Source organism: Streptomyces sp. NPDC007875 (genome assembly GCF_042868035.1).
In the GTDB taxonomy this organism is placed as follows: domain Bacteria; phylum Actinomycetota; class Actinomycetes; order Streptomycetales; family Streptomycetaceae; genus Streptomyces; species Streptomyces antimycoticus.
This window is the reverse complement of record NZ_JBIADZ010000007.1, coordinates 197994-248327: the sequence shown is the minus strand read 5'-3', so window position 1 is coordinate 248327 and position 50334 is coordinate 197994. Positions and strand designations below refer to the sequence as shown.

The window sequence follows — 50334 nt, the reverse complement described above, 5'->3', positions numbered from 1 at the left end:
GGCTCAGAACCCCAGCTTCCGCAGCTGCTTCGGGTCACGCTGCCAGTCCTTGGCGACCTTCACATGAAGGTCGAGAAAGACCGGCGTACCCAGCAGCACCCCGAGCCCCCTCCATCTGCCGCCCTCGCACCGCTCGGCCCCAGAGGGCCTCCCGCGCTTCGCACGGCCGCACCGGCCTCCGACCGGCAGTGAGGGCCAGACTCAGAACCCCCAGCTTCCGCAGCAGCGTAGGCCCGGCTCAGAACCCCAGCTTCCGCAGCTGCTTCGGGTCACGCTGCCAGTCCTTGGCGACCTTCACATGAAGGTCGAGAAAGACCGGCGTACCCAGCAGCGCCTCGATGTGCTTGCGGGACTTGGTGCCGACCTCCTTGAGGCGGCGTCCCTTGGGGCCGATGATGATGCCCTTCTGGCTGGGCCGCTCGATGTAGAGGTTGGCGTGGATGTCGAGGAGCGGCCGGTCCGCGGGGCGGTCCTCGCGGGGCAGCATCTCCTCCACGACCACCGCGATGGAGTGCGGCAGTTCATCCCGTACGCCCTCCAGCGCGGCCTCCCGGATCAGCTCGGCGACCATGACCTGCTCGGGCTCATCGGTAAGGTCGCCCTCGGGGTAGAGCGCCGGGCCCTCGGGCAGCAGCGGGACCAGCAGATCCGCCAGCAGGCCCACCTGCTTGTCGCCCACAGCCGACACCGGGACGATCTCGGCCCATTCGATGCCCAGCTCCGTGCCGAGCCGGTCGATGGCGATCAATTGCTCGGCCAGCTGCTTGGACTCGACCAGATCGGTCTTGGTGACGATCGCGACCTTGGGGGTCTTCTTGATCCCCGCGAGTTCGGTGGCGATGTAGCGGTCGCCGGGGCCGAGCTTCTGGTCGGCGGGCAGACAGAAGCCGATGACGTCGACCTCGGCCCAAGTGGTGCGCACGACATCGTTGAGCCGCTCGCCGAGCAGGGTGCGCGGCTTGTGCAGACCGGGGGTGTCGACGAGCACCAGCTGGGCCTCGGGGCGGTGCACGATGCCGCGGACGGTGTGGCGGGTGGTCTGCGGGCGGTTCGAGGTGATCGCGACCTTCGTCCCCACCAGCGCATTGGTCAGGGTCGACTTGCCCGCGTTGGGGCGGCCGACGAAGCAGGCGAAGCCCGAGCGGTGCGGGGTCTCCCGCTGCTCGGTCGGGGACGGGGAGGTACCGGCAGTCATGGACCCCATTCTCCCCGATGCCCCGGCCCGCTCGGACCAGTCGCCCCGGGTCTCGTACGGCCGGTCGTCCCGGCGGCGTACGGCCGGTCGTCCCGGCCCCCGTACGACCAGTCGTCCCGGCCCCCGTACGACCAGTCGTTCCGGCCCCCGTAGACCAGTCGTTCCGGCCTCGTACGACCGCCGGTGGCCGGTGGGTCGGTCAGGCCGGGAGCGTGGCCCGCAGGGTGCCGTCGAGGCCCGCCAGCAGCACCGGCGTCCCGGCCCCGCCGAGGTCCCGTACGGCCGCGCGGTCCTCGTCCGACGCGCTCTCCGCCTCGGTCACCACGGCCGCGGCCTCCAGGGACGTGGCACCGCTCGCCACGGCCATGGCGACGGCGGTCCGCAGGGCGCTCAGCTTCAGCGAGTCGAGGGCCACGGTCCCGGCGACATAGGTACGCCCCGTCTCATCGCGGACGGCGGCGCCCTCCGCCACGGAGTTGCGGGCCCGCGCGGAGCGGGCCAGCGTGATGATCTTGCGGTCTTCGGGGTCCAGCTGCGCTGCTTCGCTCATGCGGATGAGCATATGCGGGGCGTTGACCGGCGGTGACGCCGGTGGGGTGGACGGGGAGCCGAGCCCGAGCCCGCTCCCGGGCACACGGCGGCCCGCGCCGGGCCGCTGCGGGGCGGCCCGGCGCGGGCGTGCCGTGTGCTCCAGGTGTCTCTCTCCTGTCTCCAGGTGTTCTCGGGGCCTTACGGGAGGATCGGCGTCGGCTGGAAGGTCAGCGAGGCCGAGCCCGACGACGGACTCAGGCCCGGGGCGCCGGCGAAGGAGGCGGTGTACGTCGAGGCGGTGAGCACGGTCGGCGACACGGTGACGTTGCTGAGCGTCGCCGTGCCGCTGGCGTTGGTGACCGCGCTGCCCAGCGGGATCGGGCCCAGTACGGAGTTGGCGACGAAGGTGAGGGTCTGGCCGGGGATCGGGTTGTTCGACGCGTCCCTCAGCGTTGCGCTCAGGGTCGGGATGATCAACGTGCCGTTGAACCGCAGCCGGATGGTGGCCGGGGTGGCGGTCACGGTGGTCCCGGTCGGCGCCGCGACCACGTTCTGTGTGATCGTCGGTGACGTCGAAGTGCCGAAGCAGCCGTCGCCGTTGTAGGTGGCGGTGACCGTGTGCGCTCCGGTGGTGAGGGCGTTGGTGCTGGCCGTCGCCACGCCGGAGGCGTTGAGCGTGCCGGTGAGGGTGGGCCCGCCGCTGATCACGAAGGTGACGGTCCCGGTCGGCGTGCCCGTCGCAGGCGGCACCGCGGCGACGGTGGCCGTGAAGGTCACGTTCTGGCCAGGGGTGGACGGGTTCGGCGAGGAGGTGAGCGTGGTTGTGGTGCTCGCCTGGTTGACGGTCACGGAGCCGGAGGCCGACGAGCCCGCGACGCCGGTGTTGCCCCCGTAGGTGGCCGTCACCGCATGCGCGCCGGTCGGGATGGCATTGGTCGTCACACATGCCTGGCCGCTGCCGTTGAGCGTTCCGGTCAAGGTCGGACCGCCCGTGATCACGAACGTCACGGTTCCGGTCGGAGTGCAGGTGCCGGGCGACGTCGTCGTCACCTGCGCGCACAGGGTCACCGGCTGGCCGCACACCGGAGAGGCGGGCGTGATGGTCAGCGTGGTCGTGGACGTGGCCTGGCCGACGGTGATGGAGCCGGAGGCCGACGAGCCCGCGACGCCGGCGTTCCCCGCGTAGGTGGCCGTCACCGCATGCGTGCCCACCGGAATGGCATTGGACGTCACACACGCCTGACCACTTGCGTCGAGTGTCCCGGTCAGCGTCGGACCGCCCGCGATCGTGAACGTCACCGTCCCGGTCGCAGTGCAGGTGCTGGGCGGCGTGACCGTCACCTGAGCACACAAGGTCACCGGCTGGCCGCACACCGGAGAGCTGGGCAAGAAGGACAGCGTCGTGGTCGAGACACCCTGGTTGACCATGACGGACCCGGTGGCGGACGAACTGGCGACGCCGGTGTCACCGGAGTAGGTGGCCGTCACCGCGTGGGTGCCGGGCGGGATGGCGCTGGTGGTCACGCATGCCTGGCCGGTCGCATCGACCACCCCGGTCAGCGTCGGACCACCCGCGATGGCGAAGGTGACCGTTCCGGTCGGCAGGCAGGTGCCGGGCGGCGTCGTGGTGACCTGGGCGCACAGAAGAACCGTCTCGCCGCATGACGCCGTGCTGGGCGTGATGGTCAGCACGGTCGTCGAGGACGCCTGGTTCACCGTGACGGAGCCGGTCCCCGTCGAGCCCGTGACACCCCCGTCGCCCTCGTAAGTCGCGGTCACGGTGTGCGTGCCGACCGGAATGGCATCGGTGGTCACGCAGGCCTGGCCGGCCGCGTCGAGTACGCCGGTCAGGGTCGGACCGCCGGTGATCACGAAGATCACATTCCCGGTGGGGAGGCATGTGCTCGGCGGCGCGACGGTCACGTCCGCGCAGATGGTCACCGTCTCACCGCAGACGGCCGGGCTGGGCGAGACGCTCACCGTGGTGGTCGACGTGCCCTGCCCCACGGTGACCGACCCCGAGCCGGTGGAGCTCGCGACGCCCGTGTCGCCTCCGTACGTGGCCGTCACGGTGTAAGACCCCGCGGTCAGCGCGTTGGTGGTCACACATGCCTGGCCGGCCGCGTCCAGCATGCCCGTCAGGGTCGGACCGCCGGTGATCACGAAGGTCACCGTGCCCGTGGGCGTACAGGTGCTCGGCGGCGACACCGTCACCTGGGCGCAGATGGTGACCGTCTCACCGCAGACCGGTGCGGCCGGGGACACCGTGACCGTTGTGGTCGAGGCTCCCTGGCCGACCGTGACCGATGCGGTGCCGGTCGAGCCCGCGACATCCCCGTTGCCGTTGTAGGTGGCCGTCACGGTGTGTGTCCCCACCGAGATGTCGCTGGTCGTCACACATGCCTGGCCACTGGGGTCGAGCACGGCGACGACGAACGGCACACCGTCGACGGCGAACGTCACCGTGCCCGTCGGGGTACAGGTGCCGGGCGGCGTCGTGGTGACCTGGGCGCACAGAGTCACCTCCTCGCCGCAGACCGGCGCGGCCGGGGACACGGTGAGGGTCGTGGTCGAGTCCGCCGGGTTGACGGTGAGCGGCGTCAAGGCCGAGTTGGAAGCGGCGAAGTTGGTGTCGCCGTTGTAGAACGCGGCGACCTGGTGCGTTCCCACGCTCAGGGCGGGGACGGTGACGGAAGCGTTCCCGGCCCCGTCGAGGGCCCCGGTCACCGTGGGCCCGTCCGCGCTGATGATGAAGGTGACCGTACCGGTGGGTGTGCCGCTGCCCGGGGGCACCGCCGCCACATTGGCGGTCAGCGTCACGGTCTCCCCGCAGACGGGCGCGGGCGGGACGAAGGTGACGGTGGTGACCGTCGCCGACTGGTTGACCTGCTGGATGGTCGTGCCGGACGAATTGTCGACCGGATCGCTGGAGTTGACGAAGTTCGCCGTGACCAGATGGGAGCCGACGGCGAGGGTGGAATCGGTCACGCTGGCCGTGCCGGAGTCGACTCCGGTTTGGGTGAGCGTTACGGGGCCGATGGTCGGGCCACCGGCGATGACGAAGGTCACGTCGCCCCACGGAGGGGTCCCGGTGGTGATGCCGGTGACATTGGCGGTGTAGGTGACGGATTCGCCGAAGACGGAGGGATTCGGCGTAGAGGTCACCGCGGTGGTGGACATGGAGGCGGCCGCCCTTTCCTGATCTCAGGGGGATGAGCCGCCCGGCTCCGCGCGGCGCATGCCACGCGGAGCCATGGCCTCTGCAGGGGGTGCCCATACGGCCGACCTGTCTACGTCAAGCAAGACAAGCCGACTGTCCCCCGACAGAGGTATGGGCGACCCACCAGTCGGTATCTGCAAGTAAGCGGGGGCCTACGCCAGATGGGCCAGGGAGCGGACGGCTATTCCACTCGTATGGCGCAGCGCGGGCCGCGCGTTGCCGATGCGCTGGCGCGGCGGCCCGCTGCCGCGCAGGCGGTGCCGCGCCCCGGCGCGTGCCGCGGGAGCGCGGAGCGGCGGGCTTCGCGGCATGACGGCGCGGCCCCGGTTTCGCGGCATGACGTCGCGGCCCCGCCCACGGGGTGTGGACGGGGCCGCGTCGCGGGTGCGTGGGGGCTGTTGGAGGGCTACTCCGGCTCGGCCGCCGCGGTTTCGCGGACCGGCTCGACCAGCACCGTGACAATGCGGTTGCGGCGGCCCGCCGGGGACTCGGCGGTCAGCCGCAGCGCCTTGAGCGCGGGGTCGATGCCGCCCTCGGGGACGTCGACCTCGGCCGTGGCACCCGCGATCGGCACCCGGCCCAGCGCCTTGGCGAGCAGCCCGCCCACCGTCTCGACGTCCTCGTCCTCCAAGTCCGTGCCGTACAGCTCGCCCAAGTCGCCCAGGGCCAGCCGGGCGGTCACCCGGTGGGTGCCGTCGCCGAGGTCCTCGATGGGCGGCAGCTCGCGGTCGTACTCATCGGTGATCTCGCCGACGATCTCCTCGAGGATGTCCTCGATGGTGACGATGCCGGCCGTGCCGCCGTACTCGTCGATCACGACGGCGACGTGGTTGCGCTCCTGCTGCATCTCGCGCAGCAGATCGCCCGCGTTCTTGGTATCCGGGACGAAGGTGGCGGGCCGCATCGCCGTGGAGACCAGCTCGGCCTCGGCCTCGCGGTTGATATGCGTCTTACGGACAAGATCCTTGAGGTAGACGACCCCGACGATGTCGTCCTCGTTTTCCCCGGTGACCGGGATCCGGGAGAAGCCGGAGCGCAGCGCGAGGGTGAGGGCCTGCCGGATGGTCTTGAAGCGCTCGATGACCACGAGGTCGGTGCGCGGCACCATCACCTCGCGCACCAGGGTGTCGCCGAGCTCGAAGACGGAGTGGACCATGCGCCGCTCCTCGTCCTCGATCAGCGACTCCTGCTCGGCGAGGTCCACCAGGGCGCGCAGCTCGGCCTCGGAGGCGAACGGGCCCTTACGGAAGCCCTTGCCGGGCGTGAGCGCGTTACCGAGGAGGATCAGCAGCGGCGGGATGGGGCCCATGACGCGGGCCAGCGGGATCAGCACATAGGCGGCGACGGTCGCGGTGTTGAGCGGATGCTGGGCGCCGATGGTGCGCGGGGAGACGCCGACGGCCACATACGACACCAGGACCATCACGCCGATCGCGACGGTCAGCGCCTTCCAGGTCTCGTCGAACTCGCGCAGACTCGCGAACGTGACGACCGCGCCCGCCGCGACCTCGCAGGCGACCCTGACCAGCAGCGCCACATTGAGATAGCGGGTGGGGTCCTCGGCGACGAGCATCAGCTTGGCGCTGCCCCGCCGCCCGGAGCGCACGGCCTCCTCGGCCCGGAACCGGGTGGTGCGGGCGAGACCGGCCTCCGCGCAGGCCGCCAGCCAGGCCACCACGACCAGCAGGACGGTCGCGGTGACGAGCTGGGCGCTCATCGGACGGTGGGGGCCGGGGAGGGGCCGGTCAGGCCCTGCTCCGCGCGCCAGCCGTCGAGGATGGCAGCCTGCAGGCCGAACATCTCGGCGCGCTCGTCCGCCTCCTCGTGGTCATAGCCGAGGAGGTGGAGGACGCCGTGGACGGTGAGCAGCTGCAGCTCCTCGTCCATGGAGTGCCCGGTCGACGCCTCCTCCCCCTGCTTCTTGGCCACTTCGGGGCAGAGCACGATGTCCCCGAGGAGGCCCTGCGGGGGCTCCTCGTCGTCCTTGGCCGGCGGGCGCAGCTCGTCCATCGGGAAGGACATGACATCGGTCGGCCCCGGCAGGTCCATCCACTGGATGTGCAGCTGCTCCATGGCGTCGGCGTCGACGACGATCACCGAGAGCTCGGAGAGCGGGTGGATACGCATCCGGGCCAGCGCGTAGCGGGCGACGTCGAGCACAGCCCGCTCGTCGATATCGGTACCGGACTCGTTGTTGACGTCGATCGCCATGGGGGTTCGTGGTTACTTTCCGTTGCGGCTGTCGTACTGGTCGTATGCGTCGACGATACGGCCGACCAGCTTGTGACGGACCACGTCGGTGCTGGTGAGCATGGAGAAGTGCACGTCCTCGACGCCATCCAGGATCTCCCGCACCTGGCGCAGACCGCTCTTGGTCCCGCCGGGGAGGTCGATCTGGGTGATGTCGCCCGTGATCACTATCTTGGAGTCGAAGCCGAGCCGGGTGAGGAACATCTTCATCTGCTCGGGGTTCGTGTTCTGGGCCTCGTCGAGGATGATGAACGCGTCATTGAGCGTCCGGCCACGCATATACGCCAGCGGCGCGACCTCGATCGTGCCCGCGGCCATCAGGCGCGGGATGGAGTCGGGGTCGAGCATGTCGTGCAGCGCGTCGTAGAGCGGCCGCAGATACGGGTCGATCTTCTCGTAGAGGGTGCCGGGCAGGAAGCCGAGCCGCTCCCCCGCCTCGACCGCCGGCCGGGTGAGGATGATCCGGGTGACCTGCTTGGACTGCAGCGCCTGGACCGCCTTGGCCATGGCCAGATAGGTCTTGCCGGTGCCCGCCGGCCCGATGCCGAAGACAACCGTGTGCTTGTCGATGGCGTCGACATAGCGCTTCTGGTTGAGCGTCTTGGGACGGATGGTGCGACCGCGGTTGGAGAGGATGTTCTGAGTGAGCACCTCGGCAGGCGTCTCCTGCCCTCCGCCCTCTCCATTTTCGGCCGCGCGCAACATGGAGATCGAGCGCTCCACCGCATCCTCCGTCATCGGTTGACCGGTGCGGAGCACCAGCATCATCTCATCGAACAGACGCTGGACCAGGGCGACTTCCTTCGGATCCCCAGTGGCGCTGACTTGGTTGCCCCGTACGTGGATATCGGTCGCCGGGAACGCGTTCTCGATCACACGCAGCAGCGCGTCACCGGATCCCAGGACCATGACCATGGGGTGCTTGTTCGGGACCGTGAACTGCGCATGCGCCTGCGGTGCTGTGGTTGGTTGCGTCATGGGCCGGCTCTCTGGCCTGCTTCTACCTCCTGGCACAAAGGTTCTCGCCGCTCGACAACCTTGGCTACAAGGGTACGACGGAGCACCGACAAGACCCGAGCACTTTTACTCCTCATCCACTCATCACCGCACTCACCTGGGGCTCCCCCGCCCCGGCCGCTCCAGGGCCCGGGACCTCGGCGCTACGCCTGGCGGAAACCGATCGTCGGAACGGCCCGGCGCAGCGGCCACGGGCGGGCGGCGGCCGGGAGCAGCCGGTCGAGGAAGGCGTAGCGGCGCAGCGCGCGGCCGGGCTGGTCGTCGTAGGAGCGGGCGTGCTGCCACCAGGCGGCGATCTCGACCCAGCCGGGCGCGGACAGCGAGCCGCCGAACTCCTGCACCGACAGCGCGGCGGTCAGCCCGGCGAAGGCCAGCCGGTCGGCGAGCGGCCAGTCGGCGAGCGTGCCGGTGACGAACCCGGCGACGAACACGTCCCCGGCGCCGGTCGGGTCCAGGGCCTCCACGGAGATCGCGGGCACCTCGGCGGTCTCGCCGGTGCGGCCGTCGACAGCGTACGCCCCCTCGGAGCCGAGCGTGACGACGGCGAGCGGGACCAGGTCGGCGAGGGCCCGGGCGGCGGCGCGCGGGCAGTCGGTGCGGGTGTAGCGCATCGCCTCCTCCGCATTGGGCAGGAACGCCTCGCAGTGCTCCAGTTCGGCGAGGTCGGCCGGATCCCAGCGGCCGGTGTCGTCCCAGCCGACGTCCGCGAAGACCCTGCTGCCGCGGCGGGCGGCCTCGGCGACCCACTCCTGGCCGCGGCCGGGCACCAGGGAGGCCACGGCGGCGCGGGCCGGGGGCGGGCAGCTCGGCGCCGGCTCCTCGGGCGGCGGGGCCTCATGGCCATGGGAGACCATGGTCCGCTCGCCCTCGTAGGCCATCGAGACGGTCACCGGGGAGTGCCAGCCGGGGATCGTGCGGGAAAGCGAGAGATCGATGCCCTCGCCGCGGTCCAGGGCGTCCTGGCAGTAGTCCCCGTAGTGGTCGTCGCCGAAGGCGGCGGCGAGCGAGGTGCGCAGGCCGAGCCGGGCCAGGGCGGTGGCCATATTGGCGACGCCGCCGGGGCTCGACCCCATGCCGCGGGCCCACGATTCGGTGCCGCGGACGGGAGCGGTGTCCAGACCGGTGAAGATGATGTCCAGGAAGACGGTGCCGGTGAGATAGACGTCGCACGCCGGGTCACCGGGCCGGCGAACGGCCTCGAGCGGGTCGAGCAGGGGGTAACCCGCTGTGAGCTTGTCGCCGTTGTGTGTCGTCACCGCGCTCTCCCAGGTCTGACCGGTCCGCCTCCATCGTCGGATGCGGGTGCGGACAGTGTGCACGATGGCACGGACAACGGGCCGGGGACCGGGCAGGCGTCACCCCCTCGGGGCGTCCGTCGCCCCCACGACCCGGGCGGCCCCGCCGCGGCACGGGCCTGCACCGCCCCCCCACGGCCCGGGCGGCCCCGCCGCGGCGCCCTCAGCGCCGTTTGGGCAGCGCCACCGTCATCAGGTCCTCGGCGACCGTGAGCTCCCCCTCGAACCCGGCGGCCCGCGCCTGGCACTCGAAGTCGGACGGATCGCCGTAGCGCTGCGAGAAGTGCGTCAGCACCAGATGCCGCACCCCCGCCCCGGCGGCGACCCTGGCCGCCTGCCCGGCGGTCAGATGCCCGTACTCGACGGCCAGCGCCTCCTCCTCGTCCAGGAAGGTCGACTCGATGACCAGCAGATCGCACCCCTGCGCCAGCGCGAAGACGCCCTCGCACAGCCGGGTGTCCATGATGAACGCGAAGCGCTGCCCCCGGCGCACCTCGCTGACCTCTTCGAGCGTGACCGTACGCCCCTCGATCTCCAGCATCCGATCCCGCTGCAGCCGGCCGATCTCCGGGCCTCGGATGCCGAACGCGGCGAGCCGCTCGGGCAGCATCCTGCGGCCGTCCGGTTCGATCAGGCGATAGCCGTAGGACTCGACGGGGTGCGAGAGCCGGGCCGCCTCCAGCGTGTACGCGCGGGTGCGGGCCAGCACCGCGCCGTCACCGGCGACCGGCTCCTCGGTCAGCGCCACCGTCTCGCGGTAGGCGGTCGCGTACCGCAGCCGCTCGAAGAACCGCTGTCCGCTCGCCGGGTAGTGGGCGGTCACCCGGTGCGGCACCCGGTCGAGGTTGATCCGCTGGATCACCCCGGCCAGGCCCAGGGAGTGATCCCCGTGGAAGTGCGTGACGCAGATCCGGTCGATGTCGTGGGCGGCCACCCCGGCCCGCAGCATCTGGCGCTGGGTGCCCTCGCCGGGGTCGAACAGCAGGCCCTCGCCGTCCCAGCGCAGCAGATAGCCGTTGTGGTTGCGGTGCCGGGTCGGCACCTGGCTGGCGGTGCCGAGGACGATCAGTTCCCGTGCGGACAAGGGTTATCCGGGGGGCCAGTTGAGCCCGCGGCCGCCCAGGACGTGGGCATGGGCGTGGAAGACGGTCTGGCCGGCGCCGGAGCCGGTGTTGAACACCACGCGGTAGCCCGTCTCGACGAGCTTCTCATCGGCGGCGACCGCGCCCGCCTCGCGCAACACATCCGCGGCGCCCTGTGGTTCGGCCGCCGCGAGGGAGGCCGCGTCCGGGTAGTGCACCTTGGGGATCACCAGGATGTGCGTGGGCGCCTGGGGGTTTATGTCGCGGAAGGCGACGGTGGTGTCCGTCTCGCGGACGACGGTGGCCGGCACCTCCCCCGAGACAATCTTGCAGAACAGGCAGTCGGCCTGCGGTTCTCCCGCCACCGGTGGCTCCTTACGGATCGTCGGCACATACGGTCCGGATGGTACCGGGAGCCCCTGCCGACGGGAGAAATCACGGCCTATTCGCCCTGACCGCCGCCCTCGGTACCGCCCTTACCGGCGCTGTCCGCGGTACCGGCCTGACCGGCGCCGCCCTCGGTGGTCGGGTGGTCCCAGGGGGAGCTGCGGGTCGGCTGCGGGTCATCGGTGCTCGGGCGGTCCCACGGGTGGCTCCGGGTCGGCCCGGGGGCCTCGGTGGTCCGGTGGTCCCACGGGTGACTACGGGTCGGCTGCGGGCTCTCGGTGCTCGGGCGGTCCCACGGGTGACTGAGGGTCGGCCGGGGGCTGTCGGTGTCCGGGCCGCCGCCCTGGCACTCCCCGATCACCTGCGCCTCGAAGACCTTCCGGCCGTCCACCTCGCCGGTCACATCGCCCCGGACGCAGTGGTCCGCCCGTACATAGGTCACCCGGCCCTTGATCCTGATGTCCTTGTCGCTGTCGGTCCTGCCGTGGCAGTCCACCCGCGCGTCGGTCTCCCCGGAGCGCTCGCTCCGCGAGGGCGAAGCACCGGCCGTACGGCCGTTCTTGAACTCGGCGTTGCAGCTCATCCAGCGGACGCCGACACCGCCCCGCTCCAGCGCCTCCGTGACGACCTGGTCCGTGGTGATCGCGACCGTCACGGAGCTGATACCGCTCCCCGTCGGCTCACACGCCGTCACCGCGACCGCCGCGCCGACCGCCGCGACGGACAAGAGCGTCCGTCCCCGTCGTGCCTGACTCAATACCCCCATAGGGGATAGGTTCCCATCGGCCGACGCGTATCGGAAGGCCGTCCTCGGCCAGGTACGGGCGCACAGAAGCGCGAAGAGACCCCTAAGGGGTTTCTCACCCCAGAGGACCCTCTCATCCCCAGCGGCCGGTGCGGCCGAGCAGCAGCGCGGCGGCCGCCGTTCCGGCCGTGGAGGTGCGCAGCACGCTCGGGCCCAGCCGGTACGGCCGCGCGCCCGCCTCGGCGAAGGCCGCCAACTCCTCGGGGGACACGCCCCCTTCGGGCCCGACGACCAGCACGATCTCGCCACTCGCGGGCAGTTGGGCCGTCGCGAGCGGTTCCCCGCCCTCCTCGTGGAGCACGGCCGCGAACGCGGCTTCGGCGAGAAGCCGGGCAACCTGTTTGGTCGTCATCGCGTCCGTGACCTCGGGGAAGGTCAGCCGACGGGACTGCTTGCCCGCCTCGCGCGCGGTCGACCGCCACTTGCCGAGCGCCTTGAGGCCGCGCTCGCCCTTCCACTGGGTGATGCAGCGGGACGCCGACCACGGAACGACGGCGTCCACGCCGGTCTCCGTCATGGTCTCCACCGCCAGTTCGCCCCGGTCGCCCTTGGGCAGCGCCTGGACGACGGTGATCCTCGGATCCGGGGCCGGCTCCCGGCGCACCTCGTCCACCGCGACCTGCAGCCGGTCCTTGCCCTCGACGGCCGCCACGGTGCCCTGGACGCCCGTACCGTGGCCGTCCGTCACCACCACGGGCTCACCGACGCGCAGCCGCCTTACGGACACCGCGTGGCGCCCCTCCGGGCCGTCCAGCCAGACCCGGGCCCCCGTGGCCGCACCCGCCAGGGAGTCGGCCACGAACACCGGGGCGGTCACGACACCGCACCCCGCTGGGGCTGAAGGCCCAACTCGCCCCGTGCGGCGTCGAGTTCCACCGCGAGCGTCTCCACCAGCCGCGCGGCGGGCAACTCGCGCGCCAGCCGGTGCCCCTGCCCGGCCCACAGCGCCATCCCCTGCGGATCGCCCGCCTTGGCGGCCGCCTTACGGAGACCGGACGTCATGTGGTGCAGCTGGGGGTAGGCGGCGGGCGCGTGCGGGCCGTGCTCGCGCATGAAGCGGTTGACCAGGCCCCGGGCCGGGCGGCCGGAGAAGGCGCGGGTCAGCTCGGTCCGGCCGAACAGCGGATCCGTCATCGCCTGCTTGTGCAGGGCGTTCGCCCCGGACTCGGGGCACACCAGGAACGCGGTCCCCATCTGGGCCGCGACCGCGCCCGCGGCCAGCGCCGCGGCGATCTGCGAACCACGCATTATCCCGCCCGCCGCGATGATCGGGATCTGGACGTACTCACGGACCAGCGTGATCAGCGACAGCAGACCGAGCCCGGCGCCCATCCCGTCGACGGCCGGGTCATTGCTGTACGTGCCCTGATGGCCGCCCGCCTCCACGCCCTGCACACAGACGGCGTCGGCGCCCGCCCACTGGGCGGTCTGCGCCTCGACGGGCGAGGTCACGGTCACGATCGTGCGGGTGCCGGCCTTGGCGAAGGCGTCGAGGACCGCACGGGTCGGGCAGCCGAAGGTGAACGAGACGACCGGAACCGGGTTGTCGAGGAGTACGGCGAGCTTGGCGTCGTACGCGTCGTCCGAGCCCGCGTCCGGATCGCCCAGCGGAGTCTCGTACCAGGCCGCCTCGCCCGTGAGCCGTGCCCGGTAGGTCCCGACGGCGGCCGTGTCGGCGTTGGACGGCTGCGGCATGAACAGGTTGACACCGAAGTGCCGTCCGGTCAGCCCTCGCAGCTGTTTGATCTCCTCATACATCGCTTCCGGCGTCTTGTAGCCGGCAGCGAGGAAACCGAGGCCACCGGCCTCGGAGACAGTGGCGGCGAGCTGCGGGCAGGAGGCTCCACCCGCCATCGGCGCCTGCACGATCGGGTACCGGTAAAGATCGGTCAGCGCGGAGGACATGGCCACATCGTGCCATGCCCTCCACATGGGCTCACCACCGGATCAGCAGCGCTGCGGGCGTCAGCGGCGCCCTACGGGCCGCATCCCGGCCCGGAAGCGCCTACCGCCCGTTGAACGCGTCCTTCAAGCGCGAGAACAGCCCCTGCTGCCCCGGCTTGAATTCGCCGACCGGGCGCTCCTCACCGCGCAGCTTCGACAGCCGCCGCAGCAGCTCCTCCTGCTCCGGGTCGAGCTTGGTCGGGGTGGTCACCTCGACGTGCACGATCAGATCGCCCCGGCCGCCGCCCCGCAGATGGGTGACGCCGCGCTGGTGCAGCGGGATCGACTGGCCGGACTGGGTGCCGGGCCGGATGTCGACCTCCTCCAGGCCGTCCAGCGTCTCCAGCGGCACCTTGGTGCCCAGCGACGCCGCCGTCATCGGGATGGTCACCGTGCAGTGCATATCGTCGCCGCGCCGCTGGAAGACCGGGTGCGGGACCTCGTGGATCTCCACATACAGGTCGCCCGCCGGGCCGCCGCCGGGTCCGACCTCGCCCTCACCAGCCAGCTGGATCCGGGTGCCGTTGTCCACACCGGCGGGGATCTTCACGGTCAGGGTGCGCCGCGAGCGGATCCGGCCGTCGCCCGCGCACTCCGGGCACGGGGTCGGCACCACGGTGCCGAAGCCCTGGCACTGGGGGCACGGCCGCGAGGTCATGACCTGGCCCAGGAAGGACCGCGTCACCTGGGAGACCTCACCGCGGCCACGGCACATGTCACAGGTCTGCGCCGAGGTGCCCGGCGCCGCGCCCTCGCCGCTGCACGTGGTGCAGACGACCGCGGTGTCGACCTGGATGTCCTTGGTGGTCCCGAACGCGGCCTCGCTGAGCTCCACGTCCAGACGGATCATCGCGTCCTGACCGCGCCGGGTCCTGGAGCGCGGGCCGCGCTGCGAAGCGGTCCCGAAGAACGCGTCCATGATGTCCGAGAAGTTGCCGAAGCCCCCGCCGAAGCCGCCGGCGCCACCGCCGCCGGCCCCGGACATCGGGTCTCCGCCCAGGTCGTAGACCTGCTTCTTCTGTGGGTCCGACAAGACCTCGTAAGCGGCGTTGATCTCCTTGAACCGCTCCTGGGTCTTCGGATCCGGGTTCACATCCGGATGCAGCTCGCGTGCGAGCCGGCGGAATGCCTTCTTGATCTGGTCCTGCGAGGCATCACGCGGCACGCCCAGGACTGCGTAGTAGTCCGTCGCCACTTACGACTCCGCCAGGATCTGTCCGACGTAACGTGCCACTGCGCGTACCGCTCCCATCGTTCCGGGGTAGTCCATGCGGGTCGGTCCGACCACGCCGAGTTTGGCGACCGCCTCGTCGCCGGAACCGTAGCCGACCGCGACGACCGAGGTGGCGTTGAGCCCCTCGTGAGCATTCTCATGCCCGATCCGCACGGTCATACCCGAGTCCTTGGCCTCGCCCAGCAACTTGAGGAGGACGACATGCTCCTCCAGTGCCTCCAGGACGGGCCGGATCGTCAGGGGGAAATCATGCACGAAACGCGTGAGGTTCGCGGTGCCGCCGATCATCAGCCGCTCCTCGGTCTCCTCCACCAGCGTCTCGAGCAAGGTCGACAGCACGATCGAGACGGTCCCCCGGTCCTCCTGTTCGAAGGACTCCGGAAGATCCTGCACCAACTGCGGCACATCCGCGAAACGCCGACCCACGACCCGGCTGTTGAGCCGGGCGCGCAGATCGGCCAGCGAGTCCTCGGTGATCGGAGTGGGGCAGTCCACCATGCGCTGCTCCACCCGGCCGGTGTCGGTGATCAGCACCAGCATCACCCGGGCCGTGGCCAGCGGCAGCAGCTCCACATGGCGCACCGTCGAGCGGGTCAGCGATGGATACTGCACCACCGCCACCTGCCGGGTCAGCTGCGCCAGCAGCCGGACCGTGCGGCCCACCACGTCATCGAGGTCGACCGCACCGTCCAGGAAGTTCTGAATGGCCCGCCGCTCCGGGCTGGACAGCGGCTTCACTCCCGCCAGCTTGTCCACGAAGAGGCGATAGCCCTTGTCCGTGGGGATCCGCCCGGCGCTCGTATGCGGCTGGGCGATGAACCCCTCGTCCTCCAGAGCGGCCATGTCGTTACGCACCGTGGCCGGGGAGACCCCCAGCCGGTGCCGCTCGGTGAGCGCCTTGGAGCCGACCGGCTCCTCCGTCCCCACATAGTCCTGGACAATGGCACGCAGCACCTCGAGTCTGCGTTCGCTGAGCACCCCGCGCACCTCCAGTCCAGCGGTCTCATCAGGTCGTCCGCCTGGCACTCACTGGGCACGAGTGCCAGAGCCCCTCCGCCAGTGTACGGCGGGGTGCGGTGGCATGGGCAAGAGTCGCCGCTGGCAGCAACTCTCCCCCATCCCTGTTGAGCTAGCGTCGCGGTATGGAGACGTGTTGGGAAGAGGCAGGCTGGGAGCGGCTCGCGCCCGGTGTGGCCCGCCGTCGGTTGCCGGAGTGGGACGAAACGGTCGGCGTGGTCGTCGGCCGGACCGACATCCTCGTCGTGGACACCGGCGCGACCCTGCGCGCCGGTGCCGAGCTGCGCGCCCTGATCACCCGGCTGACCGGCCGCCGCCCCACCCGGATCGCGCTCACCCATCCGCACTTCGACCACGTCCTGGGCTCGGCCGCCTTCGCGGGCTGCGAGGTGTACGGGGCCACGGGCATGGACGAGCTGCTGCGCCGCGAGCGGGAGACGCTGCGCGAGGACGCGATCCGCCACGGGGTGGACCGGGACGCCGCCACCGAGGCCGTGGACCATCTGGTCGGCCCGCACCACCCGGTCTCCGGGGAGCTCACCCTCGACCTGGGCGACCGGCCGGTGCTGCTGGCCAATGTGGGGCCCGGCCACACCGCCCATGACCTGGCCGTTCTGGTGCCCGGCCGGCCCGAGGTGGTCTTCTGCGGCGATCTGGTGGAGGAGTCCGGCACGCCCCAGGCCGGACCGGACGCGATCCCGGGCCGCTGGCCCGCCGCCCTCGACCGGCTGCTCGCCCTCGGCGGCCCGGACGCGCGATACGTCCCGGGGCACGGCTCGGTCGTGGACGCCGCGTTCGTGCGGGCCCAACGTGACGAACTGGCGGCCCGCTTCGGCGTGTCCCTCTAGGCGTCCACCTAGTTGTCCGCACTACAGGAGTGGGCGGTCGTCGCGCGCTATCGTCATCCGGATGCGACAGTACGACCCGGACCTGACCCCGCCCTGGAAGCGGCAGCGGCCCGCCCCGGAGGTCCCCGCCGAACCGGACCTCGTCGTGGAGGAGGTCACCACCGGCTTCTGCGGCGCCGTGATCCGCTGCGAGAAGACCGCCCAGGGCCCCACGGTCACTCTGGAGGACCGCTTCGGCAAACATCGTGTCTTCCCCATGGAGGCGCGCGGTTTTCTCCTCGAGGGGCGTGTCGTCACCCTCGTACGCCCGCGCGCGGCGGCCCCCAGCGCGCCCCAGCGCACGGCCTCGGGGTCGATCGCCGTTCCGGGAGCGCGCGCGAGGGTCGCCCGTGCGGGGCGCATCTACGTCGAGGGGCGCCATGACGCGGAGCTGGTGGAGCGGGTCTGGGGCGACGATCTGCGCATCGAGGGCGTCGTCGTGGAGTACCTGGAGGGCGTCGACGACCTGCCCGCCATCGTCGATGACTTCTCCCCCGGCCCGGACGCCCGGCTCGGCGTCCTCGTCGACCACCTGGTGACGGGCTCCAAGGAGTCCCGTATCGCCGCGCAGGTCACCGGCGAGCAGGTGCTGGTCCTCGGCCACCCCTACATCGACATCTGGGAGGCCGTGAAGCCGTCGTCCGTCGGCATCCCGGCCTGGCCGACGGTGCCGCACGGCCAGGACTGGAAGAAGGGCGTCTGCCGTGCCCTGGGCTGGCCGGAGAACACCGGGGCCGCCTGGCAGCGGATCCTGTCCTCGGTCCACTCCTACAAGGACCTCCAGCCGGAGCTCCTGGGGAGGGTGGAGGAGTTGATCGACTTCGTGACGGCCCCGCAGGGCTGACGGCTCAGCTCTCAGTCCACCAGGTCGCGCACCACCGCGTCCGCCAGCAGCCGCCCGCGCAGCGTGAGCACGGCCCGCCCCCGTCCGTACGGCTCCGGGTCCAGCAGGCCGTCCTCCAGCGCCCGTGCCGCGGCTGCCGCCCCGGCCGGGCGCAGCAGCTCCAGCGGGCAGCCCTCGACCAGCCGCAGCTCCAGCAGGATCCGCTCCACCCGGCGCTCCTCGCCGGTCAGCAGCTCCCGGCCCGCGCCGGGCGACCGGCCCTCGCCCAGGGCCTGCGCATACGCCCCGGGGTGCTTCACGTTCCACCACCGCACGCCGCCCACGTGGCTGTGTGCGCCGGGGCCGGCGCCCCACCAGTCGGCGCCGCGCCAGTACAGCTCGTTGTGCCGGCAGCGCCCGGCGGGCGAGGTGGCCCAGTTGGAGACCTCGTACCAGGCGAACCCGGCGGCCGACAGGGTCTCCTCGGCGATCAGATAGCGGTCCGCGTGCACATCGTCGTCGGTCATCGAAACCTCGCCGCGCCGGATCCGCCGCGCCAGCTGGGTGCCCTCCTCCACGATCAGCGCATACGCCGACACATGGTCCGGCCCCGCGCCGAGCGCCGCCTCCAGGGAGGCCCGCCAGTCCGCGTCGCTCTCCCCCGGCGTCCCGTAGATCAGGTCCAGGTTCACATGGTCGAACCCGGCCGCCCGCGCCTCGGCCACGCACGCCTCCGGCCGCCCGGGGGTATGCGTACGGTCCAGCACCTTCAGAACGTGCTGCCGGGCGCTCTGCATCCCGAAGGAGATCCGGTTGAACCCCGCCTCCCGCAGCTCCGCCAGATAGCGCGGGTCGACCGACTCCGGATTCGCCTCGGTCGTGACCTCGACCCCCTCGGCCAGCCCGAACTCCTCCCGGATCGCCCCGAGCATCCGCCCGAGGTCCGCCGCGGCGAGCAGGGTCGGGGTCCCGCCGCCGACGAAGACGGTCTCCACGGGCCGCGGGTCCTCGCCCAGCACCTTCCGCGCCAGCCGCACCTCGTCGACGACCTGCTCGGCGTAGTTGTCCCGCGAGGCGAGCACACCGCCGGAGCCGCGCAGCTCACTGGCGGTGTAGGTGTTGAAGTCGCAGTAGCCGCAGCGGGTGGCGCAGTACGGCACATGCAGATAGAACCCCAGCGGCCGACGCTCCGCCCCCGCCAAAGCGGTCGCGGGCAGTGCGCCGTCCTCGGGCATGGGCTCACCATCTGGCAGTACGGAAGGCATGCCCCCATTGTCCGTCACGGCCCGCGCCGCCCAGGACCACGAGGTGCGGGCCCCGGAGCCCGGAGCCCGGGCCTGTCCGGGCCTGTCCGGGCCCGCCCGGGCCTGCCCGGCGGATCGTCGCCGCACAGGGCCTCGCCGGACGGGGCCTAGACCACCTTCAGGACCAGCATCGCCAGGTCGTCGTCCGGCGGCTCCGCCGCGAACTCGTCCACCGCCTGCCGCACCCGCTCCGCGACCTCCCGCGCGCTCAGCCCCGCGCACAGCGCGAACGCCGCCGCCAGGCCGTCCTCGTCGTCGAACTGCCGGTCGCCGGATCGGTGCTCCGTCACCCCGTCCGTCACACAGAGCAGCGTTTCCCCGGGCGCCAGATCGAACGATTCACTCTCGTACGTCACATCGTCCACAACGCCCAGCAGTATCTGCGGCGCCGCGACGGTCCGCACCTCGCCCTCGGGCCGCAGCACCAGCGGCAGCGGATGTCCCGCGCTGGCCAGCGTGCAGCGCACCCCCTGGCCCTCGCCCAGCGGCTCCAGCTCCCCGTACAGCAGCGACAGGAACCGCGCGACCCCGCCGCCCACCGGGAGCCCCGTGCCGACCAGGCCGCCGTCCATCAGCTCCACGACCCCGGCGGGGCCTCCCACGGCCTCCACACCGGCCGCCACGGCCTCCGCGGCGCCCTCGACCGCCTGTTCCACCGCCTCCTCGCCCAGGAGCTGGTTGAGCCGGTCCAGGACCTCTCCCACGCCGTACCCCTCGCGGGCGAGCAGCCGCAGCCAGGGCCGGACGAGGCCGGTCACCACGGCCGCCTCCGGGCCGTTTCCGCAGACGTCGCCCAGGACGAAGCACCAGCGGCCGTCACCGGCCGGGAAGACGTCGTAGAAGTCGCCCCCGGCCGAGATGTCGCCGGTCGGCTCGTACACGACCGCCGACTCGACGCCGGGGATGCGCGGGATGACGGACGGCAGCAGTCCGCGCTGCAGCACCCGGCTGATGGTCGCCTGCCGGGTGTAGCGGCGGGCGGAGGCGAGTGCCAGGGCGACGCGGCGGGCGAAGTCCTCGACCAGGCCGACCGCTTCGTCCGGCATCCGCACCAGCCCGGCCCGCCCCAGCAACAGCGTGCCGAGCGCCCGGCCGCCCGCGACCAGCCGGCAGGCGAGGGCCGCGCCGCCGGGCCCGTACGCGGCGGGGTCGGCCGGCCAGGGCCACTCCACGGCGCTGCCGCGGACGGCGGCGGGCACCTGGGGCGGCTCCTTCTCCAGCACCCGCCGCAGGCCCTCGATGCGCCCCTCGCTGGCGTGCCAGACCCGGGCCAGCCGCGGCGGGCCGCTCGTGGAGTCGAGCCAGATCGCGCACCAGTCGGCGAGCCGGGGCACCAGCAGCTGGCCGGCGAGCGAGGTCACCATGTCCTCGTCGAACTGCCCGGCCAGCAGGTCGGACGCCTCAGCGAGGAAGGAGAGCGCGCCGCGCTGGATCCAGTCGGGGTCGAGGCGGACGGGGGCGCGGCCCGGCGCGGGCGCGACGATCTCGACGGACTCCTTACGGCCTTCACAGACGACTCCCGCGCCCTCAGGGACGGGGCCCAGGCCCTCGCGGACGGCCCCCGCCCCGAACCCGCCCTCGGGCTCGGCCACGGTGGCGGTCGCCGGGTCCATGGCGGCCGCGGCGTCCATGAAGACCGAGCCCATGGTGCCCGTCCCCGCGGTGGCCGCCCCGGTGGGCGCCACCGCCATCTGGAACCACACCGACTTGGTCGCCCGCCGGTAGGTCGTCCCCCAGGACTCGGCGAGCTCGGCCACCAGGCGCAGCCCGTGGCCACCGGCGTACTCCGGCCGCTCGTCCGGATCCGGCGGATCGCCGCGCACCACCCGGGTGGGGTGGTGATCGGTCACCTCCACCACCAGGGACGGCGGTTCGCCCTCACGGTCCGACACATCGAGCGCACAGCTCACCTCGACGGCGGTGCCGGCGTGCACCACCGCGTTGGTGACCAGCTCGCTCACCAGCAGTATGGCCTCGTCCGCGACCCGGTCGGTGACCCGGTCGGCGGCCGGGACCTCGAGCGCGGCCCAGTCGGCGAGGGCGGCACGGACGAACCGGCGGGCGGCCGAGGCCGCGAGCGGAGTGCCGGGCAGGCTGACGCGCGCCGAGGCGCTGGTACGAACGGGGCCAATCCCACCCCCGACCGGTAGAACAACCCCACCGCCCTCAACCGACCCACCAGAAGTGGCAGAAGATGACGTCCCCACTGTGCGGCTCCTGAAGAAGCTCCGTCATAACGCCGTATCCGTAACCGTATCCGGCACGGACAGAGTGACAGACGGACCGCCCTCATATGCACCGGGTTACGCAAGTGAACCGCGATAAGGGGAAAATTCATGTGTCCGGCGGGCCGGTCAACCTGAAATCCGGTGCGGGGTCGTATCCTTGCCCGTTAAACCTCCCGCGTGCCCGCGTACATGTCCTCGATCAGGGCCTTGTACTCACGCTCGACCACCGGGCGCTTCAGCTTCAGGCTGGGCGTCAACTCCCCGTGTTCCACGTCGAGATCGCGCGGCAGCAGCCGGAACTTCTTGATCGTCTGCCAGCGCTGCAGTCCCTCGTTGAGCCGGAGCACATAGCTCTCGATCAGCTTCCGTGTCTCGTCGGTGGCCACGACCTCCGCGTAGGACTTGCCCCCGAGGCCGTGCTCGGCCGCCCACTTCATGATCGTCGGCTCGTCGAGGGCGATCAGCGCGGTGCAGTAGTTGCGGTCGGCACCGTGCACCAGGATGTTGGAGACGAACGGGCACACCGCCTTGAACTGGCCCTCGACCTCCGCCGGGGCGACGTACTTGCCGCCCGAGGTCTTGATCAGGTCCTTCTTGCGGTCGGTGATCCGCAGATAGCCGTCGGGGGAGAGCTCCCCGATGTCTCCGGTGTGGAACCAGCCGTCGGACTCCAGCACCTGCTCGGTCAGCTCCGGCAGCCCGTGGTAGCCCTGCATGATGCCGGGTCCGCGCAGCAGCACCTCGCCGTCCTCGGCGAACCGCACCTCCAGGCCGGGGAACGCCTTGCCGACCGTGCCCGTGCGGTAGTCCGCCGGGTTGAGGAAGCTGGCGGCGCTGGACTCGGTCAGGCCGTAGCCCTCCAGGATGTTGATCCCGGCGCCCGCGAAGAAGTAGCCGATGTCGGGGGCGAGCGCGGCGGAGCCGGACACCGCGGCCCGCAGCCGGCCGCCGAACGCCTCGCGCAGCTTGCCGTAGACCAGCTTGTCGGCCACCGCGTGCTGGGCCTTGAGGCCGAAGGGCACGGAGGCGGTGCCGGTGCGGCGGAAGGTGTCCTGCGAAGTCCTGGCGTACTCCCGGGAGACCTCGACGGCCCATTGGAAGATCTTGTACTTGGCCCCGCCGCCCTCGCGCGCCCGCTGGGCCACCCCGTTGTAGACCTTCTCGAAGATCCGAGGCACGGCGCACATATAGGTCGGCCGGACCACCGGCAGATTGTCGATGATCTTGTCGACCCGGCCGTCCACCGCCGTGGTGTGGCCGACGTAGATCTGCCCCGCCGTCAGCACCTTGCCGAAGACATGCGCGAGCGGCAGCCACAGGTACTGCACATCGTCGGGGTAGAGCAGCCCGTCCTGGGTGCCGATCACGATGGCCATGTACGACCAGGAGTCATGCGCCAGCCGTACGCCCTTGGGGCGCCCGGTGGTACCGGAGGTGTAGATGAGCGTCGCCAGCTGATCGCCGCGCAGGGCGTCCATGCGCTCCCGTACGGCGCCCGGCTCTCGCTCCAGACGGGCCGCGCCCCGCTTCTCCAGCTCGGCGAGCGAGAGCACCCAGCCCTCGGGGTCGTCCGCGGCGGGGACGGCGTCCCCGGCCTCGATCACCACCACATGGGCCAGCTCGGGGAGTTCCTCGCGCTGCGCCCGCACCTTGGCGAGCTGCGTCGCGTCCTCGGCGATCAGGACCCGGCTGCCGGAGTCGGAGAGGATGAAGGAGGTCTCGTCGGCGTTGGTGGTCGGGTAGACCGTGGTGGTGGCCGCGCCCGCGCACAGCACGCCGAGGTCGGCCAGGATCCATTCGACGCGGGTCGAGGAGGCCAGCGCCACCCGCTCCTCGGGGCGGATGCCCAGTTCGATCAGCCCGGCGGCGATGGCGAAGACCCGATCCGCGCTTTCCCGCCAGGTCAGCGGCCGCCAGTCATCGGGGCCGGTGCCCGAGGCGGGAGGCACCGGATAGCGGTACGCCTCCCCGTCCGGTGTCGCCTCGACGCGCTGGAGGAAGTGCGTCGCCAAAGACGGCGGCCGGTTCTCGAGCAAGATCTGTGTGTCGGTCACGGCATCCTCCGGGGCCCGCCTCATTGCTTGGTGACTCGCGAGTAACCTTCGAGTGGTGATCAGAGTAGGGGCCGAATCCTTACCGCGTAAGGGGGTCCGCGTCACGTTGTTCTCACGAGATGCCCAAGAGGTTCCCCCGCACACAGCAGGCCCGGCGCAACCATCGCACCAGGCCCGCTGACCGCACTCTCCCCGTGGGCTCCGCCCTCACCTTTGCCAGGGCTCCACGCCCGCCCGGGGCGGCTCCTATTTCTTCGCCTTGGCGTCCTTACCGTCGGAGTCGGAGGACAGCACCGCGATGAAGGCCTCCTGGGGAACCTCCACGTTGCCGACCATCTTCATCCGCTTCTTGCCTTCCTTCTGCTTCTCCAGCAGCTTCCGCTTACGGGAGATGTCACCGCCGTAGCACTTGGCGAGGACGTCCTTACGGATCGCACGGACCGTCTCACGGGCGATGACCCGGGAGCCGATGGCCGCCTGGATGGGCACCTCGAAGTTCTGCCGCGGGATGAGCTCGCGCAGCTTGGCGACCAGCCGGACGCCGTACGCGTACGCCTTGTCCTTGTGGGTGATCGCCGAGAACGCGTCCACCTTGTCGCCGTGCAGCAGGATGTCGACCTTGACCAGGTCCGAGGTCTGCTCACCGGTGGGCTCGTAGTCGAGCGAGGCATAGCCGCGGGTCTTGGACTTCAGCTGGTCGAAGAAGTCGAAGACGACCTCGGCCAGCGGCAGGGTGTAGCGGATCTCGACCCGGTCCTCGGAGAGGTAGTCCATGCCGAGCAGCACCCCGCGGCGGTTCTGGCACAGCTCCATGATCGCGCCGATGAACTCGCTCGGGGCGAGGATCGTGCCCCGGACGACCGGCTCGTGCACCGTGTCGATCTTGCCCACGGGGAACTCGCTGGGGTTGGTCACCGTGTGCTCGCTGCCGTCCTCCATCTCCACCCGGTAGACCACATTGGGCGCGGTGGCGATCAGGTCGAGATTGAATTCGCGCTCCAGGCGCTCACGGATGACCTCCAGGTGCAGCAGCCCGAGGAAGCCGACGCGGAAGCCGAAGCCGAGAGCGGCCGAGGTCTCCGGTTCATAGACCAGCGCGGCATCGTTGAGCTGCAGCTTGTCCAGGGCCTCGCGCAGCTCCGGGTAGTCGGAGCCGTCCAGCGGATACAGCCCCGAGAACACCATCGGCTTCGGGTCCTTGTAACCGCCCAGAGCCTCCTGCGCACCGCGGGTGACCTGGGTGATCGTGTCACCGACCTTGGACTGGCGGACGTCCTTCACACCGGTGATCAGATAGCCCACCTCGCCCACGGACAGCCCGTCGGCGGGGGTCATCTCCGGGGAGTTGGTGCCGATCTCCAGCAGCTCATGGGCGGCACCGGTGGACATCATCTTGATCCGCTCGCGCTTGCTGAGCGTGCCGTCGACGACCTTCACATAGGTCACCACGCCCCGGTAGGCGTCATAGACGGAGTCGAAGATCATCGCGCGGGCGGGGGCGTCATAAACGCCCACCGGGGACGGAACGAGCTCGACGACCCGGTCCAGCAGCTCGGCCACGCCCTCGCCGGTCTTCGCGGAGACCCTGAGCACGTCGGAGGTGTCGCAGCCGATGAGATGGGCCAGCTCGGCGGCGTACTTCTCGGGCTGGGCGGCGGGCAGGTCGATCTTGTTGAGGACCGGGATGATCGTGAGGTCGTTCTCCATCGCCAGATAGAGGTTGGCGAGGGTCTGGGCCTCGATGCCCTGGGCCGCGTCGACCAGCAGGATGCAGCCCTCACAGGCGGCGAGGGAGCGCGAGACCTCATAGGTGAAGTCCACATGGCCGGGGGTGTCGATCATGTTGAGGATATGGGTGGCCGACTCGCCGCCCTCATCCTTCGTCGGCGCCCAGGGCAGCCGGACCGCCTGGGACTTGATCGTGATGCCGCGCTCGCGCTCGATGTCCATGCGGTCGAGGTACTGCGAGCGCATCTGCCGCTGATCAACCACACCGGTCAGCTGGAGCATGCGGTCGGCGAGCGTCGACTTGCCGTGGTCGATGTGCGCGATGATGCAGAAGTTACGGATCAGAGCCGGATCGGTACGGCTAGGCTCCGGCACATTGGTAGGGGTCGCGGGCACGCAGGGTCCTGTGTCTAGGCGGGACTCGGTGTTATCGGTATGGGTCAGTCCCGTCCATGGTCCCATGAATGGCGACCTCTTCCGGGTTTGGGACGCCATGGACCCTGCTGGTAACCTGGCCGACTGTGTCTCGTGCCCCTCGCTGACGGACATCTCCATGGACTCTCATGGACACCTCCACGGGCACGGACGCACACCGAAGCAAGCGAAACCCAACGAACCTGCGAAGGCTTTCTACGTGGCGAACATCAAGTCCCAGATCAAGCGGAACAAGACGAACGAGAAGGCGCGCCAGCGCAACAAGGCGGTCAAGTCCGAGCTGAAGACCGCCATCCGCCGCACCCGCGAGGCCGTGGCCGCCGGTGACGCCGAGAAGGCCACCGAAGCCGCCCGCGCCGCCGCGCGCAAGCTCGACAAGGCCGTCAGCAAGGGTGTTCTGCACAAGAACAACGCCGCCAACAAGAAGTCGGCGATCGCCCAGCAGGTCGCCGGCCTCAAGGGCTGACACCCTCCCGGCTGATCTCGAAGGCTGACCCTTCCGGGGCACACCGCCCCACCCCGCCGCCGGTTTGGGCACAGCGGTCCCTCTCACCCGCTCCGACCGGCAGCCGAGAGCTTCTTCAGCTCTCTCAGCGGCACCGCGCCGCACGCGGCCTGCGTTCGCCACGCGGGTGCGGCGCACTCGATCGACACGAAGGCCCCGCGCCTGTTCTTTCCCCAAGGACAGGGCGGGGCTTTCGCGCTTAATTCGGGTATGTTCACGTCATGTCGACACCGGGGGAAACACCCAATCCGTACGGCCCGCCGCAGCCGCCCCAACCCCCTCAGCCACCTCAGCAGAGCCCTCCGCAGAGTGCGCCGCAGAGCCCGCCGGAGATTCTGTCGCAGGGGCGCCAGGAATCACCGCAGGGGCCGCCGCAGAGCCCGCCGCCCGGCCCGTACGGTCAGGTGCCGCCCCAGCCCCAGCCGCCCCAGCACCATCCGTACGCGTACGCCCAGCCGACGATGCCTTCCCTCCCCCTGGGCGGTGGGTACGGGCCGATGAGCATGCCACCCGGGGCGCCGCCCACCGGCTCCGGAGGCGGCGGCAAGGGCTGGCTGTGGGGGCTGGGCGGGGCCGTGGTCGCCTCGGCGGTCTGGGCCGGGGTGCTGTTCGCCACCGGAGGGTTCGAGGACGAGGCGAAGGCCGATCTCGCGGGCTACCGCTATCGGACCAATCTGTGCACCCCGACGGATACCCAGCCCTTCGAGGACGCCGGGTACGAGCAGAAGGACGAGAGCGGGTCGACGTCGACATCGACGTCGAACCCGCAGCACAGCAGCTCCGAGAACGCCGCGCTGGACTCGATGACCTGCAATATCGACTTCGAGCCGAGCGGCTCGAGCAGCAGCGACTACTCCTCGGTCTGGCTCTACACCACGGCGTCGCTGCACAAGAAGACCAACCCCGGGCCGGAGTTCGAGGCCCAGTACCGGTCGTACGAGGACCAGAAGACGTCCACGTACAGCTACGAGGTGAGCCCGGTCAGCGGGCTGGGCGACGAAGCGTATGTGGTGAAGCAGAACAACAGCAGCAGCTCCAACACCGGCGCCTATGTGATCCTCGCCGTGCGGGACGGCTGGATGACCTATCAGTCGACCTGGTCGCAGTATGTGTCGTCCTCGTCCAGCGCCTCGGCCAAGACACCCGAGGAAGCCACCGAGCTGCTCAAGAAGAGCGCCAAGGCGACGCTGGAGAAGATGAAGGAGTAACTCGCGGGCCTGAGCCGGGCCGTCGCTCCGATCGGAAGCGGATGCGGATGCGGATTGCCCGCGGCACCTCGGCCAGGGCCTAGGGCTGACCTCGGCCCGCGGCCTACGGCTGACCTCGGCCCGCCCGGGCGGCGCGGACGATCGTGACGACCGCCTTCTCCAGGGCATACGCCGGATCGTCTCCGCCGCCCTTGACCCCCGCGTCGGCCTCGGCGACGGCGCGCAGCGCGACCGCCACTCCATCCGCCGACCAGCCGCGCATCTGCTGCCGCACCCGGTCTATCTTCCATGGCGGCATGCCCAGCTCACGGGCGAGATCGCCGGGGCGGGCGCCGCGCGGTGCGGAGGCCAGCTTGCCGATCGCGCGGACGCCCTGGGCCAGGGCGCTGGTGATCAGCACCGGCGGCACCCCGGTGGAGACGGCCCAGCGCAGCGCCTCCAGCGCCTCGGCCGCACGCCCCTCGACGGCGCGGTCGGCGACGGTGAAGCTGGACGCCTCGGCGCGGCCGGTGTAGTAGCGCGCGACGATGGCCTCGTCGATCGTGCCCTCGACATCGGCCACGAGCTGGGAGACCGCGCTGGCCAGCTCGCGCAGATCGCTCCCGATGGCGTCGACCAGAGCCTGGCATGCCTCGGGGGTGGCGGACCGGCCGGTGGCCCGGAACTCCGAGCGCACGAACGCCAGTCGGTCGGCGGGCTTGGTCATCTTCGGGCAGGCGACCTCGCGCGCCCCGGCCTTACGGGCGGCGTCGAGCAGCCCCTTGCCCTTGGCCGCGCCCGCGTGCAGCAGCACCAGCGTGATCTCCTCGGCCGGGGCGCCGAGATAGCCCTTCACGTCCTTGATCGTGTCGGCCGACAGATCCTGTGCGCTCCGCACCACGACCACCTTGCGCTCGGCGAAGAGCGAGGGGCTGGTGAGCTCGGCGAGGGTGCCGGGCTGGAGCGCGTCGGGCGTCAGGTCGCGCACATCGGTGTCGGGGTCGGCCGCGCGGGCAGCCGCCACCACCTGCTGCACGGCGCGGTCGAGCAGCAGCTCCTCCTGGCCCACGGCGAGCGTCACGGGGGCGAGCGGATCGTCGGTCGTCGTCTTCCTGGCCATCGCGGTCCAGCATCCCACGGACCACCGACAACCCCGCCGCGTGCTGCCGCCCGGATGTCCGACAATGTTCCGGTGATCGATGAAGGACTGACCGGCGCCCGGCACATCCTGGTGCTGCCCGACCGCGACGCCGCGGAGGAGGTGGCCGAGGCGCTGCCGGAGCGCTTCGGCATTGCCCAGGAGCCCCAGCTGGTGCGGGACGCGCTGGCGGGCGAGGACGACGCCGAGGACGCCCAGTGGCTGGTGGTGATCGAGGACCCGGCCGGGGGCCTGGACCCGGCGGCGCTGGACGCGTTCGCGGACGAGTACGAGGGCTGGCTGGAGGCCGAATAGCCTGGCGCCTGGCCAGGGTCATGGCTCATCGTGGTCACTGAAAATGGCCACTAAAGGTGGTCGCTGAAGGTGGCCACTGACGAGGGGGGTTCCAAGGATGAGTGGGACAGTGACGGCAGTCAGCAGCAACGGCGAGTACTCGTTCACCAAGCCGAACCGGGACGGCATCACACTGCTCGCCGGCCTCGGTGTCGAGGGCGACGTACACGCCGGTGTGACCGTCAAGCACCGCTCGCGCGTCGCACAGGACCCCACCCAGCCGAACCTGCGCCAAGTCCACCTCATCCATGAGGAGCTCTTCGCCGAGGTCGGTGCGGAGGGATTCACGGTGGTGCCCGGTGACCTGGGCGAGAACATCACCACCCGCGGTATCGATCTGCTCGGCCTGCCGGTCGGCACGCTGTTGCGCATCGGCGATGACGCGGTGCTGGAGGTCACCGGCCTCCGCAATCCCTGCCTGCAGATCGACAACTTCCAGAACGGGCTCCTGAAGCAGGTCGTCGGCCGCGATGGGGCCGGGAACATCGTGCGCAAGGCCGGAATCATGAGCATCGTGAAGGAGGGCGGCACGGTGCGCCCGGGCGACACGATCACAGCAGAGCTCCCCACCGGCCCCCACCGCCCCCTGGACCGGGTCTGACGGCTTCCCCGCGGGGCGGGATCGCCCTGGGCTCTCTTCCGGAAGCGCTCGAATTCCCGTGCGCGACATCGGGCCGGGTCCCACACTGCGGGCATGGAGCAAAACGCCGACCCCGCGGCCGTCACGCCCGCACAGCAGTCGAGTGAGTTGCTGGGGTATCCGCCCGATACGCGGCTGCTGATCGTCAACTGCGATGACTTCGGCATGTATCCAGCGATCAACGCCGCGGTGATCGAGTCGATCGGAGAGGGCATCGCCAGTTCATGCAGTCTGATGGTCCCGTGCCCCGCGGCGCCGCAGGCCATGGAATTGCTCAGTCGACGGCCGAGGATCCCGTTCGGCATCCATCTCACCCTGGTGTGCGAGATGCCCGACTGCCGGTGGGGGCCGATCGCCGCCCGGGAACGCGTTCCCTCGCTGCTGGACCCCGCGGGTGAACTGTTCCCGCCGACGCCCGCCGGACGGACGGCTCTGCTCGGCCAGGCCCGGCTCGAGGAGATCGAGCTCGAGTTCCGGGCCCAGATCAATGCCGTCGCCGACGCCGGGCTCACGCCGACCCATCTGGACTTCCACTGCCTGGCCGATGGCGGCCGCGACGACATCCTCGACCTGACGGTGGGGCTGGCCGCCGAATACGGCCTCGCGGTCCGGGTCTGGCTCGAACCCGCGCGCCAGAGGATGCGGCGCCGCGGGCTGCCGGTCACCGACAACGACTTTCTGGATAGCTTCTCGCTCGCCATCGAAGGAAAGGCGGCCCGATACGTTCAGATGCTGCGCGACCTGCCTGCCGGGCTCAATGAATGGGCGGTGCACCCGAGTATGGGAGACAAGGAGTCGCTGTCCGTCGACGAGTGCTGGCGCGTGCGCCGGACGGACTACGAGTTCCTGATATCGCCGCAGGCCCGTGAAGTTCTCCAGCAGGAGGATATAGCCGTGATCGACTACCGGACGATCCAGCACGTCTGGGGCACAACCATGCGGCCGGAGAGGCCCGCGGCCTTTACTCGGCGTGTGCCAGGGCCTTGATGAGCTCTTTTGCCAGAGGGCCCGCGGAAGCCGGATTCTGCCCGGTGAAGAGATTGCGGTCCGCGACCGTATAGGGCTCCCAGGCGGGACCCCGCGAGTACTGGGTGGGCAGCGTCTTCAGCTCGTCCTCCAGCAGCCACTTGGCTTTGTCGGCGAGACCGACGCCGGCCTCCTCTTCGTTGCAGAAACCCGTCAGACGGTAGTCGGCGAAGGGAGTGTCGCCGTTCGCGTCACGGGTGGCGAGGAGAGCGGCGGGGGCGTGGCAGACAATGCCGAGCGGATTGCCGGAAGCGAGTGCCTTCCGCAGCAGTGCCCCGGAGTCGGGGTCGACCGAGAGGTCTTGCATCGGGCCGTGGCCTCCGGGGTAGTAGACCGCGTCATAGTCCTCGAGGCGCACGTCCGTGAGGGAGATGGGGTGCCGCAGCTCATCCGCCGACTCGATGACGGCCTCCTCCTGGAGGGCATTCTCCTCGCCGCCCGCCATGCGGGGTTCCAGGCTCATCGTGTCGACAACGGGGACGACCCCATTCGGAGTCGCCACGGTGACCTCGTGTCCGGCGCCGGTGAATACGCTGTAGGGCGCCACAAACTCCTCGGCCCAGTAGCCGGTGGGGTGTCGGTGTCCGTCTTTCAGGGTCCAATAGCTCGCGCCGGTCAGTACGCACAGAATCTTGGCCATGAGGCGCTCCTCTGAAGCCGTTGCCCTGAAAAGGGCCCGCGTCCTAAATTGCGCATATGCAGCAAGTCTGGGCGGGTGGGTGGGAGGCTGCAACTCGGGGCCGAGCTGCCCCCAGGCGAGGCGATCAGGAGCTTCGCCGGACCACACCGCGCTGCTCGTATTCCATGATGGACTCGACGCTTATGGCGATGGATGCCCCGCACTCGCGGGTGATCATCCATAGCGCCAGATCGATTCCGCTGGTGACACCGCCCGCGGTCACCAGGTTCCCGTCGTCGACGACTCGTGCGTCGATCACCTTGCCTCCCTGGGCGGCCAGATCGGCCTTGGCGAGGTGGTGTGTCGTGCACGGGCGGCCTCTGGTCAAGCCTGCGGCGGACAGCACCATGACTCCTGTGCAGACACCGGCGACGATGACTCCGGCCTGCTGTGCCCGTACGAGGTCCCGTAGGACATCCGGATCGTTGATCAGCTGGTCGCCGCCGCCCGGCACGATCAGAAGATCGGTGTCGGTGGGTTCCCATGCGGCCGGCACCGTGACTTTGGTGCCGAAGAAGCATGTCACCTCGCCAGGAGCCGATGGCCGCACCAGTGTCGTTCGTATCTGGCCGCCCGCCGCCTCAGCGTGCCCGAGGACGTCACGCGGCCCGATGAAGTCCTGCTCCTCCACCCCGTCGTACAGGAGGATCTGAACGCGTAGAGGCATCGGCTTGGTCTCCTTGGTCGGTGGAGCGCCCGCAGATGCCGCGGGCGCTGCGAGGGCCCGACCGAACCGAGACCGGCAGTCGCGGCTGACCGTTGGTCACGTTCGGCCCACATCGCTCTTCGGGAGCGCCGGCCTGCCCTACAAGTCGGCTGCGCCGGTCGGATAGTTCCCGTCCGGCCATCCCCCGCTACGAAGGCGAGGTGGACATGAGTGAGGCGCCAGGGTCAAGGAAGACCTCTGGCGCCCCACCCGCGGCCGAGCCGCTCAGTCGTGACGTAGAGCCTCAACGATCGCTGCCCAGACGGCTCGCGCCGTCAGGGATACCGCGAAGCGCTCCACGAGACTGCCGCGCCACCTTTTTCCCTTTTTGACGGACGACCTGAAGAAGCCGACCACCATCACCACCACCTCCCAGGGGTTCCACCCACCGCCCTCTGCGATAGGCCCGTCCCTCCCCCTTCGGGGGCAGGCCAACCTGACAGCGGTGAGGAACCACGCCTCGTCCGTGGTGACAGACTCCAAGGTACAACCAGGGCTAAATGATCGGTAGTTGACGCAGAGGCAGCGCGGCTCACCGACACGGGCGCCAAGCGGCCGTGACCGGCCCGACAGTGCCTAAGCTTTCGCCGTGAACGACACGACACCTGGCATACACGTCAGATCAGGCAGCCTGGCCGACGCACCGGCCATCCTGGACATGCTCGACTCCGCGGTGGCCTGGATGAACGCTCGGGGCAACACCGAACAGTGGGGCACGACGCCGTATTCGCAGAAGACAGGCGGGGTGGCGCGGGTCCAGCGGTACACGACCGAGAATGCCCCGTATATCGCGGAGTTGGACGGGACGCCTGTCGGAGCTGTGGTGCTGGACTCCGGGCCCAGCCCGCAGATGCCGATCGCACCGGCCGGGGAACCCGAGCGATACGTCCGGCTGCTGGTCTCCGACCGACAACACGCCGGCCTGGGCATCGGGGCGGCACTGCTGGCCCATGCCGTCGAGGAGACCCGGCGGGCCGGCGTGGGGCTGCTGCGGGTCGACTGCTGGGCGGGCGGCGGGGGCGAACTGGTCGCGTTCTACGAGCGCAACGGTTTCACCGCCACCGACCGGTTCCTGTTCGGGGCCTGGCCTGGACAGGTGCTGGCCCGGCGGGTCGACTGACCGCACAGGCAGGGCGGGACACCGCGCCACAGTGGCATCACGTGGCACCACTAGAGGCGCCAGAGTGGCCGAGCGCTCTACATGGCGCCGCATTGACGCAATCCGATACCAGCACATTCCCCCAGGTCAGGGCCGCCCGATGACCCCCGGCTCACGACCACCCCTCTCACCGCCTTGCGCGTGGCGCCACGATGGTGCCACTATGGCGCCATGGACCTCACGCCGTATGTCGACAACCTCCGCCGCGAACTCGCGGTGGCCGCCGAAGCGGGCGGCGAAGAAGCCCGCGAGCTGGCCGACCGGCTCACCGCTCCCCTGGAGTCGGCGACCCGGCTGACGATGCTCAATGTGCTCTCCGCCGCGATGGACGAGATCACCCGTGAACTCGCCCCCGGCTCGGTCGACGTTCGGCTGCGCGGGCTCGACCCCGACTTCGTGGTGACGCGGCCGGCGGGCGACGAGGCGTACGAGGGCAAGAGCGGGCCCGCCGAGCCGCTCAAGGCACCGGCCCCGGCACCCGCAGACGGCGACGACGGCGGCACCGCCCGCGTCAATCTGCGACTGCCGGCCCACCTCAAGGCGCGCGCCGAGGAGGCCGCGAACCGCGAGGGCCTGTCGGTCAACGCGTGGCTGGTACGAGCCGTGTCGGCCGCGGTCGACGGCGGCACCCCGTCACGTACGACGGTGCAGCCCCGCGCCACCCGCACCGTCGGGCAGAGCTTCACGGGCTGGGTGCGCTGACCGCGCCCCGCCTACGCCACTTCACCCACCCCACTTCGCCCACATCACGTCCCACCAGCAGGGACGCCACGAAGACCCAAGAGGACGGGACAGCCATGCCTTCTTTCGATGCTCCTTTCGACACTCCCGAACCGATCTCGGTCACCGCCCATGTGGAAGCGGGATCCATCCGGTTCATCGCCGCCGACCGGCTCGACACCCTCGTCGACGTGCGGCCCCGCGACCCGAAGAAGGACCAGGACGTACGGGCGGCAGAACAGTCCGAAGTGCGGTACGCGAGTGGCCTGTTGACCATCAGGACACCCAAGCAGCGCTATCTCATCGGGCGCACCGGCACCGTCGACGTGACGGTCGAACTGCCCACCGGCTCGCAGGTGGAGATGACCGGCGCCTGGGCCCAGGTGCACGGCGAGGGGCGGCTCGGCGAGGTCCGGGTGAAGACCTCGTCGGGCGATGTCCGCCTCGACACCACCGGGCCGCTGCACCTGATCGCGTCCCACGGCACCATCACCGTGGACCGCGTCGAGGGGCCCGCCGAGATCACCACCAGCTCCGGCAGCCTGCGCGTCGGTGCCATCGGCGGCGCGGCCGTCCTGAAGAACTCCCACGGCACCACGACCGTCGGCGACGCCCTGGGCGATCTGCGGGTGAGCGGCGCCAACGGCGACATCTTCATCGAGCACGCCGAGGGCTCGGTCACCGCCACCACCGCCCACGGCGCCGTCCGCGTCGATGAGGTCGCGCGTGGCACCGTCCAGTTGGAGACCTCCTACGGCGCCATCGATGTCGGCATCCTCGAGGGCACGGCCGCCTGGCTCGACGTCAGCTCGAGCGCCGGCCAGGTGATCAACGCGCTCACCGCGTCCGAGAGCCCGGACAAGTCCGAGGACACCGCCGAGGTCAGGGCCCGCACCCGCTTCGGCAACATCAACATCCGCCGCGCCCGGGCCTGACCCGCCCCCTCTCCCGACAACAAAGATCATTTCACCGCTCACCACGCCTTCGAAGGGGAGGGCCCCATGCATTCATCTGTCATGCCCACGTCCAGGGAGAGCGGCGGCCAGCAGCCGCCCGCCGCCGTCTCCACCGCCGACCTGCGCAAGTCGTACGGCGACAAGACCGTCCTCGACGGCATCGATCTGCGCATCCCGTCCGGCTCCGTGTTCGCGCTGCTCGGGCCGAACGGCGCCGGAAAGACCACCACCGTGCAGATCCTGTCCACGCTGATCGCGGCCGACGGCGGCCAGGCCCAGGTCGCGGGCCACGACGTCGCCACCTCACCGGAGGGAGTGCGCGCCGCGATCGGCGTCACCGGGCAGTTCGCCGCACTCGACGACCTGCTCACCGCCGAGGAGAACGTGCTCCTCATGGCCGATCTGCTGCGCCTGGGCAAGCGCGAAGGACGCAGGCGGGCCAAGGAGCTGCTGGAGCGGTTCGACATCGGGGACGTCGCGCACAAGCGCGCCGCCTTCTTCTCCGGCGGTATGCGGCGCCGGCTCGACCTCGCCATGACACTGGTCGGCGAGCCGCAGGTGATCTTCCTCGACGAGCCGACCACCGGGCTCGACCCGCGCAGCCGCCGCACCATGTGGGAGACCGTGCGCTCACTGGTCGCCGACGGCGTCACCGTCTTCCTCACCACCCAATACCTGGAAGAGGCCGACCAGCTGGCGGACCGGATCGCCGTGCTCGACGGCGGCCGGATCGTCGCCGAGGGCACCGCCGACGAGCTCAAGGCGCAGATCCCCGGCAGCCATGTACGCCTGCGGTTCACCGACCCCGACGAGTACGAGCGCGCGGCCGCCGCCTTCCCCGGGACGGCCCGGGACGATGAGCAGCTCGCCCTGCGCATCGCGGGCGACGGCGATCTCGACGCGCTGCGCGCCCTGTTCGACCGGCTCGACGCCGCCGGTATCCGCGCCGCCGACTTCTCCGTGCACACCCCCGACCTCGACGACGTGTTCCTCGCCCTGACCGGCGACGGCAGCACCAACCCCGCGCTCCCCGCGAAGGAGACCCTGCGATGAGCACGCTCACCTACGCCGTGCACGACTCGATGACGATGCTGCGGCGCAATATCAAGCACGCGCTGCGCTATCCGGGCGTCTCGCTGGGCGCCTCCATGATGCCCATCATGATGCTGCTGCTGTTCGTATACGCCTTCGGCGACTCGATCGGCTCCGGTATGGGCGGCGGCCGGGACGCGTATCTGAACTATCTGACGCCCGGCATCATCATCATGGGGGTGGCCGCCGGCTCGATGTCGACCTCGATCGCGGTCTGCACCGATATGACCGAGGGCATCATCAACCGCTTCCGCACCATGAACATCACGCGCTCGTCGTTCATGACGGGCCATGTCGTCGGCAGCGTCCTCACGACGATGGTGAGCCTCGTCCTGGTCGTGGGCGTCGCCCTCGCCATCGGCTTCCGCCCGGACGCCAACCCGCTGGAGTGGCTGGCCGCCGCCGGTCTCCTCACGGCCATCGCGTTCGCCGTGACGTGGCTGTCGTGCGCGCTCGGCCTGATCTCCAAGACGGTGGAGTCCGCGAGCAACAAGCCATTGCTGGTCCAGTTCCTGCCGTTCCTCGGCTCCGCGTTCGTACCGGCCGAGTCGATGTCCCCGGGCCTGCGCTGGTTCGCCGAGTACCAGCCGTTCACGCCGATGACCGAGACACTGCGCGGCCTGCTCTCCGGCTCGGAGATCGGCAACGACGGCTGGATCTCGCTCGCCTGGTGCGCCGGGATCGCCCTGGTCGGCTACGTCTGGTCACGCTCGCTCTTCAACAGCAACACCAAGCACTGAGCACCGGAACACGCCCGGGCGGGGTGCCCACTCACTGACAGGGAGTGAGCACCCCGCCCGTGCATGTCCGCGCTCAGGGCCCACCGTGGCCTCCGAGCACCGCGCGCAGCCCCGGGTCTCGTATCACCGCGATCGGCCCATCGGTGTCGGTCCGCAGCACGGTGGCTCCCTGGGCGCGCAGGGAGGCGATGGTGCGGGGCGACGGATGGCCGTAGGGGTTGTCGGCGCCGCAGGAGATCAAGGCGAGGCGGGGTCTGAGGCGTCGGAGCAGGTGCGGGTCCTGGTAGGCGGAGCCGTGGTGGGCCACCTTGAGGACATCGACCTCGGGGAGGATGGGGTGCGCCGTCTGCAGGGCCTGCTGGGCCGGGGGCTCCAGGTCGCCGAGGAGGAGCAGGGTCAGGCCTGCCGTGCGGACGAGGAGGGTGACGCTCGCGTCATTCGGCCCCTCGGCCCCGGCCGGGGCGGGCGGCGGGGCGGGCCACACGACCTCCCAGGACAGCGGGCCGAAGCGCCGCCGCTCCCCCGGCACCGCCGCGATAACCGGGACATGCGCCGACCGGGCCCTGTGCCGAACGAACTCGGCCTGGCCGGGCGGCTCTTCCAGACCGGTCGTCTCGATGGCGCCGACCGCGCGCCCGCGTAACGCACCGGTCAGCCCGGCCACATGGTCGGCGTGGAAGTGGGTCAGGACCAGCAGCGGGATCCGGACGACGCCCAGCGAACGAAGACAGCGGTCGACGGCCCGCGGCTCGGGCCCGGTGTCCACGACGACGGCCGTACCGGGCCCCGCGGCCAGGACGAGGGCGTCACCCTGACCGACATCGCACGCCACCATCCGCCAACCGGGCGGTGGCCAGCCGGTGATGATCCGGGCCAGGGGTGCCGGGCGTACGACGGCCAGCAGCACCAGCAGGGCGCACACGGCGCACAGCAGGCGGTGCCGCAACAGTCGGCGGCCGACGAGGACCACGGCCAGGGTGACGACGGCCAGCAGCAGCGCGCCGGTCCAGCCGTCCGGCCAGTCCGCCTCGGCCCCGGGCAGCGCCGCACCGGTGCGGGCCACCTGGGCGATCCACCCGGCGGGCCAGCCCGCCGACCAGGCGATCCACGCGGCGACCGGCGGCACGACGGCGGCCGCCGCGAGCGCGGCGAACCCGAGGACGGTGGCGGGGGCGACCGCCACCTCCGCGATGAGTTTGCAGGGGATCGCCACCAGGCTCACCCGCGCGGCCATGGCCACCACGACCGGTGCGCAGACCGCCTGGGCCGCGGCGGCGGCCGCCAGCGCCTCGGCCACCCGGGGCGGTACGCCACGGCGCCGCAGGGCCGCGCTCCACCCCGGCGCGATGGTGAGCAGGGCGCCGGTGGCCAGGGCGGAGAGCAGAAAGCCGTAGCTCCGGGCCAGCCACGGGTCGTAGAGCACCAGCGCGAGGACGGCGGCGGCCAGGGCCGGGAGCAGGGAGCGGCGGCGGCCGGTGCCGAGGGCGAGCAGCGTGATCAGCCCGCAGGCGGCGGCGCGCAGCACACTGGGATCGGGTCTGCAGACGATGACGAAGGCGAGCGTGAGCCCGCCGCCGAGGAGGGCGGTGGTCCGCAGCCGGATGCCGAGCGCGCCCGCGAGACCGCGCCGCTCGGCCCGCCCGGCGAGCTGCGGCGGACCCGTGAGCAGGGCGAGCACCAGCGTCAGATTGCTACCGGAGACGGCCATGAGATGAAGCATGTCCGTGGCCCGGAACGCCTCGTCCAGATCGGGCGGCACCCGTGAGGTGTCCCCCACGACCAGTGCCGGAAGCAATGCCCGCGCGTCCGGGGAGAGTCCGTCGGTCGCGGTGCGCAGCCCGGCGCGCAGCCGCCCGGCCAGCCGCTGGACCGCGCTGGGCGGGACCGTTACTCGCGGGGGCCCGCCGCCGTTCACGCGCACCACGGCCGCTATACGGTCCCCGTCGCGCAGCGGCGGCACCAGGCGGCCGTGGACACGCAGACGGGTGGACGGCAGCAGCCCGAGCCAGGCTGTCCGTCCCTTACCGGCCCTCGGGTGGACCGTCACCAGGACGGGGGCGCGGGTGGTGGTCGTGGTGCCGCCGGGGCCGGTGACCCGGCCTGCCTCGGCCTCCAGGACCACGGACGCGGGCGCGAGCGCCGCGCCCCGCACACGTGGCCGGGTGAGCCGTGGATCCCCCGTGACCGTCACCTCGGCGGTGGCCTCCGCGTACTCCCGGGCCAGCGCGGGCACCGGGCCGCGGCGTACGTCCGCCCCGTGCAGCCCGGCGACCGTCCCCGCGGCGGCCCCGCACAACAGCACGGCCGCCACCGCCCCCGCCGTACGACGCCCACGCCACGCGGCGGTGCTTTGCGGCGAAGTGGCTTGCCGCCGCGGCACATTGTGGACTTCGCCGGTGCCCGGACGCCTGTGGGCCCCGGGTGCGGCATTGGGCGCGGCACCGGGCGACCGGTCGGCCGCCGGCGGCGACGCCTTCCGCTCCCGCTGCCGAGACACGGCGCCGCGCGGCCGCGCCGGGGTGGGTTCGAGCGCCCGTCCGCCGTCCGGGAGGGGCACCGGCGAGGGCATGTCCAGGCCGCGCCGGGGACGGGGTGCGCCGCGCCGTCGTCCACCCGATGTCGGGGCTCGTCGGCGGGCCCCGATGAGCAGGGTGGCCGCCACGAGGGAGGCTGCCGTGCAGGCGAGGGCCACCACGTGGGCCGGTGCGTCCAGGGCGAGAGCCGCGGCCGCCCAGGCGGCCAGGGCCGGGGGCACGAGGCGGAGGTCGGGTGGGCCCTCCTGCTGTGGCTGTGACGCACCGCGCGAGGACGCGGCCGCCTCATGGACCGGGGCGCGGGTCCGCGGGGGCCTCGCGACCGTCATGGCCGGACCAGCGGACGCAGATCGGCGAACCGGCGCTCACCGATGCCATTCACCTCGCGGAGTTCATCGATGGAGCGGAAACCTCCGTGCTGGGTGCGGTAGTCGATGATGTGCCGGGCCAGGACGGGGCCGACCCCCGGGAGGGTGTCGAGCTGTTCGGCGGTCGCGGAGTTGAGGCTGACCGAGCCACCGGGCGCCCCGGGGTCAGCCGGTGCGTTCGCGCCGTTGGCCACGTTCGGGTCACTGGGCGCGTTCGGGCCGTTGGGTGCGTTCGGTACGCCAGCGGCCGGATCGGCGACCGCACCCGGTGCGGGTGGTCCGCCCGCGGGGGCACCGACAACGATCTGCTCCCCGTCCACCAGCGGCCGGGCCCGGTTCAGCCCGCTCAGGTCGGCGCCCGGCCGTACTCCACCCGCCGCTTCGAGGGCGTCGGCGACCCGCGCCCCGGGCGGCAGCTTCCGCAGCCCCGGGCGACGGACCTTGCCGGTCACATCCACCACGACCGTGCGACCGCCGCCGGACGGGGTGAGCCGTCCCCGGGGCATCGGGCCGGGTTCCGAGGGCGCGGCGCGCGGGGGCTCCGGATCCGGTGCGCGCACGGTCTGGGGACGGCCGGTCCAGAAGTGATACGCCGCGAAGGCCACCGCGGCGAGCAGGGCGACCGCCAGGGCGGCGACCGTTCTCAGCTCCATACCGCAGCGCAGCTGAAGCCACACCGGCAGCCGCTCGCGCAGGGCGAGCTTTACCCGATCGCGGCGACGCAGCGGACCGCCCCCGAGCTCGTCCTCAGATGCCTCCTCGGACGGCGCATTGCGCGCATCCCCGGGCGGCTCCTCGTTCCTTACCTCCCCGCTCCGTACCTCCTCCGCCTCCGCAGCCGACGCTCCCCTGGCCAGCAGCTCCTCGTCCCGGGCCCTCGCAACGCCCCTCGGCCCGGCCCGGCTGCCCAGGGCGATCGACCCGACCGCGATCGGGGCCGCCGACGGTGTGGAGAAGAGCGCCGCCACTCGGCCGGCGCGTGCGGGGGTGATGGGCTGGGTCTGGCGGTGGGTGCTGCGGTGGTGGCCTCCAGCGCGGGACGAATCGATACCGGACGGCGGGCGTGGGCGGCGGCCCGCCCCGCCGCCGCGATGACGGCCGCGCCCCGGACCCGCGGTTACTGTGCGTGATCGTGTCCTCATGCACCCGACGGTAGGCACAAGCGGCCGATCGCGCCGAACCGCTTCAATTCCCGGGAATAACCCCCAGGTTGTGGATAACTCCGGCACCCCACCGAGTGAGGAGCGTTGCCGAAGTACCGCCCACCCTCCGCTACCGCGGAGAGACCACCGCCCCCAGCAGCCCCGGCCCGGTGTGGGCCCCGATCACCGCGCCCACCTCGCTCACATACAGCTCCGCCAGCCCCGGCACCCGGTCCCGCAACCGCTCCGCGAGCGCCGCCGCCCGTTCGCCCGCCGCCAGGTGCTGCACCGCGATGTCCACCGGGCTCCGGCCGGCCCGCTCCACCACGATCTCCTCGAGCCGGGCGATGGCCTTCGATGCGGTGCGGACCTTCTCGCGCAGCTCGATCCGCCCCTCGTCGAGCTGCAGCAGCGGTTTGACCGCGAGCGCCGAGCCGAGCAGGGCCTGGGCCGCGCCGATCCGGCCGCCGCGCCGCAGATAGTCGAGGGTGTCGACGTAGAAGTAGGCGGCGGTGCCGTCGGCCCGTTTCTCCGCCGCCGCCACGGCCTCGTCCAGCGTGCCGCCGCCCTCCGCCGCCTCGGCCGCCGCCAGCGCGCAGAAACCGAGCGCCATCGCGACCATTCCGCTGTCCACCACCCGTACCGGAACGGGCGCGTCCTGTACCGCGAGCGCCGCCGCGTCGTAGGTGCCGGAGAATTCGGCCGACAGATGGAGGGAGACGATGCCCGTCGCGCCCTGCTCGGCGGCGGCCCGGTAGGCGGCCGCGAACATCTCCGGACTGGGCCGGGACGTCGTCACCGGCTTCCGCTTCTGCAACGCCTGCGCGAGGGACCGGGCCGAGATCTCGGTGCCTTCTTCCAGGGCCCGGTCTCCGAGCACGACCGTCAGCGGCACCGCGGTGATGCGATGCCGCTCCATCGCATCCTGCGGCAAGTAAGCCGTTGAATCGGTCACGATCGCGACATGGCGGGACATGACTGGGAGGTTATCGGGGGATGGAGCCCGCCGACAGCGCGACCCCAGCTGATGATCAATTGCCTTACCCATCATGCCCTGTTCAGACGTGGCTCAGTTCCTGCTCTCGGGCCGGGTTCCGGGGTCTCAGGTCGGAGGTGTGGGGTCCCGGGCCGGATGGTGGGGCTCAGGCCGTGTTCTCGGGACGGCGGGACTGCTGCCAGGGCTTCTGCCACGCCTGGGGCTCCGTCTGGGGCCTCGCCCCGAGCGACGGCCGCGTCGGCTCCGGCTCCCGCCCCGCCTCGGGCCCCGATCCCGCCCCCGCCTCAGGCCGAGACCCTGCCTCAGGCCGCGCCCCCGCCTCGGGCGCCGGCCACGACCCCGCATCCGTCCGCGGCTCCTCCGGCTCCACCGCCGTCCAATGCCGCAGCGCCCCGGCCTCCATCTCGATCTCGCGGTTCAGCGAGTCCAGGTCGTCGTGCGCAAACCGCTGCGTCCGCTCCTGCACAGCCCAGCGCAGCGAGTCGGCGGAGTGGGTGATCCGCTCCGTACGCTGCCGCAGATCGGGCAGCAGGGCGGCGAGGCGGGACTTGTCGGGCTCCTGCTCCAGCCGCTTCAGATCCGCTTCCAGATCCTGGGCATGGGCGCTCAGCCGCTGGAACAGGACCAACGACTCCGACAACGACTGGTCTTGCGGGGCGGCCGCCTGCAGCGCCTGGCTGGTGGCGCGCATCGAGCCGCGCAGGGAGAGCCGCAACTGGGCGAGCTCACCGACCGCGCCCGGCTGCGCGAACTGCCGGGCCCGGAGTCTGGTCTCCTCCACGGTGCGGCGGGCCTGGAGCACGGTGCGGTCGATGCCGCGCTTGGCCGCCCTGACCGCGCGAACGGCCGCATACACCCCCGCCAGCATGATCAGGACGAAAAGCAGCAACAGGATCCAGATGGCTTCCATGTGCGCTCCTTGGGGCGGCGGTCACGGCACGGTGGCGGTCGTCCTCTCAGCGTAAACGCGCCGGGCGGGCCAGAGGTTCCTGACGAACCCCCAACCCGCCCACATGTGGCACTCCCCGGATGGGACGGCCCTTACAGCCCGGCCCGGCCCCCGCCCCGCATCACGCCGGAACGATATTGACCAGCTTCGGCGCCCGCACGATGACCTTACGGATGCCCGCGCCGTTCAGCGCCGCCACGACCGCCGGGTCACCCAGCGCCAGCGCCTCCAGCTCTTCGTCCGAGACCGAGGGCGCGACCTCCAGCCGGGCCTTGACCTTGCCCTTGACCTGGACCACACAGGTGACGGTCTCGTCCACGACATACGCCGGGTCGGCGACCGGGAAGGGCTCGTGGACGACGGAGGCGGTGTGGCCCAGCCTGCGCCACAGCTCCTCGGCGACATGCGGGGCCAGCGGCGAGATCAGCAGCACCAGCCCTTCGGCCACCGACCGGGGCACCTCGCGCACCTTGGTGACGTGGTTGTTCAGCTCGGTGATCTTGGCAATGGCGGTGTTGAAGCGCAGGCCCTCCATGTCCTGCCGGACGCCGTCGATCGCCTTGTGCAGGGCGCGCAGCGTGGCCTCGTCGGGCTCGGTGTCGACGACGGTGACCTCACCGGTGCCCTCGTCGACGACATTGCGCCACAGCCGCTGCAGCAGCCGGTACTGGCCGACCACGGCGCGGGTGTCCCAGGGCCGCGAGACATCCAGCGGGCCCATGGCCATCTCGTACAGCCGCAGGGTGTCGGCCCCGTACTCGGCGCAGATCTCGTCCGGCGTGACGGCGTTCTTCAGGGACTTTCCCATCTTGCCCAGCAGCCGGGTGACCTGCTCGCCCTCGTACCAGTAGGCCCCGTCCCGCTCCTCGACCTCGGCGGCCGGGACGGCGATACCGCGACTGTCCCGGTAGACATACGCCTGGATCATGCCCTGGTTGTACAGCTTGTGGAACGGCTCGACCGAGGAGACATGTCCCAGGTCGAACAGCACCTTGGACCAGAACCGGGCGTACAGCAGATGCAGCACCGCATGCTCGGCGCCGCCGACGTACAGGTCGACACCGCCGTGCGGCTGTCCCTCGCGCGGCCCCATCCAGTAGCGCTCGGTCCCGGGGTCGACCAGCCGCTCGCTGTTGTGCGGGTCCAGGTAGCGCAGCTCGTACCAGCAGGATCCGGCCCAGTTGGGCATGGTGTTGGTCTCGCGGCGGAACGGCCGCGGCCCGCGCCCGTCGCCCAGATCCAGTACCACGTTGACCCAGTCCTCGTTCCGGGACAGCGGGGTCTCCGGGGAGGTGTCGGAGTCGTCCGGGTCGAAGGTGCGCGGCGAGTAGTCCTCGACCTCGGGCAGCTTCAGAGGCAGCATCGACTCGGGCAGGGCGTGGGCCACACCCTCCTCGTCGTAGACGATCGGGAACGGCTCGCCCCAGTAGCGCTGCCGGCTGAACAGCCAGTCGCGCAGCCGGTAGTTGACGGTGCCCTCGCCGATGGCGTGGGATTCCAGCCATTCGGTGATGCGTGCCTTGGCCTCGACGACGCCCAGCCCGTCCAGTGATACAGACTCCCCCGTCGAGTTGACGATCTTCGCGTCGTACGAGGCGAAGGCGTCGTCCCAGGTGGACGGGTCCGTGCCGCGGTCGTCGGACGGCTCCACGACGCAGCGCATGGGCAGCTCGAAGGCGCGGGCGAAGGCGAAGTCACGGCTGTCGTGCGCCGGAACGGCCATGATCGCGCCGGTGCCGTAGCCCATCAGGACGTAGTCGGCGATGAAGACGGGCACCTGCTCGCCGCTGACCGGGTTGATGGCATACGCACCGGTGAAGACGCCGGTCTTCTCCTTGACCTCGGCCTGCCGCTCGACGTCGGACTTGGCCGCGGCCTGCTTGCGGTAGGCGTCGACGGCCTGGGACGGGGTGGCGTGGCCACCGGTCCAGGCGTCGCGGGTGCCCTCGGGCCATGCGTCCGGGACGATCTCGTCCACCAGGCCGTGCTCGGGCGCCAGGACCATATAGGTGGCGCCGAACAGGGTGTCCTGGCGGGTGGTGAAGATCGTGATCTTGGCGTCGGTGTGGTCGGTCACCGGGAAGTCGACCCGGGCGCCCTCGCTGCGGCCGATCCAGTTGCGCTGCTGCAGCTTGATGGCCTCGGGCCAGTCCAGCTCGTCCAGGTCGTCCAGCAGCCGGTCGGCGTAGGCGGTGATGCGCATGTTCCACTGGCGCAGCTTGGCCTTGAAGACCGGGAAGTTGCCGCGCTCGGAGCGGCCATCCGCGGTGACCTCTTCGTTGGCCAGCACGGTGCCCAGGCCGGGGCACCAGTTGACGGGCGCGTCCGAGGCGTAGGCCAGGCGGTATTCGCCCAGGATGTCGGCGCGCTCGGACTCGGTCAGCTCAGCCCAGGGGCGGCCGTCGGGGGTCGGGCGCTCACCCGAGGCGAACTGCTGGACCAGGGTGTCGATGGGGCGCGCGGTCTTCGCCTCCGGGTCGTACCAGGAGTTGAAGATCTGCAGGAAGATCCACTGGGTCCACCGGTAGTAGTCCGGGTCGATCGTCGCGAAGGAGCGGCGCTGGTCGTGACCCAGGCCCAGACGGCGCAGCTGCCGCCGCATGTTCTCGATGTTGGCCTCGGTGCTGACCCGCGGGTGGGTGCCGGTCTGCACCGCGTACTGCTCGGCGGGCAGGCCGAAGGCGTCGAAGCCCAGGGTGTGCAGGACGTTGTGGCCCGTCATGCGGTGGTAGCGGGCGAACACATCGGTGGCGATGTAGCCCAGCGGATGACCCACGTGCAGCCCCGCGCCCGAGGGGTACGGGAACATGTCCATGACGAACTTCTTGGGCCGGGCGACGGCCTCGGCGTCGCCGGCCAGATCCCCGCCCGGGTTGGGCGCCTCATACGTGCCGTGCGCGTCCCAGAAGTCCTGCCAGCGGGCTTCGATGTCGGCGGCCAAGGCGGCCGTGTAGCGGTGCGGCGCGGCCACCTCGGCCGCGGCATTGGTCTCGCTCATGGTCCTCAAAGCTCCATCGGTCGTCTCTGCCTGCGGCAACGCAGCGGATCCCTCACGCTTCCGAAACAAAAAGACCCCTCACACAGGAGGGGACGCCGCGCTGATGCCGACCGGGGCTGTTCTCGGTCGGTACTAGTCAGCGCGGCCCGCTAAGCAGAAGGCGTACGGCACGCATGGAGCCAGGTTACCGCAGGGCACTGACGGCCCGCACGGAGGTGACCCCCGTCACGCACGACGAAAAGCGGGCCGTCCTTGCCGGACGACCCGCCTCCTTGATGTGGAGCTAAGGAGAATTGAACTCCTGACCTCCTGCATGCCATGCAGGCGCTCTACCAACTGAGCTATAGCCCCAGGTCTTGCTCCGCCCGGTTTCCCTGGCGGCGACGCCTACATTACACGGACGCCCCGGCCTTCCGCCAAATCGATTACCCGGGGGCCGGAGCAGAGCCCCGTTACGCCGTCGCGAACGAATAGAAACGCTTCAGCGTGCAGTGCTCGTCGAGGAGCCGACCATAGATCGGCTCCCCTTCGAGCTCGCGGTAGGTCTCAATGGGATCGCCCCTGATGATCAGCGCCCGCGCGCACTCCGCACACCAATACTGGTAGTCGGAGTTGAGCGGCTCCATGTCGCGGACGATCGGTGTGCCGGTGCCGCACCAGTCGCACTTCCGGCTGTGGGCTCCCATCTCACTCAGCTCCAGCTATGGCCACAGGCCGTACACACGTAGGAAACACCACCGTTGTCACCGAGGACCTGGGCCACATGCGCGGAGCCGCAGGACGGGCACACGATGCCCGCTCGTGCCCTGCGGGACGGGTCCTCGATCGCATCGAGGATGCTGGTCCGCATCCCACCTGCCCTCCCCATCGGACGTGTCGGCCCCATCCCCCTCCGGCCGTCCGATTCTGCCACGGGACGACGCGCAGGTCAGCGGAGATTCCCCACTCGTCTCACCAGACTCATCAGTACTCCGCACAGTGCGGCCCCGGCCAAGGCGACGCAGGTCACCCACAGGGCGTCCGCGGAGGCACCCGCACTGGGCACCGTACCGTCCGCCGCGCCCAGGAACACGGCCCCGAAGACCGCGACGCCGGTGAGCAGGCCGAGTTGAGCCGCTGTCACCAGAACCCCGCTGGCGTCCGCCGCGTCCTGCTGCCTTACGGTCGCCAACGTCCGTGTGAGCAAGGGGCTGTAGGCGAACGAGAGCCCCGCGCCGGAGGCCGTAAGGGCGACGAGCAGCCAGGGGCCGCCGTCCGATCCATCGCGCAGTACCAGACCGGTCCCGGCGAACGAGGCGGCGGCCAGCAGGAATCCGCCCGGTACCGCCACGGTCTGCCAGCGCGCGGGCAGTCGCTGCCAGTTGAGGCCGACGACGCCGAACGCGACCGCCGTGGGGACGAACGTCAGCCCCGCCCGCAGCGGGCTGTAGCCGAGCCCGCCCTGCACATGCAGGGTCATGGCGAACAGGAAGCCCGCGTTGGCCGCCATCCCCAGCGCGATACGGATCACCGCGAGCGGCATCCCCGGTGCCCGCACCACCCGCGGGGAGATCAGCGGCGCACCGCCGCGCCGGGCCAGCCGTGTCTCGTACGCGGCGAAGAGCGCCACGAGGACCGCGCTCAGCCCCAGCGCGATCCAGCCCCACAACGGCCAGCCCCGCTCCTGCCCGAGCACCAGCGGCACGGTGAACAGCAGCACGGCCGCCGCGAGCAGCACCAGACCGGGCAGGTCCAAGCCGGGCAGGCGCGGGCCGCTCCGGCGGGCGTCCGGGCCCTCCGCGCGGGAGCGCGGCGGACCGGCGGGACGCGGCGGACCGGCGGGTTCGTGCAGCAGCCGCGGCCCGAGGACCAGCAGCAACAGCCCGATCGGCACGTTCACCAGAAAGACCGGGCGCCAGCCGGAGCCGAGGAGGTCGGCCTCGACCAGCGCCCCGCCCACGATCTGCCCGCCGGCCGCGCCGGACGCCAGCACCGCGGCGTACGCGCCCAGCGCCCGCGCCCGCGAACCGCCCGTGAACGTCCGCTGGATCAGGCTCAGCACCTGCGGAAGCATCAGCGCGGCGCCCGCGCCCTGGACGAGCCGGAAGGCGATCAGCTGCCCGGTGGTGGCGGCCAGCCCGCAGGCGAGCGAGGCGCCGGTGAAGACCGCGAGCCCGGTCAGGAACATCCGCCGGTGGCCGATCAGGGCGCCCAGCCGCGCGCCGGTGATCAGCAACACGGCGTAGGAGATGGTGTAGCCCGCGATGACGAGCTGCAGCCCGGCGCCGGAGGCGTGGAGATCGGCGCGGACGGTCGGGGCGGCGATATTGACGATGAAGACGTCGAGGACGGCCATGAGCTGGCCGGTGAGCACGATCGCGAGCAGCCAGCCGGGGCGCGGCGCCCGCCGGCCGCTGACAGCCGGGCCCCGGCTGGCCCGGCTGTCAGCGGCCGGGGTGTCTGTGGCCGGGTTGTCTGTGGCCCGGCTCTCCGCGACCCGGTTGTCAGTGGCCTCGCCTTTACTGGATCCACCGAGGTCCCCCATCGGAGGAAGGGTGGTCGGGGTGGTGTGTCTCATGGACCGAGCCTGTGGCCGGGCCGATACCGGTAACGAGAGCCCGCCAATGCTGGTAGTGGCAGCACCTGGCAGCCGCCCGCCGCCCCCGGGACCATGGGACGGTGCGGCCGGACGGCCAGGGGGATGCGGGGAGCGACGATGACTGCGAACACTCGGCGCAGACGGCCCGAGCTGGCCGCCTTCCTGCGCAGCCGCCGCGCCCGGGTGACCCCCGCCGACGTGGGCATGGCGCCCGGCCTGCGGCGCCGCACCCCGGGGCTGCGCCGCGAGGAGGTCGCCCAGCTCTCCGGCGTCGGCGTGACCTGGTACACGTGGCTGGAGCAGGGCCGCCCGATCAACGCGAGCGTGCAGGTGCTGGACGCGATAGCGCGCACCCTGCGGCTGGACCGGGTCGAGCGCGAGCACCTCTACCACCTGGCCGAGGTGCCGTATGTGCCGAACCGGGAGGGCGAGCCACGGACGGTGGGCCCGGAGGTGCGGGGCATCATCGAGGCGCTCGACCCGCTCCCCGCGGTGGTCTACAACGCCCGCTACGACGTCCTGACCGCCAACGCCGCGTACGGCGGCCTCTTCCCGGCCATGCTGCTCTCCCCCGCCTCCGAGCGGAACGCCCTGTGGCAGCTGTTCGTGGCCCACCGCTGCTGTGCCCCGTATGTGAACCTCGATGAGGAGCTGCCGCTCCTGGTGGCCACGCTGCGCGGCGGCTACGGACGCCATGTGGGCGAGCCCGCGTGGGAGCACTTCATCGCCCGGCTGCTGGAAGCGAGCGACGACTTCGCCCGGCTGTGGCGGAGCGGGGACGTCGCGCCGCCGGGCTCCCGGATCAAGGTGGTGCGGCATGCCTCGGTCGGCGAGATCCGGCTGACCTCGACCTCGATGCTGGTCAGTGGGGCACCGGAGACCCGGGTCGTGGTCTACACCCCCTGCGACGAGGAGAGCCGAGACCACATCCGGCGGCTGCGCACCCTTCATGACCCGCTGATCGGCTGCCCGGTGCACGCCAAGCCGCTCTCGGTGATGCGGGCGGAGAGAGCCGCGGCCGAGGAGACGGTCCCGGCGGTGGAAAGAGCCGCCGGAAGCGGCGATCCCGCCTCCCTGTGAGGGAGACGGGATCGTGGATCTGTGGAGCTAAGGAGAATTGAACTCCTGACCTCCTGCATGCCATGCAGGCGCTCTACCAACTGAGCTATAGCCCCGCTCTTCTCGGCGCCGAAGCGCTTCGAACGAGAAGGAGCATAGCCGGTGACCTGCCGGAAAAGGAAATCCGCTCAGTCGTCGTCGCCGAGCACCGGCTCGGGCAGCGATCCGGCGTTGTGCTCCAGCAGCCGCCAGCCCCGCGCCCCCTCGCCCAGAACGGACCAGCAGCAGTTGGACAGGCCGCCCAGCGCCTCCCAGGTCCGGGGCTCCAGGCCGAGCAAATGGCCGATGGTGGTACGGATCGTGCCGCCGTGGCTGACCACCACGAGCGTGCCGCCGTCCGGCAGCTTGTCGGCGCTCTCCAGCACCACCGGCGCCGCCCGGTCGGCGACCTCGGTCTCCAGCTCACCGCCACCACGCCGGACCGGCTCGCCGCGCTTCCACGCCGCGTACTGCTCGCCGAAGCTCTCGATGATCTCCTCGTGGGTCAGCCCCTGCCACGCGCCCGCGTAGGTCTCCCGCAGCCCCGCGTCATGCATGACCGACAGCCCCGTGACGGCGGACAGCTCGGCGGCCGTGGCCGCCACCCGCTTCAGATCGGAGGCGATGATCGCGTCCGGCTTCAGGGCGGCCAGCAGCCGGGCCGCCCGGTGCGCCTGCGCGACACCGGTGTCGGTGAGCTCGATGTCCAGAGAGCCCTGGAAACGCCGCTCTACGTTCCAAGCGGTCTGGCCGTGGCGCCACAGGACGATGCGGCGGCCACGGCCGCCTTGCGTGCCGTTCAGCTCAGCTCACCGCCCGCGCCGCCGTCCGCGGCCTGCGCCTGTGCGTACTCCTGCCCCTTGCCGCGGGTGGCCTCGGCGTCGGCCGGGAGCTCCAGCTGCGGGCAGTCCTTCCAGAGCCGCTCCAGGGCATAGAACACCCGCTCCTCGCTGTGCTGGACATGCACCACGATGTCCACGTAGTCCAGCAGCACCCAGCGGGCCTCACGGTCGCCCTCGCGGCGCACCGGCTTGGCGCCCAGGTCCTTGTTCAGCCGCTCCTCGATCTCGTCGACGATCGACTTGACCTGGCGGTCGTTGGGGGCCGAGGCCAGCAGGAAGGCGTCGGTGATGGAGAGCACGTCGCTGACGTCGTACGCGATGATGTCGTGCGCGAGCTTGTCGGCGGCCGCCTGGGCGGCGGCGTTGATGAGCTCGAGGGAGCGGTCCGTGGCGGTCACAGGCAAAGCTTTCGGTCGGTGTTACCTCGAAGGTCTGGCTTCCCCCAGGATCTCACGCCCCACCGTCACGCCGGATGGCCGTTCCTCGGCCG

The 50334-nt window shown here is 71.2% G+C and carries 43 protein-coding genes and 2 tRNA genes; 13 read left to right on the top strand and 32 right to left on the bottom strand.

Going from position 1 to position 50334, the window contains the following annotated elements:
- Nucleotides 1–238: 238 nt before the first annotated feature.
- The 14 genes from era to hrcA all read right to left on the bottom strand — a co-directional run bounded on the left by era (nt 239) and on the right by hrcA (nt 15938).
- The gene (gene era / locus ACFYOY_RS17220) at nt 239–1195 is read right to left on the bottom strand and encodes a GTPase Era (RefSeq protein WP_093461697.1); all 957 of its coding nucleotides are present in this window, start codon (nt 1193–1195) and stop codon (nt 239–241) included.
- A 199-nt stretch (nt 1196–1394) separates the two neighbouring features.
- Entirely contained in the window at nt 1395–1745 is a 351-nt protein-coding gene (locus tag ACFYOY_RS17215) for a cytidine deaminase (protein WP_078647413.1), read from the bottom strand.
- 179 nt (nt 1746–1924) lie between these two features.
- Nucleotides 1925–4906 (bottom strand): Ig-like domain-containing protein, encoded by a 2982-nt coding sequence (locus tag ACFYOY_RS17210; RefSeq protein ID WP_351882540.1) that lies wholly within the window; start codon nt 4904–4906, stop codon nt 1925–1927.
- Nucleotides 4907–5352: 446 nt separating this feature from the next.
- Nucleotides 5353–6663, bottom strand: a complete 1311-nt coding sequence (locus ACFYOY_RS17205) for a hemolysin family protein (RefSeq protein ID WP_351882536.1) — start codon at nt 6661–6663, stop codon at nt 5353–5355.
- A complete protein-coding gene (ybeY, locus tag ACFYOY_RS17200) occupies nt 6660–7157 on the bottom strand; it encodes an rRNA maturation RNase YbeY (RefSeq protein WP_351882534.1) in 498 nt (165 codons plus the stop codon). The genes ACFYOY_RS17205 and ybeY overlap by 4 nt, the downstream gene beginning before the upstream one ends.
- Before the next feature lie 12 nt (nt 7158–7169).
- Nucleotides 7170–8174 (bottom strand): PhoH family protein, encoded by a 1005-nt coding sequence (locus ACFYOY_RS17195; RefSeq protein WP_093461702.1) that lies wholly within the window; start codon nt 8172–8174, stop codon nt 7170–7172.
- A gap of 182 nt (nt 8175–8356) precedes the next feature.
- The gene (locus tag ACFYOY_RS17190) at nt 8357–9469 is read right to left on the bottom strand and encodes a PfkB family carbohydrate kinase (RefSeq protein WP_093461703.1); all 1113 of its coding nucleotides are present in this window, start codon (nt 9467–9469) and stop codon (nt 8357–8359) included.
- A gap of 202 nt (nt 9470–9671) precedes the next feature.
- Nucleotides 9672–10592, bottom strand: a complete 921-nt coding sequence (locus ACFYOY_RS17185) for a ribonuclease Z (protein ID WP_351882531.1) — start codon at nt 10590–10592, stop codon at nt 9672–9674.
- Nucleotides 10593–10595: 3 nt separating this feature from the next.
- Nucleotides 10596–10955, bottom strand: a complete 360-nt coding sequence (locus tag ACFYOY_RS17180; protein WP_351882529.1) for a histidine triad nucleotide-binding protein — start codon at nt 10953–10955, stop codon at nt 10596–10598.
- Nucleotides 10956–11032: 77 nt separating this feature from the next.
- Nucleotides 11033–11704 (bottom strand): hypothetical protein, encoded by a 672-nt coding sequence (locus tag ACFYOY_RS17175; RefSeq protein ID WP_351882527.1) that lies wholly within the window; start codon nt 11702–11704, stop codon nt 11033–11035.
- A 151-nt stretch (nt 11705–11855) separates the two neighbouring features.
- Nucleotides 11856–12599, bottom strand: coding sequence for a 16S rRNA (uracil(1498)-N(3))-methyltransferase (locus tag ACFYOY_RS17170; RefSeq protein WP_351882525.1), 744 nt, complete (start codon nt 12597–12599; stop codon nt 11856–11858).
- A complete protein-coding gene (locus ACFYOY_RS17165; RefSeq protein ID WP_351882523.1) occupies nt 12596–13687 on the bottom strand; it encodes a nitronate monooxygenase in 1092 nt (363 codons plus the stop codon). Before ACFYOY_RS17165 ends, ACFYOY_RS17170 begins: the two co-directional genes overlap by 4 nt.
- Nucleotides 13688–13787: 100 nt before the next feature.
- Nucleotides 13788–14921, bottom strand: a complete 1134-nt coding sequence (dnaJ, locus tag ACFYOY_RS17160) for a molecular chaperone DnaJ (RefSeq protein WP_093461711.1) — start codon at nt 14919–14921, stop codon at nt 13788–13790.
- The gene (hrcA, locus tag ACFYOY_RS17155) at nt 14922–15938 is read right to left on the bottom strand and encodes a heat-inducible transcriptional repressor HrcA (protein ID WP_014060643.1); all 1017 of its coding nucleotides are present in this window, start codon (nt 15936–15938) and stop codon (nt 14922–14924) included.
- Between the two features lie 164 nt (nt 15939–16102).
- On the opposite strand from hrcA, the gene ACFYOY_RS17150 reads away from it, so the two are divergent.
- Nucleotides 16103–16825 (top strand): MBL fold metallo-hydrolase, encoded by a 723-nt coding sequence (locus tag ACFYOY_RS17150; RefSeq protein WP_351882520.1) that lies wholly within the window; start codon nt 16103–16105, stop codon nt 16823–16825.
- Nucleotides 16826–16886: 61 nt separating this feature from the next.
- Nucleotides 16887–17708 carry a DUF3097 domain-containing protein gene (locus ACFYOY_RS17145; protein ID WP_351882518.1) on the top strand — a complete coding sequence of 274 codons (822 nt, stop codon included), beginning with the start codon at nt 16887–16889 and terminating at the stop codon, nt 17706–17708.
- 11 nt (nt 17709–17719) lie between these two features.
- Here the strand turns inward: ACFYOY_RS17145 and hemW are convergent, their stop codons facing one another.
- From hemW to lepA, 4 genes are all read right to left on the bottom strand, one after another.
- A complete protein-coding gene (gene hemW, locus ACFYOY_RS17140) occupies nt 17720–18952 on the bottom strand; it encodes a radical SAM family heme chaperone HemW (RefSeq protein ID WP_351882516.1) in 1233 nt (410 codons plus the stop codon).
- A gap of 146 nt (nt 18953–19098) precedes the next feature.
- Nucleotides 19099–21198, bottom strand: a complete 2100-nt coding sequence (locus ACFYOY_RS17135; RefSeq protein ID WP_388587785.1) for a SpoIIE family protein phosphatase — start codon at nt 21196–21198, stop codon at nt 19099–19101.
- A gap of 185 nt (nt 21199–21383) precedes the next feature.
- Nucleotides 21384–23273, bottom strand: a complete 1890-nt coding sequence (locus tag ACFYOY_RS17130) for a long-chain fatty acid--CoA ligase (RefSeq protein ID WP_351882512.1) — start codon at nt 23271–23273, stop codon at nt 21384–21386.
- Between the two features lie 246 nt (nt 23274–23519).
- A complete protein-coding gene (lepA, locus tag ACFYOY_RS17125) occupies nt 23520–25397 on the bottom strand; it encodes a translation elongation factor 4 (RefSeq protein ID WP_351882510.1) in 1878 nt (625 codons plus the stop codon).
- 238 nt (nt 25398–25635) lie between these two features.
- Here lepA and rpsT point away from each other — a divergent pair, with 238 nt between their 5' ends.
- Complete coding sequence (rpsT, locus tag ACFYOY_RS17120) at nt 25636–25902, top strand: 30S ribosomal protein S20 (RefSeq protein ID WP_059147918.1); 267 nt, start codon at nt 25636–25638, stop codon at nt 25900–25902.
- Nucleotides 25903–26438: 536 nt separating this feature from the next.
- Nucleotides 26439–27149 carry a hypothetical protein gene (locus ACFYOY_RS17115; protein WP_351882508.1) on the top strand — a complete coding sequence of 237 codons (711 nt, stop codon included), beginning with the start codon at nt 26439–26441 and terminating at the stop codon, nt 27147–27149.
- Between the two features lie 103 nt (nt 27150–27252).
- Here the strand turns inward: ACFYOY_RS17115 and holA are convergent, their stop codons facing one another.
- Entirely contained in the window at nt 27253–28248 is a 996-nt protein-coding gene (holA, locus tag ACFYOY_RS17110; RefSeq protein ID WP_351882506.1) for a DNA polymerase III subunit delta, read from the bottom strand.
- A 54-nt stretch (nt 28249–28302) separates the two neighbouring features.
- Between holA and ACFYOY_RS17105 the strand changes: the two genes are divergently transcribed.
- The 3 genes from ACFYOY_RS17105 (at nt 28303) to ACFYOY_RS17095 (ending at nt 30247) form a co-directional block, all read left to right on the top strand.
- Entirely contained in the window at nt 28303–28581 is a 279-nt protein-coding gene (locus tag ACFYOY_RS17105; RefSeq protein ID WP_388587779.1) for a hypothetical protein, read from the top strand.
- A 97-nt stretch (nt 28582–28678) separates the two neighbouring features.
- Entirely contained in the window at nt 28679–29221 is a 543-nt protein-coding gene (locus ACFYOY_RS17100) for an MOSC domain-containing protein (protein ID WP_351882504.1), read from the top strand.
- Between the two features lie 93 nt (nt 29222–29314).
- Nucleotides 29315–30247, top strand: a complete 933-nt coding sequence (locus ACFYOY_RS17095) for a polysaccharide deacetylase family protein (RefSeq protein WP_351882502.1) — start codon at nt 29315–29317, stop codon at nt 30245–30247.
- Here ACFYOY_RS17095 and ACFYOY_RS17090 read toward each other — a convergent pair.
- Nucleotides 30222–30926, bottom strand: a complete 705-nt coding sequence (locus ACFYOY_RS17090) for a type 1 glutamine amidotransferase domain-containing protein (RefSeq protein WP_388587777.1) — start codon at nt 30924–30926, stop codon at nt 30222–30224. The two genes, ACFYOY_RS17095 and ACFYOY_RS17090, sit on opposite strands and share 26 nt — an antisense overlap.
- Nucleotides 30927–31050: 124 nt before the next feature.
- Entirely contained in the window at nt 31051–31632 is a 582-nt protein-coding gene (locus ACFYOY_RS17085; RefSeq protein ID WP_351882498.1) for a DJ-1/PfpI family protein, read from the bottom strand.
- A 628-nt stretch (nt 31633–32260) separates the two neighbouring features.
- Here ACFYOY_RS17085 and ACFYOY_RS17080 point away from each other — a divergent pair.
- The 5 genes from ACFYOY_RS17080 to ACFYOY_RS17060 all read left to right on the top strand — a co-directional run bounded on the left by ACFYOY_RS17080 (nt 32261) and on the right by ACFYOY_RS17060 (nt 36338).
- Nucleotides 32261–32791, top strand: a complete 531-nt coding sequence (locus tag ACFYOY_RS17080) for a GNAT family N-acetyltransferase (protein ID WP_351882496.1) — start codon at nt 32261–32263, stop codon at nt 32789–32791.
- A 210-nt stretch (nt 32792–33001) separates the two neighbouring features.
- Nucleotides 33002–33532 carry a hypothetical protein gene (locus tag ACFYOY_RS17075; RefSeq protein WP_351882494.1) on the top strand — a complete coding sequence of 177 codons (531 nt, stop codon included), beginning with the start codon at nt 33002–33004 and terminating at the stop codon, nt 33530–33532.
- Nucleotides 33533–33627: 95 nt separating this feature from the next.
- Entirely contained in the window at nt 33628–34485 is an 858-nt protein-coding gene (locus tag ACFYOY_RS17070) for a DUF4097 family beta strand repeat-containing protein (protein ID WP_351882492.1), read from the top strand.
- Nucleotides 34486–34566: 81 nt separating this feature from the next.
- Nucleotides 34567–35559 (top strand): ATP-binding cassette domain-containing protein, encoded by a 993-nt coding sequence (locus ACFYOY_RS17065; RefSeq protein WP_351882490.1) that lies wholly within the window; start codon nt 34567–34569, stop codon nt 35557–35559.
- Nucleotides 35556–36338, top strand: coding sequence for an ABC transporter permease (locus ACFYOY_RS17060; RefSeq protein ID WP_351882488.1), 783 nt, complete (start codon nt 35556–35558; stop codon nt 36336–36338). The genes ACFYOY_RS17065 and ACFYOY_RS17060 overlap by 4 nt, the downstream gene beginning before the upstream one ends.
- Before the next feature lie 73 nt (nt 36339–36411).
- Here the strand turns inward: ACFYOY_RS17060 and ACFYOY_RS17055 are convergent, their stop codons facing one another.
- The 8 genes from ACFYOY_RS17055 to ACFYOY_RS17020 form a co-directional block, all read right to left on the bottom strand.
- Complete coding sequence (locus tag ACFYOY_RS17055) at nt 36412–39201, bottom strand: ComEC/Rec2 family competence protein (protein ID WP_388587772.1); 2790 nt, start codon at nt 39199–39201, stop codon at nt 36412–36414.
- Entirely contained in the window at nt 39198–40382 is a 1185-nt protein-coding gene (locus ACFYOY_RS17050; RefSeq protein ID WP_351882484.1) for a ComEA family DNA-binding protein, read from the bottom strand. Before ACFYOY_RS17050 ends, ACFYOY_RS17055 begins: the two co-directional genes overlap by 4 nt.
- Nucleotides 40383–40512: 130 nt before the next feature.
- Nucleotides 40513–41358, bottom strand: a complete 846-nt coding sequence (locus ACFYOY_RS17045) for a DegV family protein (RefSeq protein WP_388587769.1) — start codon at nt 41356–41358, stop codon at nt 40513–40515.
- Nucleotides 41359–41524: 166 nt separating this feature from the next.
- Entirely contained in the window at nt 41525–42289 is a 765-nt protein-coding gene (locus tag ACFYOY_RS17040) for a hypothetical protein (protein WP_351882480.1), read from the bottom strand.
- Nucleotides 42290–42449: 160 nt separating this feature from the next.
- Complete coding sequence (gene leuS / locus ACFYOY_RS17035; RefSeq protein WP_351882478.1) at nt 42450–45326, bottom strand: leucine--tRNA ligase; 2877 nt, start codon at nt 45324–45326, stop codon at nt 42450–42452.
- A 278-nt stretch (nt 45327–45604) separates the two neighbouring features.
- Nucleotides 45605–45677, bottom strand: a tRNA-Ala gene (locus tag ACFYOY_RS17030).
- Nucleotides 45678–45778: 101 nt separating this feature from the next.
- A complete protein-coding gene (locus tag ACFYOY_RS17025; protein WP_030835565.1) occupies nt 45779–46012 on the bottom strand; it encodes a hypothetical protein in 234 nt (77 codons plus the stop codon).
- A gap of 242 nt (nt 46013–46254) precedes the next feature.
- Nucleotides 46255–47883 carry an MFS transporter gene (locus ACFYOY_RS17020; protein WP_388587765.1) on the bottom strand — a complete coding sequence of 543 codons (1629 nt, stop codon included), beginning with the start codon at nt 47881–47883 and terminating at the stop codon, nt 46255–46257.
- Nucleotides 47884–48021: 138 nt separating this feature from the next.
- On the opposite strand from ACFYOY_RS17020, the gene ACFYOY_RS17015 reads away from it, so the two are divergent.
- Complete coding sequence (locus ACFYOY_RS17015; protein WP_388587762.1) at nt 48022–48984, top strand: helix-turn-helix transcriptional regulator; 963 nt, start codon at nt 48022–48024, stop codon at nt 48982–48984.
- 22 nt (nt 48985–49006) lie between these two features.
- Here ACFYOY_RS17015 and ACFYOY_RS17010 read toward each other — a convergent pair.
- The 3 genes from ACFYOY_RS17010 to rsfS all read right to left on the bottom strand — a co-directional run bounded on the left by ACFYOY_RS17010 (nt 49007) and on the right by rsfS (nt 50242).
- Nucleotides 49007–49079 (bottom strand) — tRNA-Ala (locus ACFYOY_RS17010).
- 72 nt (nt 49080–49151) lie between these two features.
- Nucleotides 49152–49805, bottom strand: coding sequence for a histidine phosphatase family protein (locus tag ACFYOY_RS17005; protein WP_388587978.1), 654 nt, complete (start codon nt 49803–49805; stop codon nt 49152–49154).
- Nucleotides 49802–50242 carry a ribosome silencing factor gene (rsfS, locus tag ACFYOY_RS17000; RefSeq protein WP_351882474.1) on the bottom strand — a complete coding sequence of 147 codons (441 nt, stop codon included), beginning with the start codon at nt 50240–50242 and terminating at the stop codon, nt 49802–49804. The genes ACFYOY_RS17005 and rsfS overlap by 4 nt, the downstream gene beginning before the upstream one ends.
- Between the last annotated feature and the right edge of the window lie 92 nt (nt 50243–50334).

Bases quoted from the DNA above. Each gene is read 5' to 3' on its own strand.
- ACFYOY_RS17075 (WP_351882494.1), top strand. From the start codon at position 33,002: ATGGACCTCACGCCGTATGTCGACAACCTCCGCCGCGAACTCGCGGTG.
- ACFYOY_RS17165 (WP_351882523.1), bottom strand. From the start codon at position 13,687: ATGTCCTCCGCGCTGACCGATCTTTACCGGTACCCGATCGTGCAGGCG.
- ACFYOY_RS17020 (WP_388587765.1), bottom strand. From the start codon at position 47,883: ATGAGACACACCACCCCGACCACCCTTCCTCCGATGGGGGACCTCGGT.
- ybeY (WP_351882534.1), bottom strand. From the start codon at position 7,157: ATGGCGATCGACGTCAACAACGAGTCCGGTACCGATATCGACGAGCGG.
- ACFYOY_RS17055 (WP_388587772.1), bottom strand. From the start codon at position 39,201: ATGACGGTCGCGAGGCCCCCGCGGACCCGCGCCCCGGTCCATGAGGCG.
- ACFYOY_RS17095 (WP_351882502.1), top strand. From the start codon at position 29,315: ATGGAGCAAAACGCCGACCCCGCGGCCGTCACGCCCGCACAGCAGTCG.
- leuS (WP_351882478.1), bottom strand. From the start codon at position 45,326: ATGAGCGAGACCAATGCCGCGGCCGAGGTGGCCGCGCCGCACCGCTAC.
- ACFYOY_RS17085 (WP_351882498.1), bottom strand. From the start codon at position 31,632: ATGCCTCTACGCGTTCAGATCCTCCTGTACGACGGGGTGGAGGAGCAG.
- ACFYOY_RS17215 (WP_078647413.1), bottom strand. From the start codon at position 1,745: ATGAGCGAAGCAGCGCAGCTGGACCCCGAAGACCGCAAGATCATCACG.
- ACFYOY_RS17040 (WP_351882480.1), bottom strand. From the start codon at position 42,289: ATGGAAGCCATCTGGATCCTGTTGCTGCTTTTCGTCCTGATCATGCTG.
- ACFYOY_RS17205 (WP_351882536.1), bottom strand. From the start codon at position 6,663: ATGAGCGCCCAGCTCGTCACCGCGACCGTCCTGCTGGTCGTGGTGGCC.
- ACFYOY_RS17100 (WP_351882504.1), top strand. From the start codon at position 28,679: ATGAGTGGGACAGTGACGGCAGTCAGCAGCAACGGCGAGTACTCGTTC.
- era (WP_093461697.1), bottom strand. From the start codon at position 1,195: ATGACTGCCGGTACCTCCCCGTCCCCGACCGAGCAGCGGGAGACCCCG.
- ACFYOY_RS17115 (WP_351882508.1), top strand. From the start codon at position 26,439: ATGAGCATGCCACCCGGGGCGCCGCCCACCGGCTCCGGAGGCGGCGGC.
- ACFYOY_RS17060 (WP_351882488.1), top strand. From the start codon at position 35,556: ATGAGCACGCTCACCTACGCCGTGCACGACTCGATGACGATGCTGCGG.
- ACFYOY_RS17070 (WP_351882492.1), top strand. From the start codon at position 33,628: ATGCCTTCTTTCGATGCTCCTTTCGACACTCCCGAACCGATCTCGGTC.
- ACFYOY_RS17045 (WP_388587769.1), bottom strand. From the start codon at position 41,358: ATGTCCCGCCATGTCGCGATCGTGACCGATTCAACGGCTTACTTGCCG.
- ACFYOY_RS17065 (WP_351882490.1), top strand. From the start codon at position 34,567: ATGCCCACGTCCAGGGAGAGCGGCGGCCAGCAGCCGCCCGCCGCCGTC.
- ACFYOY_RS17090 (WP_388587777.1), bottom strand. From the start codon at position 30,926: ATGGCCAAGATTCTGTGCGTACTGACCGGCGCGAGCTATTGGACCCTG.
- ACFYOY_RS17050 (WP_351882484.1), bottom strand. From the start codon at position 40,382: ATGAGGACACGATCACGCACAGTAACCGCGGGTCCGGGGCGCGGCCGT.
- ACFYOY_RS17145 (WP_351882518.1), top strand. From the start codon at position 16,887: ATGCGACAGTACGACCCGGACCTGACCCCGCCCTGGAAGCGGCAGCGG.
- hemW (WP_351882516.1), bottom strand. From the start codon at position 18,952: ATGCCTTCCGTACTGCCAGATGGTGAGCCCATGCCCGAGGACGGCGCA.
- ACFYOY_RS17150 (WP_351882520.1), top strand. From the start codon at position 16,103: ATGGAGACGTGTTGGGAAGAGGCAGGCTGGGAGCGGCTCGCGCCCGGT.
- ACFYOY_RS17195 (WP_093461702.1), bottom strand. From the start codon at position 8,174: ATGACGCAACCAACCACAGCACCGCAGGCGCATGCGCAGTTCACGGTC.
- holA (WP_351882506.1), bottom strand. From the start codon at position 28,248: ATGGCCAGGAAGACGACGACCGACGATCCGCTCGCCCCCGTGACGCTC.
- ACFYOY_RS17015 (WP_388587762.1), top strand. From the start codon at position 48,022: ATGACTGCGAACACTCGGCGCAGACGGCCCGAGCTGGCCGCCTTCCTG.
- ACFYOY_RS17210 (WP_351882540.1), bottom strand. From the start codon at position 4,906: ATGTCCACCACCGCGGTGACCTCTACGCCGAATCCCTCCGTCTTCGGC.
- ACFYOY_RS17025 (WP_030835565.1), bottom strand. From the start codon at position 46,012: ATGGGAGCCCACAGCCGGAAGTGCGACTGGTGCGGCACCGGCACACCG.
- ACFYOY_RS17105 (WP_388587779.1), top strand. From the start codon at position 28,303: ATGTCCGACAATGTTCCGGTGATCGATGAAGGACTGACCGGCGCCCGG.